Here is a 42,361-nt window from a genome sequence, read left to right as displayed (position 1 = left end):
GGAACTCAAAGAAGTCCCGAACAATTTTTTTTCAATAATGAATGAACAAATGGAGTCATATTTTAATTGGGATCTCGGTAAAAAATGAGTAAGATTACTCATTGACAACAGTGTTTTTAGCTTAACTTGTGAGTAATGGGTTGGAGGACGCTACAGCGTCAATGAAAATTTTACAAAAAACGGCAAAACCATTATTTGCGAATGGTTCAATACGCCTTTAGTAGGGGATGGTGGAAATATTGTTGGAGTTGCATCCTTGGTACTGGATATTACTGAACGCAAGCAAGCCGAAGCTGCGTTAAGGCAAGCAAAAGAGGAAGCTGAGGTTGCACTCAAAACCTTGCAGCAAACTCAGGCACAGCTTATTCAGGCAGAGAAAATGTCAGGTTTGGGGCAACTGGTTGCTGGTGTTGCTCACGAAATTAATAATCCAGTCAACTTTATCTATGGCAACCTGAGCCATACTGCTGACTACACGCAAAATTTACTAAAGTTGATTCAGCTTTACAAGCAAACCTATCCAACTAATACCCAAATTCAGGAAAAAATTGAAGAGTTCGATCTGGACTACATTAGTGAAGATTTGCCCAAAATCCTGACTTCAATGAAGGTAGGAGCCGATCGCATTCGTCAAATTGTTCTATCGCTACGAAACTTCTCGCGGCTGGATGAGGCAGAAAAGAAGCCAGTTGATATCCACGAGGGAATTGAGAGCACATTGATGATTTTGCAAAATCGACTGAAGGCAAATCCGGCTCATCCTGCTATTGAAATTGTCAAAGAGTACGGCGACTTACCGCGAGTAGAGTGCTATGCCGGACAGTTGAACCAAGTCTTTATGAATATTCTGGCAAATGCGATTGATGCTTTAGAAAACTACGACAATCAGCGTTCTCCAAAAGACATCCAAAATAATCCCAGTTGCATCACTATTCGGACTAAGCTAGTCACAAAGGAAACTCATTCTGGTTATTTAAAAAATGTAGTAATTCAATTTCAAGACAATGGCCCTGGGATAACGGAAACAGTTAGACAACAGGTGTTCAATCCCTTCTTCACCACAAAACCAACGGGTAAAGGAACTGGATTAGGGCTATCCATCAGCTATCAAATTGTAGTTGATAAGCACGGTGGCTTACTCCAGTGCTTCTCTCAACCCGATCAAGGAACAGAGTTTCGAATTGAAATTCCCGTTTTGCAAAGCGGTGCTGTAGCAATTGTTGGTAAATAACTGCGATCGCATTCCTTCTCTCAATTGCCGCGATGTAATCCGCCACCTGCTTACGATTTCATTAAGAAACGAAAAGCTATGGGTACTAAAGTGAGAAAAAGTGCTAGTGTTGAGCATATACAGGTAATCAACACAAAAGCACACATTCCTAGAGTGTCACAGGTAGGATAGTTGTGCGCTTATGTAACTCCTATCAAAAAGGAATTTTTAATATTTTATGGAAAAAATTCAAGAGTTACAATTATCCAAATGCCCAACGGGAATTCAGGGACTCGATGAAATCACCGATGGAGGCTTGCCCCAAGGCCGACCAACTTTAATCTGTGGTTCTGCTGGTTGCGGTAAGACCTTATTTGGTGTGGAGTTTCTCGTGCGCGGAGCAACCCGGTACGGAGAACCAGGCGTTTTAGTCACCTTTGAAGAAACTGCGTCAGAAATTGCCAAAAACGTCGCCTCTTTAGGGTGGAATTTAAATCAGTTAATTGCTGAAGGTAAAATATTAATTGATCATGTTTATATTGAACCTAGCGAAATTGAGGAAACAGGAGAATATGACCTAGAAGCCCTATTCCTTCGTCTCGGCTATGCGATCAAAAAAATTGGCGCTAAACGGGTGCTTTTAGACACAATAGAAGTCTTGTTTGCTGGTTTAGCTAATGCCAACATTGTCCGAGCAGAAATACGCCGTTTATTTCATTGGTTAAAAGACCAAGGTGTGACAGCCGTGATCACAGGGGAGCGAGGAGATCGCACCTTAACCCGTCAAGGTTTAGAAGAATATGTTTCAGATTGTGTGATCAAATTAGATCAAAAAACCTTGGAAGACATCGCCACAAGAACCATTCAAGTTGTCAAGTATCGCGGCTCTCGCCATAGTAACAATGAGTATCCTTTTTTAATTGAAGAAAATGGCATTTCGGTCTTACCCATTACTTCCTTAAAGTTAGATCATGCGGTTTCTGATGAGCGAATCTCAACGGGCATTTCCCAGCTTGATGAAATGTTGGGCGGGCAGGGCTACTATCGGGGTAGCAGTATTCTCGTCACAGGCAGGGCTGGAACGGGAAAAACAACGCTGGCCGCTCATTTTGCCCAAGCAACCTGTTTGAGAGGCGAACGGTGTTTATATCTCGCCACCGAAGAATCCCCCCAACAAATTCTCCGCAATTTAAACTCGATTGGTCTTGATTTATCCCCCTATGTAGAGCAGGGATTATTGCAATTTGATGCGGTACGTCCCACTAACTACAATTTAGAAATGCGTTTGTTTAAAATCCATCGCTGGGTCAAAGATTTTCAACCAAGCACGATCATCATCGATCCGATGAGTAATCTCATTTTGAGTGGAAGCTTTATGCAAACAAAAAGCTTTTTCATGCGTTTGATTGACTATTTAAAGAGCCAACAAATCACCATTTTTTTGACAGATTTAACGCCCGGTGATACTGACAGTGACCACGAACAGACAGAAATGGGTGTTTCCTCTCTGATGGATACTTGGTTAGAACTCCAAACGCTCAAGGTGAATGGGGAGCGCAATCGGATTCTCTATGCCCTCAAATCTCGTGGTATGATGCACTCAAATCAAGTACGGGAATTTATCATCACCTCTGAAGGCGTAAAGTTGGTCGAGGTTTACTTGGGAGAGGGCAAGGTATTAACAGGAACGGAAAGACTCAATCAAGAACTAAAGGAAAAATCTGCCTCTAAAAAACGCCGACAGAATTTTGAACTCAAAAAACGGGAGTATGAACAAGAGAAAAAACTCGTACAAGCTCAGATAAATGCTCTACAAATGCAATTGATCAATCGAGATGCGGAGTTAGATTTGCTGCTTGAAGAAGAACAAGAGGAAGAAAAAGCCCTGCTGGAGAATCGAACCTTTATGGGAAGATTACGTCATCTTAATCCCTAAAACCTCTCTCTAAGGATAAAAAACATGACAAATCATTTAACAGATAATTTCTCACAGCCCACTAACACAACAGTGTCACAGCTTTGGCAAATGCGGTTATATGTGGCGGGACAAACACCTAAATCTCTGGTTGCTTTTGCCAATTTGAAGAAGATATGTGAGGAATATCTTCACGGTCAATATACCATTGAAATTATTGACTTAAGTCAACAACCCCATCTCGCCATAGAAGATAGCATCGTTGCTCTACCGACTCTGGTTAGACAATTGCCAGAACCGATCAAAAAAATTATTGGTGATTTATCAAATACTGAAAAAGTTCTGGTAGGACTGCAAATTCTTCGTCTAGTAGATGAAGAATAACTCAAGATAGAGGTACTAACAGTCAGGAACTCAGGGCTAAAGCCACTGAGCTTGTAAGAAATTACAAGCTATTCTGACCAGCCTAAGTCTTAACTGACTACGTTATTTGAGTCACGACACCGGCGAATGCGAAGCTAGTTTTCCGCTCTGTCATCTGCAATTAAACAGTCTTAAAGTCACTGAGACAGTGTTGCAGGTCTAAAAAGCTCTTATAACCTTGGCGAAGCTAACATTACCCGAAAGGGACTCGGAGACAACCATATCTCCATAGAGGGGCAACCATACCCCTCTACCCCGCAAGGGGATTCAAGGCGGTTGAAACCGCCGAGTCGTTTTCCTCTCAGGTCTAAAGACTCTGAGTTTCCCACTTACCGAGTATTTTTATGATTGACGACTCCGAAGATGTTAAACCAACAATCACAGAACTTTTTGAACAGTCTCTGTCCCAATCACAGGAAGAGTATTATATCCTACGTCTTTATATTTCAGGTACAACGCTCCAATCGGTGACGGCGTTGCAAAACATCAAAAAGATTTGTGAGGAACATCTCCAAGGGCGTTATGAGTTAGAAGTGATTGATATTTATCAACAGACAGAAGCTATTATTTCGGACAACATTGTGGCTGTTCCCACTTTGATTAAAAAGTTACCTATGCCCTTACAAAAGATGATTGGCAATTTATCGAATACAGAAAAAGTCTTACTGGGTCTTAATTTGGTGCGAAAAAAAATAATTGGAGAGGAAAATAATGAATGATTCTCTGACCCCTATTGAAAAAATGAGCCAAGAAGTTGAAACCCTAAATCGGGAATTGGCCCAGGTGCAGGAACGCCTAAATGTAGCGGAACAAACGTTGCAGGCGATTCGTTCTGGGGAGGTTGATGCTGTTGTTGTTTCTACGCAGGGAGGAGATCGAGTTTTTACGCTTCAGGGGGCAGATTATGTTTATCAGTGTTTAGTGGAACAAATGGGCGAAGGAGCTGCTACCGTATCTGCGGAAGGTTTAATTTTGTACTGTAATAAGCGACTCGCAGAACTCTTAAATTGTCCTTTAACAAATCTGATCGGCTCTCAATTAGAGAGCTTTATTGCGCCCCAGGATAAAAAAGCATTTTTACAACTTTTGCAGCAGGTTCAGCCTGAACAAGCTCTCACTAGAGAATTTACTTTGATCGCAGCAACGGGAAATAAGGAAGTACGTGTTAAAGTATCATTGAAACAACTTCAGATAGATGAGATTTTAGTTAATAGTATTATTGTGACTGATGTTACAGAATCTAAAATCAAAGAAGCTGCGAAACTCAGTCACATTCTCAACAGCGCGATCGCGGTTATTAAAAATATTCGTGTTTTGACTGATGGTACTTTAGAGATTGATTCTTGGACAGGCGGAACTCAACAGATTTTGGGCTATAGCTTAGAAGCAGTGCAAGCAGATTCTGCCTTATTCGTAGCGAATATATTGCCCGAAGATCGAGAAACAACGATCGCCTCCTTGATCGAAAATATTCAAGCAGGGCGATCGGGTATTATCGAATATCGGTTTTTGCATGGCGATCGCACGATTCGATGGCTTGCCTCAAACTATGTTGCTGAATGGGATCAAGAACAAGATTGTTGGGTGGGCATAGAAATTATTACGGATATTAGCCAACGTAAAAGAACAGAGCAAAAAATTGCGGAACAAGCAGCCTTAATTGATATTGCTAGTGAGGCCATTTTTGTAAAGGATTTAGACGATCATATTTTATTTTGGAATAAAGGAGCTGAACGTTTATATGGTTGGTCAGAAGGCGAAGTTATAGGGCAGAAAACTCAAACCTTATTTAATCAACCCTTTCAACTAACTGAGCCGATCCAAATCATTACCGAGCAAGGCAGTTGGCAGGGGGAAATAGAGCAAGTTACTAAAACAGGTAAGAATATAATCGTAGAATGTCGTAAAACACTGATCCAAAATAAATTTTACAAATCCCGCTCTATCCTCGTTGTTAATAGTGATATCACGGAAAAGAAACACCTTGAAAAACAATTTTACCATGCCCAGCGATTAGAGAGTTTAGGAACGTTAGCCAGTGGAATTGCACATGATTTCAATAACATTCTCACCCCGATTTTGGGAGCTAGTCAACTGCTTCCTCTCAAAATTACCAATATAAATGAACCGACACAAAGACTGTTAAAACTCCTTTCGGCTAGTGCTAAACGGGGGGCTGAGTTGGTCAATAAAATTCTTCTTTTTAGTCGAACAACGGATGATCAATCTGTAATATTACAACTAGGCTATTTGCTTCTAGAAGTGATCGGTATTGCTCAACACACATTTCCCAAATCAATAATTATTTCGACTAAAATTCCCGCAATGGAACTATGGACAATATCGGGTGATGCTACCCAGCTACACCAAGTATTTATGAATCTGATGATTAACGCTAGGGATGCCATGCCATCAGGAGGAAGTTTGACCATCTCTGCCGAAAATCGCCCATTGGATGAACATGATGCCCTGATGAATTTGGAAGCAAAAGCAGGCTGTTATGTGGCTGTGACGGTGGCTGATACAGGAATGGGTATTCCGCCAGAATTGTTAAGCCGAATTTTTGACCCCTTTTTCACTACTAAGGAAGTTGGCAAAGGCACAGGGCTAGGATTATCAACAGTAAGGGGGATTGTCAAAAATCATGGCGGTTTTGTCAAGGTTTATAGCGAGTTGGGTAAGGGTACGGAATTTCAGGTTTTCTTACCAGCTAGAGAGGGAGAAGTGAGCCTCACAACCGTAGAACAAGCAATGCGTAGAGGTAACGGCGAGTTGATTTTAATTGTTGATGATGAAGCCTCGGTTCGAGAGATAACACAGACTTCTCTAGAAAACTATAACTACAGAACAATACTCGCTAGTGATGGGCTTGAAGCCCTCGATCTCTATAGGGAACATCAACAGGAAATTAGTGTAGTTTTAATGGATATGATGATGCCCAACCTAGATGGTGTTTCCGCAATGCGCGCGTTGCAAGAAATTAATCCTGGGGTGAATATCATTGCGACTAGCGGACTCCTTGCTAACAGAAAGCTGGCATTAGATGCTAATGTCAAAACGTTTTTGTTAAAACCTTACACGATCGCACAGTTATTACCAATGTTAGCGGAGATACTGCCCCTAGACGAGAATAAAGCAAATCGCATCCCGCCCCTTACCTCTGAAGAGTCTGCTTCACTGCCGAGGGTTGAATTGTCTAGAGAGGCTTTAGCAATGATGCCCCCGGAATGGTTACAGCAAATGTATGATGCGGCGTACTATTGTGATGGGGATCTCCTGCTGCAATTAATTGAACAAATACCGACTTCTCAAGTGGCGATCGCGAATGCTCTCAAAGATTTAGCGCTGAGTTTTCAAACGGATCTCATTATGGAATTAACTGATTTATGTCACTAACCCCAGCCTAAAGGCATGGGGCTTGAAAGAAGGAGACTCACCATCTTCATCGATCGAGACTAAACCAGTGTCTAGCCATTAATACTGAACTGCCTGAGAGTGGTATCTCGCAAGAAGTTAAGAATGCCTCCCTAGTTTTTAACCGCTCGCTGCTGTCAGTGGCGAAGGGAAATATACACCTAGAAATAGGACTTAATGTAAATGTTTGTACCCGTTGTCAATAGTGAAAACAGACCCTTAATGCCGACTACCAACGCCCGTGCCAAGCGTTGGATTAAGTCAGGCAAGGCAACGCCATTCTGGAAAAAGGGGGTATTTTGTGTCCGACTTAACGTAGAACCTTCAAATCACAACTATCAACCCATAGCGGTTGGCATCGATCCGGGCTCTAAACGAGAAGGCTTTACCGTTAAATCCAAATCGCATACTTATCTCAATGTCCAAACTCATGCTGTTGACTGGGTAAAAGACCACGTTGAAGTAAGGCGAAATATGCGACGTGCAAGGCGGTTTCGGAACACGCCGTGCCGTCAAAACCGAGTCAACAGACTGGTTAACAAAAATCGCATTCCCCCATCTACTAGAGCAAGGTGGCAGTGGAAATTAAGGATAGTTAACTGGCTGAGTTTTATGTTTCCCGTATCGGTTTTTGTTGTAGAGGACATCAAGGCACGAAGCTACAAAAACGGACGCAAGTGGAACGTATCTTTTAGTCCTTTAGAAGTTGGCAAACACTGGTTTTATTCAGAACTCAGAAAGATTGTTCATCTTGAGATTAGAACGGGAAACGACACTTGCAACCTGCGTCAAAATTTAGGAATTAAAAAATCAAAACAGAAGTTATCAAGCAAATTTGAAGCACATTGTGTTGATTCTTGGGTGTTGGCTAATTCGTATGTGGGAGGGCATCTTAGCCCAGACAACACCAAGCTAATCGAGATTGTTCCCCTTGAATTTCATCGCAGACAACTTCATCGCTTGCAACATTCTATCGGTCATGTCCGTTCCAGATATGGCGGTACGATTAGTGCCGGATTTAAGCGCGGTTCGATTGTCAAAAACCCTAAATACGGGTTTTGCTATGTTGGGGGCTGGCAAGAATCTCCAACAAAGAAAGATTCGTGCCGAAAAACAATTAGCTTGCACAGTTTGAATACTGGCAAGCGTTTAACTCAAAACGCATTGCCCGCAGATTGTAAGTTTTTGTCCTACAATTCGTGGCGCGTTGCAAATTAAATTGTAAAGCCGTCCTAGAAGGACGGGGTTTCTACCCATTTTTCTGATGACAGTACCGCGTCTCGAACAATTTAGGGGTTGTCTGATCGGTCAGTGTCTAGGCGACGCTATAGGCTGTAGAGTAGAAGGCTATCCTCCCGAAGTTTGCCAAAACTTTGTCCGCTACGAAGTTAGACTCAAAAAAATCAAAGATCGCGATCGCTTCGGCTTGCCTTTTGGTCAATACACCGACGATTCCCAACTCGCCCGCGAACTCCTCCAAAGCTACGTCGCTTGTGGCGAATTCGACCCCAGGGACTACGCGAATCGTATTGCTGACATTTTCGCTCAACAGCGCATTGTCGGGCGGGGTCGAGCGACAGAAGAAGCTGCAAAGCGCCTGATTCGGGGCGTTGCTTGGCAAGAAGCTGGTACTCGTGCTCCCAATGCTGGTAATGGCAGTGCGATGAGGGCTGGACCGATCGGCTTAATATTCTACGATCGCCCGTCCCAGCTTGTACAAGCTGCTTGCGATCAAGGGCGCATCACCCATCAAGACTCGCGGTGTTCTGCCGGTGCTGTGGCGATCGCCGGGGCTGTGGCGATCGCCCTTCAATCTGACATGATGATTGAAACTGAGCCATTTCTCGGTCAACTGAGCGAATGGGTAGCAGAAGTTGATTCTTCCTTTGCCGCTTTGCTCAAAGATTTGATTGATTGGGTCAAATTGCCTCCAGAGTCAGCCGTAGAATTGATTTCTAGAGCTGGACTCCCGTTAAACTACGAGCACTCTTGGCAAGGAATTTCCCCTTTTGTAGTTGGTAGCGTCTTGTGGAGTTTATATGCGTTTTTGAGAACCCCTCAAGATTACTGGGAGACTCTGTGTACTAGCATCGCCGTCGGTGGCGATGTGGATACCACCGCAGCTATGGCTTGTGCCATCAGCGGGGCATTTCTGGGCCGAGAAGCCATCCCGAATCAACTAGCGGAATTTTTGAACGATCGGGGTACCTGGGGTCTGGGCGAACTGATTAAACTCGCTGACAATTGTTATCAGTTAAAAGTCAAGTTGTAGCCGCTTCTAACAACTTAGGACTTATGATTACGGGTAGATAAATTTGGACGATCGACATTTGTGTTTCTAAATCAGTCGATCGTCCAGACTCAAATTCCCTCAATCATATCGTTTCCGGTTGGATGGGAATGATTAAACCGCAGAGAACGCAGAGAACGCAGAGGAAGAGAACAGAGAGATGAATAATTCCGATGCTAACGGATTTGATATCAAACGATTTGCTCGCTAGAAGGTTCCCCGCTAGCAGGAGGCTCTATTGTATCGCCAAAGGCAATCCGCAGAAAAGGCGGAGCCAAAAAAGTCGTCAGAATCACCATGATAATAATCGAGACTTCTAACGGTTTATCCAAAACCCCACTCGCCGAACCGATGGCGGCAAACACTAACCCGACTTCGCCCCGAGGAATCATCCCCACTCCGATCGCCAATCGATTGATTCCCGGCTGACCAAACACCACCCAGCCTGTTACGATCTTGCCAAAAATAGCAACCAAAATCAAAAATACGGCAATCAAAAGTCCCGCCCGATTATCCGGCACTGTTGGGTTCAAAACCCCCAAATCTGCCCGAGCCCCCACCGTTACAAAGAAGATGGGCACAAATAAATCGGCGATGGGTTTCACCAATTCATCCAACTCCTGGCGGGCCTCGCTTTCATCCAACACCAAACCAGCCGCAAACGCACCCAAAATCGCTTCGAGATGAATTGCGTTGCCCAGAAAAGCCATGAAGTAGGCAAAAATAAATGCTGGGATGATAATATTGCCGCGAGTTTTGAGTTGACCCACCACCGCCGAGAAGGTTTTGTCGAAGACACCGCCCAACAGAATCGAACCTAGCAGAAAAACAGTTGCACTGACAATCAAATAGATGACATTAACAACATCAATTTCCCCGGTTTTGGCTAAACTGGCGACAACAGCCAGGACAATAATTCCCAACACATCATCAATCACCGCCGCACCGACAATAATTTGACCTTCTTTAGAGTTCAGTTGTCCTAAATCAGACAACACTTTAGATGTAATTCCAATGCTGGTTGCCGTCAAAGCTGCCCCCGCAAAAATTGCTGGAATTGCCGCCGTGTGGAAAATTATCATCAAGCCCGCAGTACCCGCGGCAAAGGGAACTGCCACACCTACGCAGGCGACAACGGTAGCTTGAATTCCGACTTGCTTGAGTTGTTTGAGATCCGACTCTAAGCCAATTTCAAACAGCAGAATAATCACGCCTAATTCAGCTAGCACTGAAATGACTTCACTCTGCGATTCAAAGACACTGGTGAGGGCGGCAGGAGACAGATGATTAATCGATTGCAGAACTGTCATAATCCCTGAGTCTGAGGCTGACAGATCGCTTCCGGGAAAAACGATCAAGTGTAAAGCAGATATTCCAATAATCACCCCTGCTACAAGTTCACCCAAAACCGGGGGAAAATCAAATTTTAGAGCCACTTCCGCGCCGATTTTACTGGCGATATAAATCACTACCAAACTGAGCAAAACTCCGCTCATAACAATCGGCGAATTTTCTGCCTCGACTGTTGCTAACAAAGGTATGGGATCAACTAGGGATGCCATCCCAGAACTTAAAGCTGTAATTGTATGGTTCAAAAACATGGGTACGATGATGTTCAGTTGACAGTTGACAGTTGACAGTTGACAGTTGACCGCACGGGTAGCGACCTCTACCTGGAAGGAAGAGGATTGGAGTAATGAATAGTCTTCTTTTAATTTCTCCCGATCAGAGATCCGGGTTTAAACCAATTCTTTCTGGTAAGAAAGACGTTGAAACCAGATAATCCCGGACGCAGACAAACTCAAGGGTTCCGGTTTGGTTAACGCGCGCAAAAGGATTCAGATAATCAAGCAAAACTCGAAGAGCCCAAATCTGGCGGTACATCCTGCCACCGCCCTTGTCCGACTGCTTGAATTGCTTCTTTTAGCAAGATATCGCCGGTATAAATTGCCCTACCGACGATCGCACTTTTGACACCAATTGGTTCCAAAGCCAACAAACTCAACAAATCTGCGATCGAACTAACGCCACCGGAAGCAATCACCGGAATCGAAATAGCGTTAGCAATTTCGCGCAAAGATTCCAAATTCGGCCCTTCCATAGTACCGTCGCGGTGAATGTCGGTGTAAATAATTTCAGCCGCCCCTAACTCGGCCATTTTTTGCGCCAATTCTGTTGCTAAAACTTCCGAAGTTTCTAGCCAGCCTCTAGTAGCAACTTTACCATTTCTGGCATCGATGCCAACCAGAATTCGGCCGGGAAATTCGGCGCACAATTCGCCGACTAATTGCGGTTGTTCGACGGCGACAGTGCCGAGAATGACGCGCCGGACGCCTAAATTGAGGATAGCAGCAACAGAAGCGCGATCGCGCATTCCCCCACCTACTTGACAGGGAACGTCTACTGATCGGACGATCGCTTCAATGGCTGCTTGGTTGACTGGATGACCCGCTTTGGCGCCGTCGAGGTCTACTAAATGCAGCATGGTTGCGCCTTCATTTACCCACTGTCTGGCGACTGCGACGGGGTTGTCGTTAAAAGTTTGAGACTTCGCGTAGTCTCCCTGATACAATCTGACGCATTTTCCATCCAATAAGTCGATCGCTGGAATTACATTCATCATTTTTCCTCAAATTGCTAATTATACCAGTTAAAAAAAAGAATGCAACTTTAGGCAAGAGCCCAACCCATACATAATCATTCATTCCGAATTATAAAATCTAAAATCTAAAATCTAAAATGGTATTACCGATTACCATTTATTCTTGACATTCGCAACCGCTATTTAAATGAAACATAATCGCAGAAGAAAGCGTAGACCATAAAGGAGTATTGACCTCGGCTTTTTGCAAAGCTTCTGCCGTCCAGTCGTTGCAAGTTCTCAAAATAGAGTAACTGCCTTTTGCTTCATAAAAACTGTCGCTGTTGTCGTAGCCGTAGCTAATTTTCATTTTCTTACCTACTGCGTCTAATTGAAATGAATTTTTAATAAAATTTACCATCTTCAGATAATTTGTGCCGCTCATTTTAACACATTTGGTTTCTATACTTTGGGGGAGAACCCGATAACTTTGAACGTGTACGGTAGACGGAGTAGCGAGAAATAGCGCCTTGAAAGCTGTAACTGGGTTGATGATTGCTGAGGTGGGAGTTTCCAGCATAAAAGCTCTATCTCCCCAGCCAAAAGACAAATATTTATAATCAGAAGTGGCATCCCGCCCTATTTCTGTTAGCGGTAAAAATTGATTCCAGTCAAAATATTCATTTTTAACTGGAACGATGATTTCGGTGTGAATGCCTTGGTTGGAAATGAATAGAGAGATTGTGCAATCTGCTTGCCAGTAATCTCCCCACTTTCTGGGAGTGAGATAGCCAATTGTTAGGAAAGCGGTCAAAGATAAGATGACAATTCCTAAGCGCTGTATGATTTTTCTCATTTTAACCGTGGGTTTCAAATTCTGCCTTCGGATGGCGGGCGCTGCATCTTTGTGGGAAAGAATTCTTGCAAGGCATAATTACGCTGTTCGGGGGTTTCGCTAGCCCAATTCGACAAACTTTCGTAGAAAAAGAACGACAGGCCAGCGAAATCTCTTTTTCGCACTTCTTGCACTTGTTCTTGAATTTGCTTGAGGGGCACGGAATTATTTTTAAGACCAGTTAAAATGCCGATCGCAGTTGGAATGTTAAGTTTAGCCAATTTGACTTCTTCCCGTTCCAGTTCGGCACTAAAACGCTTGATATCGCTGCGATAAACCTGCAACACAATTTCGTCGATGTAGCCGCGTCTTTCCCAGGTAAACCAGTCCTGCAAGTGGGCGGGTAAAGCAAAGTGAAAAGGGTTCGGAGATAAGCTGACAATACATTTTTCTTTGCGGGATTTAATGGCGCGGGAAACTCGCCCCATGAAGTCGTTAATTTTGTCAGCGCGCCAGCGCACCCAGAAGGTTTCGCGGGCGTCGTCGGAGGGAGGGCTTTTGATTTGTTCCTGATACATTGACACTGTTAACGGCTCGTAGCCAAATTCTACTGGCAAGCCGAAATGGTCGTCAAATTGAATGCCATCTATATCATAATTATCGACAATTTCTAGGATTAAATCTAATATAAATTGCTGCACTTGGGGATGAAAGGGATTCAGCCAGACTCGCTCGTGTTCGCCTTCTTTCCAAATAGTTGAACCGTCGCGCCGCTGCGCCAACCAGTCGGGGTGAAGTGTGGCTAATTCCGATTCGGCTGGAGCCATGAAACCAAACTCAAACCACGGGATTACTGCTATACCTTTTTGGCGGGATTGTGCTATAATTTCTTTGAGGATGTCTCGGCTTTTCAATTCGGGCGATGGGTCGATCGACTGTCCGAATATTCCTTGGGCTGTCGCACTCGGATAAAGCGTATAGCCTCCTTGCCAAACCGTGGGATAGATGGTATTGAAATTGAGTTGATCCAGTCGATTTACAGCGTCAATGATGTTGTTGCGGGAGAATATCACCTCGCTGTCAATGTTAGTCAGCCAGACGCCGCGCAATTCGGTTGTTGGGGTGGTGGGCGGGGTTTGAGCCAAGAGACGGGGGGATAAAATCGCGGAGGAGGTAAGGGCGATCGCAAAAACAACTATTAAACCCAGTATCCGCTGCCATTTGTGCAATTTAATCATCAATTTGTCGCAAATATGATTATTTTTAGACTGATATTTTACCGTATAATTAGCTTGTTAGGGTGCGTCAGCGAGGGTTATTTTATTAAAACTCACTCGAACATTTCCTGACGCACCTACTATTTTTGATATTATTGGGGGTCAACGATAAGACCCATAAATAATATTGTTCCTGTAGTATGGTCTTGAATGACACAAAAGAATGGACGGTTTACATTCATTTCAAAAGGCGATCCAGATCTGGTTAACCCGGTGGAAGTGACGGCGGCTGCTTCTGTACCTTCTTCGTTCACTTCTACAAATGTTTTGTGTTTTACTGAATCTACTGCTACTTTCTTATTAGTCATTACAGAAAAATTGCCTTTTGAGCTATCAAAAATTTCTGCCATGCCCAAAGCTGTGAGTGTGTTTTCGAGTTCAACTTCATATTCTATTTTGAAGCGGGGTATTTCAATTGTACCATTTACATATGTAAATTCTTGCATCCATTGATTCCAATTTTCTGGTGTTAATTGCTGCTGCAAGAAAGTTGCCAAATTGCTATTGGAGTTTGGCAAGAAAATATACATAGCCAGAGCCCCTTCTTTTCCGTAAGGTAAACTGACTGCTTGAAATGTGTCTGTTTCGTAGTACCCATAAATGCCTTTCTGGGACATCATCGGATGCTGTTTTGAACTGCCGTCGGTTAAAGAGAAAGTTTTGTTCGCAGTTTGAGATTTATCAAAGGGCGTTTGCCACTTGCCTTTGAAATAGATAGCGTTAATCAAAAACAAGACTCCATCCGGGTTAATTTTATCGACAATTTTATTAATTTTCCCTTGAGTTTTTTGGCTCACCCAGTTGTTAATGATGCTAAGAGCTTGCGGATTAATAAAGTCTAGTTCGGTAAGATTAGCATTGTAGTATTCTTGATTTGTTTGCAGAAATTCTGGTTTTAAGGAGAAGCCTTGTTGCGCCCAAAGCGAGTTAGCAATTAATACTTGGACATTGGGGTCAACTTTCTGAAAACTATTTTGCAAACCTTGATTGGCTGCGTTGATTTCTTGGGGAGTCATTCCCGTTAATTGGAGAACTTTTGTCATTTCTTGTTTCGTTTCTCCGCTAACTCCGTTGTATGTCATTGACAGTGCAAGGGCGACAGAAGTAGGGGAAATAAAGATATTTTTATTCGGCTGTTGTTTGGTGAGGGTGTTGAACAAGTTAAAACCAAATTTGGTATTAGCTGCAACAAGTCTGGCGTCTACATCACTCTGGTTGTTAGGGGGTGTCATGGCTGCAGCTTTTGAGTGATTAGTATTTGCGAGGTTGATGGGGTTAATTTTAAGTGCCGGCGCTAATTCTGCGAAAATTGCTAATGTAATGATGGCGACAGTAGCCAGCCTGGTTTTCCATGACATAACTGTTATCTCTAGTTGGGGAGGGATCTTACTTTTCTATTATGACTTATCTGTTGTAATGAATTTACTTTTGCTGCATTTATTGTTACCGATATTTTTTTTTGAGGCTGTATGGGATAATTTAACTGACTTTTAACGCTGGTGATGCTTACCTAAAATACGGTGTCTAAGGTACTTGAGATTGTAGCCAAGGACAGGCTCGTTTTTTATGAAAACAGAGGATAGCTTTTAAGAGTAACCTTGCAGTTTCATCACTTGGCGGTAATGGGCCTCAATCTCGCTCACCGTTTGCGATTGACGCTTGCTATTCCACTCGCTGCGCTCGAATAATTCCCGCCTCAAAGCATCAAGATCGATCGTTTTCACCTTACCTTCTGCGACGATTTGCTTGCCGTTTACCCAAACGCTGTCTACCGCATTAGTCGGGCGTCCCAATATTAGCAAGCCAATCGGATCGGTGCGCGGCAGCAATGATAAACTGGTTAAATCATACAGCACAAAATCTGCTTTTTTACCGACTGTCAACGAACCCATTTCATCGGCGAGATTCAAGCCTTTTGCTCCTCCCAGGGATGCCATTTCTACAGACTGGCGCGGTGTAATCCATTGGCGGTAATCCAAATCCGTGATATTGTGCAAAATTGAACCAATTTTAATCGCTTCCAGCAAATCTTGAGAGTCATTACTAGCAGCGCCGTCGCAGCCAAAAGATACGTTGACTCCCGCTTGACGGTATTTCAAAATCGGTGCAATCCCGCTTCCCAGGCGCAAGTTGCTGAGGGGATTGTGTACGACTGTCGCTCCCGTTTCTGCCATAATCGCTATGTCGGAATCGTCCAGCCAAACGCAGTGTGCTAAGGAAGTCCGGGGACTCAAATAACCAATTCTTTGCAGGTGTTCGACAGCGCTACAGCCGTATTTTTCGTGAGCTAACTGTTTTTGAGCGGGGGTTTCTAATAGGTGGGCGTGCCGACAAAGATTGTAGCGATCGCTCAAATCGATGCAGCCTTCAAACAAAGCATCGGAACACAGTTGAATTCCCGTCGGTGCCAACAACATATTAACACCTTTTTCGGGATTGTGAAACTGTTTTATGGCTGTTTCCATTAATTCCAAAGTGGTCTTTGTGGAGCGAATGTAAGTCGCGTGTTCGATGCCGCTATCGCCAGAAGGCATTCCGGCTGTCAGGGATTCATCTTGAATTAACGGTCCGATAAAAGCGCGGAGGCCGATTTCTTGATAAGCGCGAACGGCGGCGGCAATTGTCTCTAATTCTTGCCCCGGAATCAAAACTAAATGATCGACTACGCTTGTACCGCCCGACAGCAATGTTTCTACCGCAGTTCCCAAGGCACTCAAGTAAACTTGTTCGGGATCGAGAGGCGTAAAATCGTATAATTCGGCAATCCACAATTCCAGCGGCAAAGGGGGAATAATGCCTCGTTGCCACATTTCTGAAGAGTGAGTGTGCGCGTTGACAAAACCGGGCAGCAGCAGCTTATTTTTGCCGTTAATAACTGTTCCACCCCCCCTATCCCCCCCTTGGTAAGGGGGGGAATTAGAGGGGGGGTTCCCCCCTTGATAAGCGGGGGAATTAGAGGGGGGGTTCCCTCCTTGGTAAGCGGGGGAATTAAAGGGGGGTTTCCCTCCTTGGTAAGCGGGGGAATTGAAGGGGGGGTTATTGGGCGCGATCGCACTTATGCAATTATCCACCACTTGCACGTCTACGGTTTCATAACCGCTCTCAACTGGAAGTAAAGCATTTTGAATTGTAAAGCTCACAGATTTACGCCTTTTGTAAATTTACATTAATTTTTATTTTATGATTCCCAGGCGCTAACATTTGCGATCGCCCAACTGTAATAAAGTTAATAAATCATAAAATTTATTTAAAAGTGGCCCCTGATACTTAATTATAGTAAAGATTTAAGATATGACAACTTAGTAACAACCAAATTCTGATAAAATTGAAAGTGTTTTTGAGTCACAATCCATGTCAGGAACCTCAGCCTAAAGGCATGAGGCTTGAAAGAGAAATCTAACAAGCCATTCTGACCAGCTATCGTCTTAACTGACTACGTTTTTTGAGTCACGACACCCTGGAATGCGTAGCTAGTTCCTTGCTCTGTCGTTGAGAGTTAAACAGTTCTAAGGTCACTGGAACAGTGCTTTCAGCCTAACAAGCTCACTAAACATTAGCGAAGTACAGACGACCTGGCAGGTCGTCTCTTCTACTCCGAAAGGAGATTGAGGCAACCATACCTCACTGGAGGGGCAACCATACCCCTCCACCCCGCGAGGGGATTCAATTCAATGTAAAGCCGTCCTAAAAGGACGGGGTTTCAAACCCATAGTTCTGATGAATTCTGATTCTCTCCGCACCTTGGGCGTACCGCCGAATGCTTGGAAAGTTGATGCCAAAATTGCCGATATCACCCGCTCGCCGATCGCGCCTCAACCTGTTACTCTGGAAACAGAAACTAAAACCCTGCGTTTGGACTTAGCAAAAGCAGCAATGTTGGTGATAGATATGCAAAACGATTTCTGTCATCCCGACGGTTGGCTAGCACATATTGGCGTAGATGTAACGCCCGCCCGAACTCCAATTAATCCTTTAAAAAATTTGCTGCCAAAATTGCGATCGCAGGCAGTGCCAATTATTTGGATTAACTGGGGGAACCGCCCCGATTTGCTCAATATTAGTGCAGCTTCCCGTCACGTTTACAATCCCACAGGCGACGGCGTAGGTTTGGGAGATCCGCTGCCAAAAAACGGCGCGCCTGTACTGATGGCAGGGAGTTGGGCGGCGCAGGTTGTCGATGAATTGGCACCGAAACCCGAGGATATTTGCGTTGATAAATATCGGATGAGTGGCTTTTGGGATACTCCTTTAGATAGCATCTTGCGAAACCTCGGCAGAAGTACACTTTTCTTTGGAGGAGTAAATGCGGATCAGTGCGTCATGGCTACACTGCAAGATGCTAATTTTCTCGGTTACGACTGTATTTTAGTCAAAGATTGTACAGCTACGACATCTCCCGAGTATTGCTGGCAAGCTACTCTTTATAACGTTAAACAATGTTTTGGCTTTTTGTCGGATTCTCAGGCTATGTTAGAAGCAATTAAATAGCAGTCATTAGTCATTAGTCATTAGTCATTAGTCATTAGTTATTAGTCATTAGTCATTAGTCATTAGTCATTAGTCATTAGTCATTAGTCACTAGGAATAATTTTTTGATGCTAAACTGGGAACTAATGACTCCGGATTCTCACTAATGACAGCAGAAACATAACAACTGACAACTAACAATAAAAAAAATGACAAACCACTGCATGATTCCTGTTATAAAGTCTCCGAAAGACTACCAAGCATTTCGCATCAGTCCGGGCGATAGTAATAGATTAGCTATCGTCTTCGATCCGGTAATAGCCAATGTTTCATTAACAGTTTGCGTGGAGATTTTCGATGTGGGCGGCAAAACTCCTCCCAACCGTCATCAGTTTGCAGTCGAAATGTTTTTTGTACTCAAAGGAAGAGGGCAAGCAACCTGCGATGGCAAAACAGTTAGTATTCAACCGGGAGATAGTTTGTTAGTGCCTCCAACTGGCACTCACGTAATTGAGAATACGGGCAGTGAACGTTTGTACACTTTGTGCATCATGGTGCCGAATGAGGATTTTGTGGAACTAATTCGCAGCGGTACACCAGTCGAACTCGATGAGGAAGATATGAGAGTTCTCGGGCGATCGGATGTACTCGTATCCTGCTAGGTTTGTAGTAAGGACTTGAGTTCTAGGTTTGTAGTAAGGACTTCAGTCCTTAGAGAAAAAGCTAAAGCCCTTACTACTGAGATGTTGCACCATTCTCAAGAACAGGCATCTTGCCTGTTCCACAAAGAGTGAATTTTCTTGTGGGGTGGGCGTCCTGCCGGCCCCTAAAAGGTTTATCGAGAATGGTGCAAGATGTCAGTTATTACTCACATCTTGCACCATTCTCAAGAACGGGATCTCCTGCCCGTTCCACAAGAGATGAATTTTCTTGTGGAACAGGCATCTTGCCTGTTCATAAAAGGCTTATCGAGAATGGTGCAACATCTCAGTATTATTTAACCCAACTTGCTATTAGCAAACAAAAACAGCTTTCAACATTCCTTCGCCTCGGTCTGGTTGGACTTCAAATCCTAGTTTTTTACAGAGGCTGTGCATCTTGTAGTTGCTAGTCACAATGTAGCCAACGATCGCCTCTAATTTCTCTTCCTGACCAATTTGCAGCATCCGCCTCAATAATTCTGTTCCCAAACCGTGCTGCTGATAGCTATCGCTAACGATCAGCGCAAATTCGGCTTCGTTTGTGCCGTGGAGTTTGCTCAGACGCCCTACTCCCAAAATCCGGTGTTCTGAGGTTTCCGGGTCAAGACGATCGGCTACTAAAACCATTTCCCGATCGTAGTCAATAAAACAAATCCGGGTCAAACGTTCGTGAGCGATGCGGTGCTTTAACTTTACCATGTGAGCGTAGCGCAAATACACGCTCTCTTCGGAAAGTTCTTGGTGGAACAGCACCATCAGCGGCTCATCTTCTGGGCGAATCGGACGGATGGTGATGGGACGATCGCCCTTTGTTGACCATGTTTGAACGTATTGCGTAGGATAGGGGCGAATCGCGGGAGAAATGGGGTTTTCCGTTGTTTGGAGAACAACGCGGGCATCAAGAGCGATCGCACCTTCAGGAGAAACCAACAGGGGATTAATATCAATCTCGGCAATTTGAGGTTGCTCTACAATCAGTTGACTAAAACGAACTAATAACTGTTCGAGTTCTACCAGGTCAATTGCCGATCGACCGCGCACTCCTTGCAAAGCTTTATAGATGCGCGTTTGCTCCATCATCCGCCGCGCTAGGGTGGTATTTAAAGGCGGAAGTGCTAGCGATCGATCCTGAAAGACTTCCACTAATTGTCCGCCGGAACCAAACAGCATCACCGGCCCAAATTGTGGGTCAATACTGCTACCCAAGATTAGTTCATAGCCTTCCAAATGCACCATCGGCTGCACTGTCACGCCGAGAAAGGCTGCCGGGTCGATCGCCAGTACCCGCTGGGCGATCGCCTCAAAGGCACTAATTACAGCGTTAGCATCGCCTAAATTTAGTTTTACGCCCCCCACATCGGTTTTGTGAGTAATCGTCTCAGAATGGAGTTTTAGCACCACTGGATAACCGAGGCGATCGGCAATTTCCACAGCTTCGGCAGCACTCGCTGCAATTTCTGTCGCTACGGTGGGAATACCGTAAGCTGCCAGCAACTGTTTTGATTCGTACTCGGTTAATAGAGTGCGATTGTTTTGGCGGGCGGCAGTCAAAATCTTCGCAGCAGTCGCACACCCGGAAGTCTCGATTTCGCAATCAGCGGGGAGAGATGGCGTTTCGTAGATAGCGCGCAGGTTGTATGTGTAGCGCCACATATAGTTGAATAACCTGACGGCGGTATCGGGATAGGGGAAAGTCGGAATATTTGCCTGATTGAGAATTTGCGTTCCCGCTGACACTTCCACACCGCCCATCCAGCTTGCTAATAAGGGCTTTCGGAGTTTGCTGTAAGACTTGAGTTTTTCTGCTGTTTGGGTGGGATTTGTCATCGCTTGTGGCGTCAGGATGACCAGCAATCCGTCACTATTGGGATCGGGAGCGACCACTTCTAGAGTTTTGGCGTAACGATCGCTACTAGCATCGCCCAAAATATCGATCGGGTTGTGATGACTCCACTGAGGCGGCAAAAACTCATCAAGCTGCAGCACCGTCTCCGGTGCCAGATCTGCCAGGGCACCGCCGTCGCTAATTAAGGCATCAGTGGCGATCGCCCCTGGCCCTCCTGCATTGGTGACGATCGATAGGCGGTTGCCCTGCGGTCGCGGTTGCTTGGCCAGAATTTCTGCCATGTCGAACAAATCGGAAATCGTATGTACCCGCAACGCGCCACAGCGGCGGAAAGCAGCATTAAGCACGTCATCGCTACCGGTCAAAGCTCCCGTATGGGAAGCGGCGGCTTGCGCGGCGGCGGCGGTACGTCCTACCTTGAGAATGATGATCGGTTTGTCGATCGCCACTGGGCGGGCGGCGGACATAAACGAACGAGCATCACCCATAGATTCCATATACAAAACGATACTGTGGGTATGGGGATCGTCCCCGAAATACTCGATCAGATCGCCCCAACCGACATCGAGCATAGAGCCGATCGACACAAAACCGCTAAAACCGACATTTTCTCCCAAACTCCAGTCTAGGATCGAAGTACAGAGGGCGCCGCTTTGACTGATGAAGGCGACATTACCCGGACGGGCGATCGTACCTGCAAAAGTAGCATTGAGCCCAAGCACAGGATTCATCACGCCGAGGCAATTTGGGCCGATAATCCGCATTCCGCCCAGACGCGCTTGGGCCATCACTTGCTGTTCTAAAGCCTCCCCAGCCGCACCAATCTCTTTAAAGCCAGCAGAAACAATAATTGCCCCTTTCACCCCAGCAGCGATACATTCGCGGATCACTTGCGGCACCCCAGCAGCAGGCGTAGCAATCACCGCCAGATCCACTACTTCCGGGACGCTAGCAATGTCAGGATAAGACTTGAGCCCCAAGACGCTGCGGCGCTGCGGATTCACTGGAAAAACTGTTCCGCCAAACGGATTCCGAATCAAGTTCCACAGGAGAGTACGTCCGACGCTTCCTTCTCTCTCTGTTGCGCCGATTACAGCCACGGAGCGAGGTTTAAAAATCCCATCGAGCGGATGACGCTGTTCTTTCCAAATATCGTGAGCCGGATCGCTCGCAGTGCTTTGATTTCTTGAATTTATCTGCATAATACCCTTGTTCAATTAATCAGCAATTAATATTGCTCTGCTTTCGACAACAATTCTCGAATCAAATCCGAACTATTTTTTTGCTATTCTTCTGCTATTTTTCGGCTTTTTCTTCCTCTTCTTGTGGTCTTTGCAGTTCGCGACCCAAAATCTCATTGCGGGTTTCCGACCGACCCGCACTTAAACAACATTCCCGTTGTCTAACTGTTAGTTCGGAATCCCTTTTTGTCAGAGCTTCCTCACAAATCCCAGAGGATGTTCTGCCTACTATCTATCTTAATTCTTCCCACCGAATTAGCAAGTAAAGTTTTGTAACAAAGAGCGAACAGGGTATTAAAAATATTGAGATTAAATATATAGTAGATGTAGTGGTCGAAGCAGAAAAGATCGATCGCTAACAAAAAATAGAGGTGAAAGCAAGCTATGTTAGTAGAATGGCACGGCTTTACTGAAGGCAACTGGACAAAGGAAGTCAACGTCAGAGACTTCATCGAAAAGAATTACACCCCCTACGAAGGGAATGCAGAATTTCTCACAGCACCAACAGAAAAAACCCAGCAGCTTTGGCACCAAGTCCTGGAACTAATGAAGCAAGAGCGCGAAAAAGGTGTATTGGATGTTGATACAAAAGTTCCCACATCCATCACGGCTCATGCAGCAGGATACATCGATCGCGACTTAGAACAAATAGTAGGTTTGCAAACCGATCGACCTTTGAAACGCGCGATTATGCCCTTTGGCGGGATTCGCGTGGTCAAGGCAGGTTTAGAAGCTTACGGCTATCAGCTCGATCGGCAAACTGAAGAAATATTTACGAAATATCGCAAAACTCATAACGATGGTGTATTCGATGTTTACACGCGCTCGATGCGTCTGGCGAGACGTTCTGGTATCATCACAGGTTTGCCAGATGCCTACGGACGCGGGCGCATCATCGGTGACTATCGGCGCGTGGCTTTGTACGGTGTCGATCGCCTGATTGATGATAAAAAAACACAGCAAGAATCACTCGAACTAGAGGCGATGGAGGAGGGAACAATTCGTTTGCGCGAAGAGTTATCCGAGCAAATTCGGGCTTTGTTTGAGTTAAAAGAAATGGCTGCTAGCTACGGCTTTGATATTGGTCGTCCGGCGGCAAACGCACGAGAAGCTGTTCAGTGGGTGTATTTGGGCTACTTGGGAGCAGTGAAAGAACAAAACGGGGCAGCGATGTCTCTCGGGCGCGTATCGACGTTTTTAGACATTTATTTCGAGCGCGATTTGCAAAGTGGCGCGAGTTCCGAAGTGGAATTGCAAGAACTGATCGACCATTTTGTAATGAAACTCCGCATGGTGCGGTTTTTGCGAACTCCCGACTATAACGCTCTGTTTTCTGGCGATCCAACTTGGGTAACAGAGGCGATCGGCGGTACAAGCAATGACGGTAGAACATTGGTAACTCGTAACAGTTTCCGATTCTTGCACACCCTCTCAAACCTCGGTACTGCACCCGAACCAAATCTCACCGTGTTGTGGTCGGAAAACTTGCCGGACAACTTCAAACAATTCTGTGCGAAGGTATCCAGCGATACGAGTTCGATTCAGTACGAAAACGACGATTTGATGCGTCCTCAATACGGCGATGATTACGCGATCGCCTGTTGTGTCTCCGCGATGCGAATTGGCAAGCAAATGCAGTTTTTCGGCGCGCGAGTTAACTTGGCTAAGACTTTGCTCTATGCGATTAACGGCGGTAAAGATGAGAAGTCCGGCGACCAAATCGCGCCGCAGTTCCCACCGATTACTACCGAATATCTCGATTATGACGAGGTAAGAGCGCGGTTCCACGACATGATGGCGTGGTTGGCAAAAACGTATATCAATACGTTGAATGTCATTCACTATATGCACGACAAATACTGCTACGAACGGCTGGAAATGGCATTGCACGATCGCGATGTTTACCGGACAATGGCCTGCGGGATTGCCGGATTGTCAGTGGTGGCGGACTCGCTATCGGCGATTAAACACGCTAAAGTTAAGGTGATTCGCAACGAGGAAGGTTTGGCCGTAGATTACTCGATCGAAGGAGAATATCCAAAATACGGCAATAATGACGATCGCGTAGACAGTCTGGCGATCGAACTTGTGCAAAGCTTCATGAACGAAATTCGCCAGCACAAAACCTACCGTGGCGCTGTAGCGACTCAATCGGTACTCACGATTACCTCTAACGTAGTGTACGGCAAAAAAACTGGTAGCACTCCCGACGGACGTAAAGCAGGCGAACCCTTTGCCCCCGGTGCTAACCCGATGCACGGCCGAGATTCCTGTGGGGCGATCGCATCCTTATCTTCTGTAGCGAAACTGCCTTACAGTGATTGTCAAGATGGCATATCGAATACTTTTTCGATTCTACCGCAGGCCTTGGGCAGAATGGAGGACGATCGGACTAACAACCTAGTTGGTCTCCTAGACGGTTACTTCCACGATGGCGGCCATCACATCAATGTTAACGCGCTCGATCGGCAAACATTACTAGATGCGATGGAACATCCGGAAAACTATCCCCAGCTAACAATTCGCGTCTCCGGTTATGCGGTTAACTTCATCAAACTTACCCGCGAACAGCAATTAGATGTGATTAAACGGACTTTCCACGAACGCGTCTAAATCCCAGCAGTGATTGGACTTATTGCATGAATCTTTGCTCTAAAAACCGCAGATGTAAGGCAGATTAACACAGATTAACGCAGATAATTGAGGGAATTGAGAGCTTGGGAATGCAATAAGTTCATTGTGGGTAAGTTAGCGGTTGTCCGCCGCGAGGAATGTAGCAATCACAGTATCTATTTTTCAGCTCGTTTGACCTCAGAGACTTTCCGATCGCAGCGGATTAATTCATTATCTCGGAACATAACCAACAGCAAATTAAATGTCTGGAATTGGTCGCATTCATTCAATCGAAACCTTTGGCACCGTAGACGGCCCTGGAATCCGGTTTATCGTCTTCACCCAAGGCTGTCCGTTGCGCTGTCTTTACTGTCACAATCCCGACTGCCGCAATTCTCACGAGGGTAAAGAAGTAACCGTCGATTATTTAATCGAGCAAATTACAAAATGTAAATCCTACCTGCGGAAAGGAGGCGTTACAGTCAGCGGCGGCGAACCGTTGATGCAGCCCGATTTTGTCAGAGAAATCTTTACCCGCTGTCATCAAATGGGCTTGCATACTGCCTTAGACACATCAGGGTTCTGTCTTTTAGAAGTTGCTAAACCGGTTCTGGAAATGACCGATCTGGTTTTATTAGACATCAAATCCTACATTCCCGAACTGTATTACAAAGTCACGAACGTTTCCATCGAGCCTACTTTAGCAATGGCCAAATATCTCAGCGAAATTCATAAGCCGACCTGGATTCGATTCGTTCTAGTTCCTCACCTCACTGATGACCTCGAAAACGTAGAAAAATTAGCAGAGTTTATTGCCAATCTGAACAATGTGGAAAAAGTCGAAGTATTACCATTCCATAAAATGGGAGAATACAAATGGGAACAATTAAAACTGGATTACGAGCTCAAGGATACACCTCCAGCTTCACCGGAGCTCGTCCAACAAACAGTTGAGATTTTTCGCAGTCGCGGGGTAAATGCGATCGGAGCTAGCGGTCTATAATTAATTAAAACACCTCGAGCAAAAATCGCAAACAATCTTGAAAATATCTGCGTAAATCTGCGTCAATCTGCGGTCAATCTGCGGTTCCCCTACCCCTCACAAACTTAGGCAATAATTATCTAGAAAAACACCCGAGTAGAAAACAAATGAAAGTTACCAATGTAGAAGAATTAGAAGTGCTCATTCAAAAAGTGAAAGCAGCCCAAGCTGAATTTGCTACCTACACTCAAGAACAAGTCGATCGCATATTCAAGCAAGCAGCTTTAGCCGCTAATGCCGCCCGCATTCCCTTAGCCAAAGCAGCAGTCAAAGAATCGGGAATGGGAGTCATCGAAGATAAGGCAATCAAAAATCATTTTGCCTCGGAAATGATTTACAACAAATACAAAAACGACAAGACTTGCGGTATCATCGAGTCCGATCGGCATTTTGGCTACGAACGCATTGCCGAACCCGTGGGACTGCTGGCGGGAATCGTTCCTGTAACCAACCCGACTTCCACCACCATCTTTAAATCTTTAATCGTGCTCAAGACGAGAAATGGCATTATATTTTCGCCCCATCCCCGGGCAAAATCCTGCACGGCTGCGGCGGCAAAAATCATCCTCGATGCTGCTGTAGCCGCAGGAGCACCACCGGATATTATTGGGTGGATTGATGAGCCAACTGTGCCGCTTTCCCAAGCTTTGATGCAGCACCCCGATATCAAACTAATTTTGGCAACTGGCGGGCCGGGAATGGTAAAAGCTGCCTACTCTTCAGGACATCCCTCCCTCGGTGTCGGCGCGGGAAATACTCCCGCCATCATTGATGAAACCGCCCACATCCAAATGGCTGTCAGCTCAATTTTGCTCAGCAAAACTTTCGACAACGGCACGATTTGTGCTTCGGAACAATCGGTGGTTGTTGTGGATGAGGTGTACGATGCAGTGCAACTAGAATTTATCAAGCGCGGTGCTTATTTCCTCAATGCACAAGAACGGGAAAAAGTGCGGCAGGTAATCTTAATTGATGGGCGATTGAATGCCGAAATTGTCGGACAATCGGTGCAAAAGGTGGCGGAAATTGCGGGTTTTGTAGTGCCGTCAAACATCAGGGTTTTGATTGGAGAAGTTGATGCGATTGGTAAAGAAGAACCCTTTGCTTGTGAAAAACTTTCGCCGATTCTCGCAATGTACCGCGCCAAGGACTTTACTGAAGCAGTAGACAAAGCTGAAGCGCTGATAATTTTTGGCGGACACGGACATACTTCTGTACTCTACACGGCTCCGCACAATCAGAATCACATTCGTTATTTTGAAAGCAAACTAGAGACTTCGCGGGTGCTGATTAATACGCCTTCTTCTCAAGGTGCGATCGGCGATTTGTACAATTTCCGCCTCGATCCCTCCCTTACCCTCGGTTGCGGTAGCTGGGGGGATAATTCCATTTCTGTCAACGTGACACCCCATCACCTGCTCAATATCAAAACCGTAGCAGAAAGGCGCGAGAATATGCTCTGGTTCCGCATTCCTCCCAAGATTTATTTTAAGTCGGGTTGTCTTCCTGTAGCTTTGAGGGATCTTGCAGGTAAGAAACGTGCTTTGATCGTGACGGATAAACCTTTGTTTGAATTGGGATTGATTAAGGAAGTCACAGATAGTTTGGAAGAAATCGGCATCGATCACTACACATTTTACGATGTGGAACCAGATCCTTCCCTTGCTACTGTTCGCAAAGGTTTAGAAATCTGCAATAGTTTCCATCCAGATGCGATTATTGCCTTTGGTGGTGGCTCGCCGATGGATGCTGCTAAAGTAATGTGGCTGATGTACGAGCATCCAGAAATTGAGTTTGAAGGATTGGCGATGCGGTTTATGGATATTCGCAAGCGGGTATACGAACTGCCGCCTTTGGGATCAAAGGCAATTATGGTGGCAATTCCAACTACTTCGGGGACGGGTTCGGAAGTCACGCCTTTTGCGGTTGTTACGGATGAACGATCGGGGATTAAGTATCCGCTTGCAGATTATGCTCTGACTCCGAGTATGGCGATCGTCGATCCAGAACTTACGCTGAATATGCCCCGGAAATTGACTGCTTACGGCGGCATTGATGCGCTAACCCACGCTTTAGAAGCTTATGTTTCTGTGTTGGCTTCTGAGTATACAAATGGTTTGGCTTTAGAAGCGATTCGTTTGCTGTTTAAATACCTGCCCAGCGCTTACAAAAATGGTGCTAATGATCCGAAAGCGCGGGAGAAAGTACATTATGCTGCTACGATGGCCGGGATGGCATTTGCCAATGCTTTTCTGGGGGTTTGTCACTCAATGGCTCATCAATTAGGTTCAACTTGCCATGTCCCTCACGGTTTAGCGAATGCGCTGATGATTTCCCACGTAATTCGCTACAATGCAACGGATGTTCCGTTCAAACAAGCGATTTTTTCTCAAAACAAGTATCCTAACAGCAAGTGGCGTTATGCTCGAATTGCGGACTATCTGAATTTGGGCGGCGATACAGAAGAGGAGAAAGTTGAGAAGTTGATCGCAGCGGTGGAAGATCTCAAGCGTGAGGTAGATATTCCTGGCACGATTCAGGAGGCTCTTGCCAGTCAGGGAATGAGCGATGATTTCTTTTTTGCTCGCCTTGAGGAAATGGCCGATCGCGCTTTTGACGATCAGTGTACCGGAGCGAACCCCCGCTATCCGCTGATTGAAGATTTAAAGCAACTTCTGCTACAAGCGTATTCTGACGGCGACACTTCTGAGGTCGATCGAGTGTTAACTGTAGTTTAATCGGCGCGGTGCAAGAGATTTCTCCTCAAAAGCCTGTCAATGGGGGGTTGGATGCTTAACCCCTACTCCCCACAGTTTCTGGAGAAGTCTAATATCATTTCCGGTTACACCGGAATGATGTTGACGGTTGACGGTTGACTGTTCACTGTCAACCGTCAACAGTGAACTCGAATTTACTATTCCGATGCTAACGGATTTGATATAACGCAGGGCCCGGCGGTGAAAATAAACCCCGAAGCGGATCGAAATACCAAGTAGCGGTTGAAAAAATCGGAAATTGTGTTAGGATGTCAGAGGTAACTATTTTACGAATTTTGTAGTTTCAGTGGCTGTTCGCGCGATGACCTCTTCACCAACCATAGCACCCGTTCGATCGAGTCAAGTTACCCGCAAACCTTATCCCAACTATCGGGTAATAGTTCTCAACGACGATTTCAACACATTTCAGCACGTTGTGGAATGTTTGACGAAATACATTCCAGGGATGACAAGCGATCAAGCTTGGAAACTTGCCAACCAAATCCACCACGAAGGTCAGGCCACCGTCTGGGTTGGCCCGCAAGAGCAAGCAGAACTTTATCATATGCAATTGAGCCGTGCTGGACTGACAATGGCTCCGCTAGAATCTACTTGAAAATTTGTAGGGTTGAAGGCAAGTTTCAAGTTTCGTTAACTCAATTTGAAACCTGCCAAAAGGCCAACATAACTCGGTTCTCCTGAGCTAGATTATATGTAAACCTGGATAATCTTTTACTCAATTAGGAGAATTTTATGGATCATCCTTTTGATTTAGATGCTGCTGAACTCGAAGCAATTGATTTAGATTTTAAAGAGACGCCAAGTGATGCACTGATCGACCCCATCGGAGGTGGAATTATTTTCACGACTCTGGCTCTAGGTGAAGAAGGTGGGTGTCATCCGATACAGTGTATCTCAGCTCCCTGTCCGGGAAGTGAAGGAGGAGGAGGAGTTGGTGTCACGCCTATTGACGATTGGGCTACGACTCACGCTCTGCGTGAAGAGGGTGGAGGCCCTCCGGTGACCACTCACTCTCTGCGTGAAGAGGGTGGAGGTTCTCCGATGACCACTATGGCTCTGGGTGAAGAGGGGGGAGGCCCTCCGATGACCACTGACGCTATCGGTGAAGAGGGTGGAGGTCCTCTTTATTCGTAATCTCATTCGTGGCGACAATTGTAGAAGAGATTCTGCCTAATTCCTGAACGCTTCAAATTGTTTCTGTAATGAGACTTTCAAAGATTCAGACTCATTCGACAGTTTTTTTTAATAGATAAAAAGTTGCAACACTCTCAAAACAAGTGATGCGACTTTTCATTTATTTATATCATGTCCGATCGATTGACCATAATATCCCGGCCGGGCGGGTTTTTGAGATGGTCGATTGTTGGCAGATATTGTTGGCTCACGGGCCCCTACATGATTTCGGGTGAAGCGAAGCGGAGGGAATCGACCGGACATGATATTACTGGCATTTTAGCAGATTTTTAATTTTCAATTTTCCCATGAACATTTTAATACTGGGTAATGATTCAGATGCTCATGCTGCTCATATAAAAGATGCTCTCACCCAAGCCGGTGCAGAAGTAGATTATTTAGATACCTATCTGTTTCCCAGACAGTTACGTCTGTCTTGGCAACCTGATACCCTGGTAGGGTGCTTGACGCTACCCGGAGGTCGCCAGTTGAATTTTCAAGATATTCACAGCATATTTTGGCGCAATTTTTCCGGTGTTTATGTTCCACCTTTAAAAGATGCAAATCAACAGCAAGTTGCATTTAATGATTCAATGAGTACAGTGCGATCGCTCATGCAAGCTTGTCCGGCTCGCTGGATTAATTCCTGGCAGGCCTACCAATTTCATAAAGAAAAACCCCTACAACTGAGTTTGGCAAAGCAAATAGGAGTTACGATTCCTGCAACTTTAATCAGTAACAATCCAGAGCAAGTTAGGGAGTTTGTGGAAGCTCATGAAAAAGCAATTTTTAAGCCTGTTTATTGTGGCGCTCATACCAAGTTGGTGACAGAGGCGCATTTAGAACCTAATCGCCTGGACTTAGCTTTGAGTATTTCTCCAGCCACAATACAAGAGTATATTCCTGGCACAAACATCCGCAGTTATGTGATTGGTGAATCAGTCTATTCTGCCGAAATTCGCAGTCAAGCTTTGGATTTTCGGGAAGATTTAGAGGCCGAGCTAATTCCGATAGATTTGCCAGAATCAGTTGAAAAACAATGTTTGGCAATATTAAAGGCTTTTATGCTAGAGTGGACTGCTATTGATTGGCGTCTCAAGCCCACGGGTGAGTATGTATTTTTAGAGGCGAATCCTAGTCCGATGTTTATACACTTTGAGCGTCAGACTAATTTTCCGATTACACAAAAATTAGTCAACCTGTTAATGTATTAACTAGGATTTAAGAGGCGATCGTAATTTTCCCAATCATCCCCGCCTCTGTATGTCCGGCTACCGTACACCGCAGGTTGTAGGTTCCCGATTTCATGGGAACAAACACCCATTCTGCCATAGCGCCCGGTTTAAGTTCCAATTCGTGAATCGCTCCTTTAATTTCCACATTACCAGCTTCAACTTTTTGAGTCCAACTGGCATCAGCAAAGTTTTTGGCTGTGAAATAATGTTTCTGCGAACTGGGATTTTTCAGCACTAATTTATAGCGCTTGCCCGATTCAAATTCTAGCAGATTGGGAAAAAATTTGAGTTCCCCAGCTTCGTTACCTAAACTAACAGTAATTTCGGTGACTGGTTGGCGAGACAAATCACCGGCCGCACTAGCAATTGCCGCAGGCATCAAGATTGTGCCCAAACATAAAGTTAGTCCCAAAATCACCTTGAGAGCTTGTTGTAACCGCTGGCTGCGGTAGAATTTGCCTAATTGCAAACCGAGTAAATTGATCATGGCTGTTCTGACTACTGTTAACTGACTAAGGACTAATGACCAATGACTAATGACCAATGACTAATGACTAAGGACTAAGGACTAATGACTAATGACTAATGACTAATGACTAATGACTAATGACTAATGACTTAGTTCGATCGCCAAACTTCATCCCAAGGCCCGCCCCCAACTTCCAAACCCGGGAAAGAACTTTCAGCCTCTAAGATAATTCTAGAACGCTGCTTGCCATTTTTGTCAACATTTCCCCCCAACAATTCTCGCAGTTGCAAGCGCAATTTGCCGTGCGTCGTATCCCGGCAGCAAAAAGCCAGACCTTTTTCTGTAGGAGCTCGCAAATCAGTACCAGAACGGTTTGTAGTGGCAATTAACTCAACTTCAAACTGACTGTTTCTAGCCTGCATTTTCCAGCTTCCCCAAGGATCAATATTCCAACTAACTTGCGAATTCCAAGGCACAAATTCGTAAAATTTGCCTCGGTAATGCAGACAAATCATTGCTACCGATTCCATCCACCACAGCACGCCCCGCTTGCCGCCGCCAGCAGTTAAAGCTAAATCGCTTTCGCCTTGAAAACAATTGCAATTAACCCAAAACCACTTTTGCGGAAAAGCACCGCCCCAGTTTTTTTCGCTGTAAGCGGGAGCATCTTTAAATTGGTAGCGTTGGCCGTTCCAATCTATCCAGCCGGTGGCTAAACCGTGCGCCATTAAAATTTGCCATCCCGGTTCAAATATGGGTAGAAAAGATACCATGCCCGCCGTGGATTTCTGGAGTTGGTCAGAGTTGCCCCAGCCGTAAACAGGTTGAATTTGGTATTGCCAAAAACAGTGGCTGCCGCTTCCCGGATCGTGGATATAACCTTGATTCAAGGTAGCAGTAGCTTGATAGCCTTCTTCGACGCGGCTGTCAAATACTTGAGGTTCTAAATATTGGGGTTTAATTTGTAAATCTGTTCTGCCCCAATGTCCGAAAGCCAAGCTTTCTCGGTGGGCCCAAAACTTATTTACATCGGGGAATGTGCGGCACAAATAGCTATCTTCCGGACCGAGAATTTGAGCTGCACCGCCACTGTAAGGTTGACCGCCTCTGGGGTCTTCTATTGAATACATGAAGGCAAAAGATTGTCCGCGAGCAGGTAATGTTATTCGATAGTACCAGCCTTCAAAAAAACGGCGGGAACCGCCGTCCCAGTGGTAGCCACTGTGGGGAGTTTCAATAGTTTTGAGTTTTGAGAGTGAATTTGACATAAAATTACCAATAGCAGAAAAAAGAGTCATTAGTCAGTAGTCATTAGTTATTAGTTATTAGTCATTAGTCATTAGTCAGAAGGAACAAGGAACAAGGAACAAGGAACAAGGAACAAGGAACAAGGAACAAGGAACAAGGAACAAGGAACAAGGAACAAGGAACAAGGAACAAGGAACAAGGAAGAAGAAAAACAAGAAACTATGCCCAATTCCCAATTCCCAATAACTAAGGACTACTGACTACTGACTAAGGACTACTGACTACTGACTAAGGACTAAGGACTACTGACTACTGACTACTGACTAATCCCATTACCCATATGATAGGTTATTAATTATGTCTTTAGCACTTTGGCGATCGCCCCTAGCTCGCGCGCTCCACCGCAACCGCAGTCTTGCTTTTGCCCGCTACTTGCAACTAGCAACTGTTCGCGCCACCGGGCGTCCGGCTAACCGCACTGTGGTGTTTCGAGGCTTTTTAGCAGATACTAATCAGTTAAAGTTTATTACAGATATTCGCAGTCAAAAGGCAGAGGAAATTAACCTCTATCCTTGGGGGGAAATTTGCTGGTATTTCCCCCAAACTCGCGAACAATTTCGGATTGCTGGACAACTGATTTTGGTAGGGGCAGATTATCCAGAGGCCCAGTTGTGCTCATCGCGCCGCACAGCTTGGCAGGAGCTTTCTGAGGCGGCTCGATCGCAATTTGCTTGGCCGCATCCGGGGGATGACAAAGCCCCGGCTGCTGCTTTTGATTCTGCTACCCCAGATCCGATCGACCCGCTGCCTAATTTTTGCTTGCTGTTGTTGGAACCGGAAACGGTGGATTTGTTGGAGTTGCGCGGGGAACCGCAGAACCGATCGCTTTATCGGCGCGACGGGGAGGGAAATTGGTCTGTGCGATCGGTTAATCCTTGAAAAAGAAGTCATTAGTCATTAGTCAGCAGTCATCAGTTAACAATTAACATTCACCACTGCCTTATGCCCAATTCCCTATGCCCTATGCCCTATTCCCAATTCAAATTTTAGATGCCGGTGCCGTCGAAAAATTCTTGAATTGCTTTATCTTTTAACTTGCAGCTAGGGGTTGTAACTAGCTGTGTTTTTTCGGATAAGGCTACATTGCTGGCTTGGTTTAAAGCTTCAGATACTGAGTGGAAATTGTGGGAATTGGGAACAGAAGTTAAGGAGACAGATGCTTGAGGAAGCAAACTTTTTACTTGCTGTTCGAGGGACTCGATGCGATCGAGTAAAGAGCGAATTACCACAGCTTCCGAATCCGGCAAACTGCCGTGTTCTAGGGGATTGACGCGCACTCCCGATCGATAGACGATGCGGCCGGGAATCCCTACAACCGTACAGTCAGATGGTACGTCCCTGAGCACGACGGAACCGGCGCCGATGCGAACGTTGTTGCCAATTTGAAGATTGCCGAGTACCTTGGCGCCGGCACCGACAACTACATTTTCGCCGACGGTAGGGTGACGCTTGCCGCTTTCTTTGCCTGTGCCGCCGAGGGTGACACCTTGGTAAATTAGGGCAAAATCCCCGATAATTGCTGTTTCGCCGATCACAACCCCCATACCGTGGTCGATGAATACGCTTTTGCCGATCGTTGCCCCGGGGTGAATTTCAATTCCGGTCAAAAAGCGAGCTATGTGGGAAATCAAGCGGGGGATGAAGGGAAGTCCCAGCACGTAAAGCCAGTGTGCGAGGCGGTGCAGCACTAGGGCTTGAAGACCGGGGTAGCAAAACAAAACTTCCAGCCAGTTGCGAGCTGCAGGGTCGCGATCGAAAATTATACTGAAGTCAGCTCTAAGGGTCTTTAGCACTTTCAGAGTTACCAATTTTGGTTAAACACGCCACTTTCGATTTTACATTTTACTGGATGGGGAAGTGAGTGGTCGATCGGCAGATTGGGGAGTGGGAGATTAACAGGTTGGCCGATTGGGGGAGGTTGGGGGAGTGGAACCTTGGGAGAAGAGGAGATTGGGGGAAAATTTGATGATATTTTATTGTCCCCATCGACAAGCGCCGCCGCGTTCTATTCCTGTACTGAGATTGTATAGTCAGACTTGACTCCGGGTTCGAGAGTACCTACCCAAATCCTGTAAGAGCCTGCTTGCCAGTCTGAATCAACAATGCCAGCATCTTTATTCTGACCTGCATCGTCTCCGCAGCGCACTGCATTACCGGGGCCTTGTACGAGTAAGGTTGTGTCCTTGCCTCCGCTGTTGACTTGGAGTGTGAGTTTTGAAAATTTTTGCTGCAAGACTATGATGTGGTCGGGAGTTGGAGTGGCAAAACCCAAACATTTGTTTTTGTGGCGATCGGCGTTGGCTATGGCAGATAGAGAGTACGATCCGCCTGTGGAACCTCTCAAAACTGCTGTTGGGGACTCAAAACCAGGCGATAAAGTTAAAGTGCCGAAATTGGCGGTTTCTGCTAAAACTGGTAGGGCGACGATCGCGGCGACGATCGCGGCGATCGCACCGTTTTTGAAATTGGCTCCCTGATTAAACAACATAGCAATTCTCCTGGCGTCACAACTTAAAATCAAAACTCAGAATTTACCCATCGCAGCCCCTATAATCCTAACTCTGGAGGAATAATAATTTTTTTTCAATTGGTTCAAAACCTCCAGGCTTCTCTACCTTATGTCTATCAGGACAATCCCTCTGCGATCGCCCTCGCCTGTGCCACTCGGATTTCTGCCACAGGCTATCGACTCCTATCCGAAATTGTACGGTGTCTAGATGATAAATTTGATACTTCTAGCGTTGCTGTTGGCGATCGGTTCCCTATTGACACAGGTTTTGGTATTGTTACCTATAGGTCTAGGCGGCTGGCTCCACTTCCCTAATTGGCTGAGCCTGGCCTTGATTGTGCTGGCTATTTCTTGGTGCTTGGGAGATTAGTCAGCAGTCAGCATTCATGAGTTATTAATTATTAGTCAAAAGCTAATTATTAATCATTCCGCTTCCCCCAACGGCTAATGCCCGATCGCCCCCGGTCTGATGATTTATACTTCACAATTGACAATCAGTAGTATAAAATCTAGGATTTGACATCTACCTAGAGAATGATGCAACGACAAATTTATTCGATATCAGGATTCCACTCTTCTGACAAAAGCCTGGGGGAAACTCCTAAGAAACAGGATCGTCCGATACACCGGGCGATCGTGTTAATGCTAGTGGCAACCGGTTTGCTGAGCCTGCACGCTAGTCGGCTGGTGGAATTGCAACTGGTACAAGGAAAGCAAAACCGGGAACGAGCCGAAAACAATCGCGTTCGCCTAGTGCCAATGCCGGCCAATCGCGGACACATTATCGATCGCAAAGGCAAGCTGCTAGCGGCAAACAATTTAGCTCGATCGGTATATTTGTGGCCGAAAGAACAAACGCCGGAAGAGTGGAAAGTTACAGCAAACAAGTTGAGTCCGCTGGTGAAAATCCCGGCCGAAGAAATTTTACAAAAAATAAAACAGGTCGATCCTCTATCCTACAGACCGGTGCGGATCAAGCAAGCGATGCCGCCAGAGGTGTTTGTGCCACTAGCAGAACAGGTGGGACAAATACGCGGAGTGGAAGTGCGACCAGAAGCGAAGCGCTATTATCCCGAAGCCAGTGTGGCGGCTCATGTTCTCGGATATATTGGCGAAGCTACCGCAGCAGACTTGGAAGCTAACCCGGAATATCCGATGGGGATGATTGTCGGTCAGATGGGCATAGAAGCGAGTTCTAACGAGAAGATAGCGGGAGTTTGGGGCGATCGGCTGATCGAGGTAAATGCCCAAAATCAAGAGTTGCGACTGATCGGCGAGACACCGCCTAAACCGGGTGAGGCGGTGCAGCTAACCATAGACTTGTCCATGCAAAAAGCAGCCGAACAAGCCCTGGGGAACCGGCGGGGAGCAGTAGTGGCCCTGGATGTCAAAACCGGCGGAGTATTAGTTCTGGCTAGCCACCCGACGTTTGACCCCAATCTGTTTACGCGAAAAATCACTAAGGAGGAGTGGGAAACTCTTCAAGAGGCGGAAAATCCATTTTTGAATCGGGCCATGCAAGGCTATCCCCCCGGTAGCACTTTTAAAATTGTGACTTCCGTCGCGGGCTTGGAGTCGGGCAAGTTTTCGCCGGACTCAATTCTCGGTACTTCGTCTTACATTACTGTGGGGGGAATTGATTTTAACGAACACAGCGGCGGTTACGGCAACATCGGCTTTCGGGAGGCCTTGGCTTTCAGCAGCAATACGTTTTTTTATCAAGTGGGGATTAGTACCGGACCGGAGGAAATTTCTAAGTGGGGACACCGCTTGGGAATTGGCAAGGAGACGGATTTGAATCTTTTGGGCCTAGGCGGCGGCGATCACGGTCAAGTCCCGACGCCGGCCCAGAAGGAGAAAATCTATAAAGAACCTTGGTATGCGGGTGATACGGTAACGATGTCCATCGGGCAGGGGTTGGTGTTGATGACTCCTTTGGAGGCGGCGGTGATGGTGAGTTCGATCGCTAACGGCGGCTATCGCGTGAAGCCCCATCTTTTGACTTCTATGACCGGCACGCCGCAGACTCAACGGGTACATACAGGGATGAAACCTTCAACAGTTCAGGTGATTAAGGAAGGACTGATCGCGGTGGTTGCCGAGGGTACGGGACAGGGGATGAATGACGGTTCGATTCCGCTGACGGGGGGCAAAACAGGGACTTCGGAGGTCATCGGACAGAAGGATCACTCTTTGTATGTCGCCTTCGGGCCCGCGGACAAGCCGGAAATTGCGATCGCCGTGGTTGTGGAAAATGGCGGTTTTGGTTCTGTTGCAGCAGCCCCGATCGCCAAAGAGGTTTTTCAAGCTTATTTTGGGAAACAGAAACAGCCAAATTAGTCATTAGTCAGCAGTCATTAGTCAGCAGTCATTAGTCAGCAGTCATTAGTCAGCAGTCATTAGTCAGCAGTCATTAGTCAGCAGTCATTAGTCAACAGTCATTAGTCAACAGTCATTAGTCAGCAGTCATTAGTCAGCAGTCATTAGTCAGCAGTCATTAGTCAGCAGTCATTAGTCAGCAGTCATTAGTCAGCAGTTATTAGTTATTAGACAGTAGGTTGGGCGCGTGCAACTAAACCCAAACAAAATGTTTGTAGCCATACTTTGAAAAAGTGGTATGACTAATGACTGCTGATAGGTTGTCGGGGCGCGTTTACCTGAATCTTTCGCTTGGATTATATATTTTGGTCAACCCGCGACAAAATTTAGGACTTATATAGCGATCCTCGCATCATTTGTGAATTTCTTACTCCCGGACCGCGAGTTCGGGGAGGGCTGGGGTGGGGTAAAAAATTTACGACTCCTGCAAGGATTGCTATATGACTAATGGCTAATGACTAATTCAGCCGCATAAATATTGTAGCTTTGCGAATTCCTGTTATTTCTCCGGTACTGGTGACTGTGAGCGATCGCAAGTGGTCGAACAATGGTCTTGCCGAAAGTTCAATTAACCTCAACAGCGGGATTTGTTTTTCCCAAATTGCCCTGCTGGAGGGCCAGTCTAAATAAAAATAGCCGTCATTAGATGGCGGTAGCGGTTCAATGCTGGTTTGAAAATCTTGATTGGCAACTAAAGAGCCTGTTTCTGCTGCTTCTAGTGCTGCGTCCATTGCTTCTACCGAAGTGGTGAAAATTTCGTATTTGCCGACGGTGGCTCGGACTCCTTTTGCCTCGGTTTCGATCGCACTTTTTCTATTATTTTTACCCAAATTTTGACTCGTTGTCAACTGCGTCCAAGCGGTAATTTTCTGGTTCCTGAGAGTAAAGCTGCCGATGCTGTATTCTTTGCTGCGGGCAATTTCATCGAGTTTGTCGATCGCCTTTTGGGAATCAGCAGATTTTTCGGCGGCAAAAATCCAGTCCGCACTATTTGACGAATTCGGAAGCACTCCTAAAGCGTATTCTCCTTGTACCCAGTTAAATATATCCTGCTGCAGGTTGACGCCCCAAACTTGCTGAATATCTCCGAAGGTGCGATCGACTAACTTTGAGACTTCTGCATTAGTGGACACCGCCGATGACAAATCAGCCCAAAAATTCCTTAAATCGCTGCTGGCGACCGCGAGAGGACTAGCGGAGGGAATGTATTGCAAAGCTTTCACTGGTTCTGAGAGTGTTGGATAAGCTGTGTTTTCTCGCGATGTCACTAAAGCAGTTTGAGCCAGCAATCCCCGTCGGTTGACTCCGACAGCAACTGCGAGGGAATTAAGAGAAACTTGGGGATTTAGCTCGGTTTGTGACTGCGGCAGATTAACAAATGCTAAAGCTATTCTGCCTTGAGTTAACTGCTGGAAAGCTTTTTGATAGTTAGGACTATTGTTGAGATTTAGGTTTGCTGCTTCAACGTTGTTAACTGCATCTCGAATCACATTTGGGCTATTGGCAAATAAAACAAAATTGGGGCTATTTCCTGAATCTGAACTGCCGCCGATTGCCGCTGTTGCGAAGCTGGGCGGCAAAGTTGTCTTCGGCAGAGAAAACGGGTTGAAAGGCGAAATCGGAGAGGTTTTTTTCTGGGCTATTGGTACTTGTTTATAATTAATTTGCACGGCTTTATATATTTCCGACTGCACTGTTTTAGCCGCACGAGATTGTTTTCGCCAGTAGGAGTCGAGAAATTGTTGGCTGCGATCGACATTTTTGGAGGAAACGGCCAGCAAAAACCCGCTTTGTTTGCCGTTGTTGCTGTCGCCATCGGAATCTATATCTATGACAGCGAGGGTAATTTCGTCACCTATCCAAGGTTCGATATCTCGGCTGTAATCGAGGCCTGTATTGGCGAGGAGACTTTTTTTGATTTGCTCAAATTCTGCGTGCGATCGACTTCTTTCTTCGGGAGTGGCAAAAACTTGTCGCAATGCTTCGAGGCGATCGGGATTTACCAGCATTGAAGCTAACAAAGGTGCTTGTTTCGAGACAAACACAGCCGCAGCCGGAGTAGTTGTCGGCCCGCCAGCGAGCAAATTCAGGGGAGTGTGAGTTGTCAGCCAGTAAAAACCACCGGCACTCAAGCCTAAGAGTGCCAAGACGCCAGCAATGAGGAAAGAAAAGAACGATCGCAGCTTCATACAACAAGGACTAATGACCACAGTCTATTATTAACTAGAGTAGCGCATGACCGTAGCTGTCGGCAGATACTTTTTGTGCGGTTCGCAAAAAAAAAGGATAAACTAAAATATTCTCAAGCTCTACAACCCAAGTAAAATGCTAACAATATCAACGCCCCCCGAACAGCGAGTTTTACTCCCCAATATCAGTTGGCAGTTATATGAAAGCCTGCTAGGGGAACTGGGCAACAAACGTTCCACCCGAATTGCTTATCATCAAGGTCAATTAGAAATTATGGTGCCACTACCGGAACATGAAAATCGCAACAGGCTGATCGATCGCTTAATTGTAACTCTCATAGAAGAACTCAATCTGGAGTACAACCCCTTTGGCTCGATGACGATTAAAAAACGCAAAAAAGCAGCGGGAAAAGAACCAGATTCATGCTATTATATCCAGAATGAAGCACTGGTCAGAGGGAGAACCGAATTAGACTTTGCTCAAGATCCGCCGCCCGATTTAGCACTGGAAATTGATATTACCAGCAGTTCCTTAAATCAATTCGATTTATATGCAGATTTAGGCGTACCAGAAATTTGGCGGTACGACGGACGAAGCATCAAGTTTTATCAATTGCAAAATGGCGAATATGCCGAGTGCAATTTTTCCCGGGCTTTCCCAATGCTACCGACTGCAAAAGTTGACGAATTTATCGATCGGTGTCAAACTACAGGCGCAACCGCAGCAGTGCGAGAATTCCGGGAATGGGTGAGAAATCAGTAATTGTGCAGTCTACTACCACAATCCTCGCGCATCGGAAAAATCTGCATCTATAATCGCCCCCGCATCGAATACAGCATCAGTCAAATCAGCCTTTCTAAACGACGTTACCGCCAATTTTTCTATTTCTTCAACAGCGATAAAAAAGCCGATCGCAGTTAACCCAAGAATTACCCCAGAAACCAAAAATAAGACAATTCCCCTGAGAGTATCTCCGCCAAAAAATGTCACAATACCGCTAGCGCCGATCGCAGCAGCAGCCCCAGCCACAGACCCCGCCACAATTCCAGCCTCGCCCCGAGTCACAGCAATCGCCGTAGCAGCCGTTCCGGTAACCGCCACAGCCCCCGCATCGGCCCCGCCAATGAGTCCAGTCAAAGCCCCAGCCGTCGTCACTGTCACCGCAGTTACCCCAGCCCTAGCAATCAAATTTCTCACCTGCCTGCGGCTTTGTCCGGTTCTGACACCCTGAAAATTTGCCCCCCTCAAAATCGCCCCGGTGAAATTGCAGCCTCGAATGTCACAACCGCTGAAATTCGCCCCAGACAAGTCAAGACCTTTAAAAGAACGATTCCGCAAGTCTTGGTTCGCAAAATTGAGATTTCGAGGTAAAGTCATTCGATTTTAGATTTTAGATTTTAGATTTTAAATTAGCAAACCAAAAGCTTGGGATTTTAGATTTTAGATTATAGATTGTAGATTAACCAAGCACAGGGCATTTAGAATAAAGCCTGTGGTTTATAACGAGTTTCCATGTCTCCCATCTCCGAATCCCCATTTTCCCCCGAACAAATTGCCGGTGAAAGACTCACACCAGAAGAATATCAAGAAATCGTTCAGCGTCTTGGCCGCCATCCCAATAAAGCTGAATTGGGAATGTTCGGCGTCATGTGGAGCGAACACTGCTGTTACAAAAATTCGCGACCGCTATTAAAACAGTTTCCCACAGAGGGCGATCGAATTCTCGTTGGACCTGGAGAAAATGCCGGCGTCGTAGACTTGGGAGACGGCTTGCAACTCGCCTTCAAAATTGAATCCCACAACCACCCCTCAGCAGTCGAACCTTTCCAAGGTGCAGCAACCGGTGTCGGGGGGATTCTCCGCGATATCTTCACAATGGGGGCCCGCCCCATCGCACTTTTAAATTCCCTGCGTTTCGGCAACTTAGACGACCCTAAAACTCAGAGATTGTTCAAAGGCGTAGTATCGGGAATTTCCCATTATGGAAATTGCATCGGCGTGCCCACAGTTGGGGGCGAAGTTTACTTCGATCCTGCTTATTCCGGCAACCCCTTAGTTAACGTCATGGCCTTGGGTTTAATGGAAACTCAAGAAATCGTAAAATCTGGGGCATCCGGCATCGGAAATCCCGTGCTTTATGTCGGTTCAACTACCGGGCGAGATGGCATGGGAGGAGCAAGTTTTGCCAGTGCCGAATTGACCGACAAATCAATGGACGATCGCCCCGCCGTCCAAGTCGGAGATCCATTTTTAGAAAAATCCTTAATTGAAGCTTGTTTAGAAGCATTCAAAACCGGTGCAGTCGTCGCCGCCCAAGACATGGGTGCCGCCGGAATCACCTGTTCCACATCAGAAATGGCAGCCAAAGGCGGCGTCGGCATTGAATTCGATTTAGACAAAGTTCCCGTTCGAGAAAGCGGCATGATTCCCTACGAATACCTGCTTTCGGAATCCCAAGAACGGATG

Annotated in this window: 32 protein-coding genes and 1 pseudogene; 20 read left to right on the top strand and 13 right to left on the bottom strand. The window is 45.8% G+C overall.

Annotation, left to right across the window (positions count from 1 at the left end; all coding sequences use genetic code 11):
- Nucleotides 1–145 precede the first annotated feature (145 nt).
- The 7 genes and pseudogenes from ACUVJL_RS11875 to ACUVJL_RS11845 all read left to right on the top strand — a co-directional run.
- A pseudogene (locus tag ACUVJL_RS11875) lies at nucleotides 146–1,231 on the top strand (sensor histidine kinase); the annotation flags it as partial.
- Between the two features lie 217 nt (nucleotides 1,232–1,448).
- Nucleotides 1,449–3,146 (top strand): circadian clock protein KaiC, encoded by a 1,698-nt coding sequence (gene kaiC, locus ACUVJL_RS11870; RefSeq protein ID WP_445246034.1) that lies wholly within the window; start codon nucleotides 1,449–1,451, stop codon nucleotides 3,144–3,146.
- Between the two features lie 24 nt (nucleotides 3,147–3,170).
- Nucleotides 3,171–3,509 (top strand): circadian clock KaiB family protein, encoded by a 339-nt coding sequence (locus ACUVJL_RS11865; RefSeq protein ID WP_445246033.1) that lies wholly within the window; start codon nucleotides 3,171–3,173, stop codon nucleotides 3,507–3,509.
- A gap of 383 nt (nucleotides 3,510–3,892) precedes the next feature.
- Nucleotides 3,893–4,267, top strand: coding sequence for a circadian clock KaiB family protein (locus ACUVJL_RS11860; protein WP_445246032.1), 375 nt, complete (start codon nucleotides 3,893–3,895; stop codon nucleotides 4,265–4,267).
- Entirely contained in the window at nucleotides 4,260–6,944 is a 2,685-nt protein-coding gene (locus ACUVJL_RS11855) for a PAS domain S-box protein (RefSeq protein WP_445246031.1), read from the top strand. Before ACUVJL_RS11860 ends, ACUVJL_RS11855 begins: the two co-directional genes overlap by 8 nt.
- A 201-nt stretch (nucleotides 6,945–7,145) precedes the next feature.
- A complete protein-coding gene (locus ACUVJL_RS11850) occupies nucleotides 7,146–8,180 on the top strand; it encodes an RRXRR domain-containing protein (RefSeq protein ID WP_445246030.1) in 1,035 nt (344 codons plus the stop codon).
- 46 nt (nucleotides 8,181–8,226) lie between these two features.
- On the top strand, nucleotides 8,227–9,234 hold the full coding sequence (locus ACUVJL_RS11845) for an ADP-ribosylglycohydrolase family protein (RefSeq protein WP_445246029.1): 1,008 nt from the start codon (nucleotides 8,227–8,229) through the stop codon (nucleotides 9,232–9,234).
- A gap of 209 nt (nucleotides 9,235–9,443) precedes the next feature.
- On the opposite strand, the gene ACUVJL_RS11840 is transcribed toward ACUVJL_RS11845, so the two are convergent.
- From ACUVJL_RS11840 to ACUVJL_RS11815, 6 genes are all read right to left on the bottom strand, one after another.
- Entirely contained in the window at nucleotides 9,444–10,814 is a 1,371-nt protein-coding gene (locus ACUVJL_RS11840) for a cation:proton antiporter (RefSeq protein ID WP_445246028.1), read from the bottom strand.
- A 284-nt stretch (nucleotides 10,815–11,098) separates the two neighbouring features.
- Nucleotides 11,099–11,872, bottom strand: a complete 774-nt coding sequence (hisA, locus tag ACUVJL_RS11835) for a 1-(5-phosphoribosyl)-5-[(5-phosphoribosylamino)methylideneamino]imidazole-4-carboxamide isomerase (protein ID WP_006632646.1) — start codon at nucleotides 11,870–11,872, stop codon at nucleotides 11,099–11,101.
- A 139-nt stretch (nucleotides 11,873–12,011) separates the two neighbouring features.
- The gene (locus ACUVJL_RS11830; RefSeq protein WP_445246027.1) at nucleotides 12,012–12,689 is read right to left on the bottom strand and encodes a TIGR02117 family protein; all 678 of its coding nucleotides are present in this window, start codon (nucleotides 12,687–12,689) and stop codon (nucleotides 12,012–12,014) included.
- Between the two features lie 14 nt (nucleotides 12,690–12,703).
- Nucleotides 12,704–13,906, bottom strand: a complete 1,203-nt coding sequence (locus ACUVJL_RS11825) for a glycoside hydrolase family 10 protein (protein WP_445246026.1) — start codon at nucleotides 13,904–13,906, stop codon at nucleotides 12,704–12,706.
- Nucleotides 13,907–14,037: 131 nt separating this feature from the next.
- Nucleotides 14,038–15,303, bottom strand: a complete 1,266-nt coding sequence (locus ACUVJL_RS11820; RefSeq protein WP_445246025.1) for a serpin family protein — start codon at nucleotides 15,301–15,303, stop codon at nucleotides 14,038–14,040.
- A 228-nt stretch (nucleotides 15,304–15,531) separates the two neighbouring features.
- A complete protein-coding gene (locus tag ACUVJL_RS11815; protein WP_445246024.1) occupies nucleotides 15,532–17,085 on the bottom strand; it encodes an amidohydrolase in 1,554 nt (517 codons plus the stop codon).
- Nucleotides 17,086–17,662: 577 nt separating this feature from the next.
- Between ACUVJL_RS11815 and ACUVJL_RS11810 the strand changes: the two genes are divergently transcribed.
- Nucleotides 17,663–18,433 (top strand): cysteine hydrolase family protein, encoded by a 771-nt coding sequence (locus tag ACUVJL_RS11810; protein ID WP_445246023.1) that lies wholly within the window; start codon nucleotides 17,663–17,665, stop codon nucleotides 18,431–18,433.
- Nucleotides 18,434–18,636: 203 nt separating this feature from the next.
- Nucleotides 18,637–19,074: a cupin domain-containing protein gene (locus ACUVJL_RS11805; RefSeq protein WP_445246022.1), complete on the top strand. Its 438-nt coding sequence runs from the start codon at nucleotides 18,637–18,639 to the stop codon at nucleotides 19,072–19,074.
- Between the two features lie 351 nt (nucleotides 19,075–19,425).
- Here the strand turns inward: ACUVJL_RS11805 and ACUVJL_RS11800 are convergent, their stop codons facing one another.
- Nucleotides 19,426–22,161, bottom strand: coding sequence for a bifunctional acetate--CoA ligase family protein/GNAT family N-acetyltransferase (locus ACUVJL_RS11800; RefSeq protein ID WP_445246021.1), 2,736 nt, complete (start codon nucleotides 22,159–22,161; stop codon nucleotides 19,426–19,428).
- A 423-nt stretch (nucleotides 22,162–22,584) separates the two neighbouring features.
- On the opposite strand from ACUVJL_RS11800, the gene pflB reads away from it, so the two are divergent.
- The 6 genes from pflB (at nucleotide 22,585) to ACUVJL_RS11770 (ending at nucleotide 31,019) form a co-directional block, all read left to right on the top strand.
- Nucleotides 22,585–24,813: a formate C-acetyltransferase gene (pflB, locus tag ACUVJL_RS11795; protein ID WP_445246020.1), complete on the top strand. Its 2,229-nt coding sequence runs from the start codon at nucleotides 22,585–22,587 to the stop codon at nucleotides 24,811–24,813.
- A gap of 262 nt (nucleotides 24,814–25,075) precedes the next feature.
- Nucleotides 25,076–25,816, top strand: coding sequence for a pyruvate formate-lyase-activating protein (gene pflA, locus ACUVJL_RS11790; RefSeq protein WP_445246019.1), 741 nt, complete (start codon nucleotides 25,076–25,078; stop codon nucleotides 25,814–25,816).
- Nucleotides 25,817–25,962: 146 nt separating this feature from the next.
- Nucleotides 25,963–28,593 (top strand): bifunctional acetaldehyde-CoA/alcohol dehydrogenase, encoded by a 2,631-nt coding sequence (adhE, locus tag ACUVJL_RS11785; protein ID WP_445246018.1) that lies wholly within the window; start codon nucleotides 25,963–25,965, stop codon nucleotides 28,591–28,593.
- A gap of 340 nt (nucleotides 28,594–28,933) precedes the next feature.
- Nucleotides 28,934–29,227, top strand: a complete 294-nt coding sequence (clpS, locus tag ACUVJL_RS11780) for an ATP-dependent Clp protease adapter ClpS (protein WP_006633998.1) — start codon at nucleotides 28,934–28,936, stop codon at nucleotides 29,225–29,227.
- 137 nt (nucleotides 29,228–29,364) lie between these two features.
- On the top strand, nucleotides 29,365–29,766 hold the full coding sequence (locus ACUVJL_RS11775; protein ID WP_445246017.1) for a hypothetical protein: 402 nt from the start codon (nucleotides 29,365–29,367) through the stop codon (nucleotides 29,764–29,766).
- 347 nt (nucleotides 29,767–30,113) lie between these two features.
- Nucleotides 30,114–31,019 (top strand): ATP-grasp domain-containing protein, encoded by a 906-nt coding sequence (locus ACUVJL_RS11770; RefSeq protein WP_445246016.1) that lies wholly within the window; start codon nucleotides 30,114–30,116, stop codon nucleotides 31,017–31,019.
- Nucleotides 31,020–31,026: 7 nt separating this feature from the next.
- On the opposite strand, the gene ACUVJL_RS11765 is transcribed toward ACUVJL_RS11770, so the two are convergent.
- Nucleotides 31,027–31,527, bottom strand: a complete 501-nt coding sequence (locus ACUVJL_RS11765) for a plastocyanin/azurin family copper-binding protein (protein ID WP_445246015.1) — start codon at nucleotides 31,525–31,527, stop codon at nucleotides 31,027–31,029.
- A 131-nt stretch (nucleotides 31,528–31,658) separates the two neighbouring features.
- Complete coding sequence (locus tag ACUVJL_RS11760; protein WP_445246014.1) at nucleotides 31,659–32,777, bottom strand: tocopherol cyclase family protein; 1,119 nt, start codon at nucleotides 32,775–32,777, stop codon at nucleotides 31,659–31,661.
- Nucleotides 32,778–33,114: 337 nt separating this feature from the next.
- Between ACUVJL_RS11760 and ACUVJL_RS11755 the strand changes: the two genes are divergently transcribed.
- A complete protein-coding gene (locus ACUVJL_RS11755) occupies nucleotides 33,115–33,696 on the top strand; it encodes an Npun_F5749 family FMN-dependent PPOX-type flavoprotein (RefSeq protein WP_445246013.1) in 582 nt (193 codons plus the stop codon).
- A gap of 107 nt (nucleotides 33,697–33,803) precedes the next feature.
- On the opposite strand, the gene cysE is transcribed toward ACUVJL_RS11755, so the two are convergent.
- Nucleotides 33,804–34,610, bottom strand: coding sequence for a serine O-acetyltransferase (gene cysE, locus ACUVJL_RS11750; protein ID WP_445246012.1), 807 nt, complete (start codon nucleotides 34,608–34,610; stop codon nucleotides 33,804–33,806).
- A gap of 212 nt (nucleotides 34,611–34,822) precedes the next feature.
- Nucleotides 34,823–35,305, bottom strand: coding sequence for a hypothetical protein (locus tag ACUVJL_RS11745; protein ID WP_445246011.1), 483 nt, complete (start codon nucleotides 35,303–35,305; stop codon nucleotides 34,823–34,825).
- A gap of 99 nt (nucleotides 35,306–35,404) precedes the next feature.
- On the opposite strand from ACUVJL_RS11745, the gene ACUVJL_RS11740 reads away from it, so the two are divergent.
- Together ACUVJL_RS11740 and mrdA are read left to right on the top strand one after the other, a co-directional pair.
- Complete coding sequence (locus tag ACUVJL_RS11740; RefSeq protein ID WP_445246010.1) at nucleotides 35,405–35,641, top strand: hypothetical protein; 237 nt, start codon at nucleotides 35,405–35,407, stop codon at nucleotides 35,639–35,641.
- Nucleotides 35,642–35,860: 219 nt separating this feature from the next.
- Nucleotides 35,861–37,666 carry a penicillin-binding protein 2 gene (mrdA, locus tag ACUVJL_RS11735; RefSeq protein WP_445246009.1) on the top strand — a complete coding sequence of 602 codons (1,806 nt, stop codon included), beginning with the start codon at nucleotides 35,861–35,863 and terminating at the stop codon, nucleotides 37,664–37,666.
- Nucleotides 37,667–38,163: 497 nt separating this feature from the next.
- Here mrdA and ACUVJL_RS11730 read toward each other — a convergent pair whose 3' ends face one another.
- Nucleotides 38,164–39,894, bottom strand: a complete 1,731-nt coding sequence (locus ACUVJL_RS11730; protein ID WP_445246008.1) for a DUF3352 domain-containing protein — start codon at nucleotides 39,892–39,894, stop codon at nucleotides 38,164–38,166.
- Nucleotides 39,895–40,030: 136 nt separating this feature from the next.
- On the opposite strand from ACUVJL_RS11730, the gene ACUVJL_RS11725 reads away from it, so the two are divergent.
- Nucleotides 40,031–40,657, top strand: coding sequence for a Uma2 family endonuclease (locus tag ACUVJL_RS11725; protein WP_445246007.1), 627 nt, complete (start codon nucleotides 40,031–40,033; stop codon nucleotides 40,655–40,657).
- A gap of 12 nt (nucleotides 40,658–40,669) precedes the next feature.
- Here ACUVJL_RS11725 and ACUVJL_RS11720 read toward each other — a convergent pair whose 3' ends face one another.
- Nucleotides 40,670–41,272, bottom strand: a complete 603-nt coding sequence (locus ACUVJL_RS11720) for a pentapeptide repeat-containing protein (protein ID WP_445246006.1) — start codon at nucleotides 41,270–41,272, stop codon at nucleotides 40,670–40,672.
- A 135-nt stretch (nucleotides 41,273–41,407) separates the two neighbouring features.
- Between ACUVJL_RS11720 and ACUVJL_RS11715 the strand changes: the two genes are divergently transcribed.
- On the top strand, nucleotides 41,408–42,361 hold a 954-nt coding region (locus ACUVJL_RS11715), incomplete at its 3' end, for an AIR synthase related protein (RefSeq protein ID WP_445246005.1).

This window comes from Microcoleus sp. OTE_8_concoct_300, from assembly GCF_031383065.1.
In the GTDB taxonomy this organism is placed as follows: domain Bacteria; phylum Cyanobacteriota; class Cyanobacteriia; order Cyanobacteriales; family Microcoleaceae; genus Microcoleus.
This window is presented reverse-complemented; position numbering and strand designations above follow the sequence as displayed.

What these genes read in the sequence shown, in the direction of transcription:
- kaiC (WP_445246034.1), top strand. Translation starts at nt 1,449, where the DNA reads ATGGAAAAAATTCAAGAGTTACAATTATCCAAATGCCCAACGGGAATT.
- ACUVJL_RS11865 (WP_445246033.1), top strand. Translation starts at nt 3,171, where the DNA reads ATGACAAATCATTTAACAGATAATTTCTCACAGCCCACTAACACAACA.
- ACUVJL_RS11860 (WP_445246032.1), top strand. Translation starts at nt 3,893, where the DNA reads ATGATTGACGACTCCGAAGATGTTAAACCAACAATCACAGAACTTTTT.
- ACUVJL_RS11855 (WP_445246031.1), top strand. Translation starts at nt 4,260, where the DNA reads ATGAATGATTCTCTGACCCCTATTGAAAAAATGAGCCAAGAAGTTGAA.
- ACUVJL_RS11850 (WP_445246030.1), top strand. Translation starts at nt 7,146, where the DNA reads ATGTTTGTACCCGTTGTCAATAGTGAAAACAGACCCTTAATGCCGACT.
- ACUVJL_RS11845 (WP_445246029.1), top strand. Translation starts at nt 8,227, where the DNA reads ATGACAGTACCGCGTCTCGAACAATTTAGGGGTTGTCTGATCGGTCAG.
- ACUVJL_RS11840 (WP_445246028.1), bottom strand. Translation starts at nt 10,814, where the DNA reads ATGGCATCCCTAGTTGATCCCATACCTTTGTTAGCAACAGTCGAGGCA.
- hisA (WP_006632646.1), bottom strand. Translation starts at nt 11,872, where the DNA reads ATGAATGTAATTCCAGCGATCGACTTATTGGATGGAAAATGCGTCAGA.
- ACUVJL_RS11830 (WP_445246027.1), bottom strand. Translation starts at nt 12,689, where the DNA reads ATGAGAAAAATCATACAGCGCTTAGGAATTGTCATCTTATCTTTGACC.
- ACUVJL_RS11825 (WP_445246026.1), bottom strand. Translation starts at nt 13,906, where the DNA reads ATGATTAAATTGCACAAATGGCAGCGGATACTGGGTTTAATAGTTGTT.
- ACUVJL_RS11820 (WP_445246025.1), bottom strand. Translation starts at nt 15,303, where the DNA reads ATGTCATGGAAAACCAGGCTGGCTACTGTCGCCATCATTACATTAGCA.
- ACUVJL_RS11810 (WP_445246023.1), top strand. Translation starts at nt 17,663, where the DNA reads ATGAATTCTGATTCTCTCCGCACCTTGGGCGTACCGCCGAATGCTTGG.
- ACUVJL_RS11805 (WP_445246022.1), top strand. Translation starts at nt 18,637, where the DNA reads ATGATTCCTGTTATAAAGTCTCCGAAAGACTACCAAGCATTTCGCATC.
- ACUVJL_RS11800 (WP_445246021.1), bottom strand. Translation starts at nt 22,161, where the DNA reads ATGCAGATAAATTCAAGAAATCAAAGCACTGCGAGCGATCCGGCTCAC.
- pflB (WP_445246020.1), top strand. Translation starts at nt 22,585, where the DNA reads ATGTTAGTAGAATGGCACGGCTTTACTGAAGGCAACTGGACAAAGGAA.
- pflA (WP_445246019.1), top strand. Translation starts at nt 25,076, where the DNA reads ATGTCTGGAATTGGTCGCATTCATTCAATCGAAACCTTTGGCACCGTA.
- adhE (WP_445246018.1), top strand. Translation starts at nt 25,963, where the DNA reads ATGAAAGTTACCAATGTAGAAGAATTAGAAGTGCTCATTCAAAAAGTG.
- clpS (WP_006633998.1), top strand. Translation starts at nt 28,934, where the DNA reads ATGACCTCTTCACCAACCATAGCACCCGTTCGATCGAGTCAAGTTACC.
- ACUVJL_RS11775 (WP_445246017.1), top strand. Translation starts at nt 29,365, where the DNA reads ATGGATCATCCTTTTGATTTAGATGCTGCTGAACTCGAAGCAATTGAT.
- ACUVJL_RS11770 (WP_445246016.1), top strand. Translation starts at nt 30,114, where the DNA reads ATGAACATTTTAATACTGGGTAATGATTCAGATGCTCATGCTGCTCAT.
- ACUVJL_RS11765 (WP_445246015.1), bottom strand. Translation starts at nt 31,527, where the DNA reads ATGATCAATTTACTCGGTTTGCAATTAGGCAAATTCTACCGCAGCCAG.
- ACUVJL_RS11760 (WP_445246014.1), bottom strand. Translation starts at nt 32,777, where the DNA reads ATGTCAAATTCACTCTCAAAACTCAAAACTATTGAAACTCCCCACAGT.
- ACUVJL_RS11755 (WP_445246013.1), top strand. Translation starts at nt 33,115, where the DNA reads ATGTCTTTAGCACTTTGGCGATCGCCCCTAGCTCGCGCGCTCCACCGC.
- ACUVJL_RS11745 (WP_445246011.1), bottom strand. Translation starts at nt 35,305, where the DNA reads ATGTTGTTTAATCAGGGAGCCAATTTCAAAAACGGTGCGATCGCCGCG.
- mrdA (WP_445246009.1), top strand. Translation starts at nt 35,861, where the DNA reads ATGATGCAACGACAAATTTATTCGATATCAGGATTCCACTCTTCTGAC.
- ACUVJL_RS11730 (WP_445246008.1), bottom strand. Translation starts at nt 39,894, where the DNA reads ATGAAGCTGCGATCGTTCTTTTCTTTCCTCATTGCTGGCGTCTTGGCA.
- ACUVJL_RS11725 (WP_445246007.1), top strand. Translation starts at nt 40,031, where the DNA reads ATGCTAACAATATCAACGCCCCCCGAACAGCGAGTTTTACTCCCCAAT.
- ACUVJL_RS11720 (WP_445246006.1), bottom strand. Translation starts at nt 41,272, where the DNA reads ATGACTTTACCTCGAAATCTCAATTTTGCGAACCAAGACTTGCGGAAT.